The sequence below is a fragment of the Natrialba sp. INN-245 genome, assembly GCF_009807105.1.
GTDB classification, from domain to species: domain Archaea; phylum Halobacteriota; class Halobacteria; order Halobacteriales; family Natrialbaceae; genus Natrarchaeobius; species Natrarchaeobius swarupiae.
The window spans coordinates 1-44570 of sequence record NZ_WUBV01000004.1; the positions used below are offsets into that span (position 1 = coordinate 1).

Sequence of the window (44570 nt, forward strand, 5' to 3'; positions counted from 1 at the left end):
ACGAACGAAGGCGAGAAGTGAAAGCGAAACGAGGATTTGAATCAGGGAGTGGAGCGAAGCGAAACGACCGTGGTTCAAATCCGGCCCTTGGCTTTCACACGTTACCTAAAGCCCAGGACGACTCCGTTTTGGCAACGCCACTCGTTTCGGGACGCTATATCTGATTTTTGAGATGTACCCGTCTACTTCGAATCGGCGTCGGACGTGTCGCTCACTTCGAGGATCTCCGCCGCTACGTCTTTTACGTGCTGCTGGTGGGAAGCCGACGTCTGGATGCCTTGGGCTGCATCGAGCTGGTCGTTGACGACCGCGTTCTGCTGTGGTCCCCACGTCTCGGGGGGTTCGGACTCGATGCATTCGACCCAGCGCTTGATGCCCTCAATGCGCTGCTCGCGGTTGTGTTCGTCTTTCGCGTCGAGGTGTTCACGCTCGTTTGAGTCGCTCATATTCGGTTTCGCCGCCGAGTCGGGCTGTGATAGCGTTTCCGAGGGACGCGCGGTCGAACTCGTCGCGCGTGAACTTGACTTCGAGATGAGGCGTGACCTGGTCCTCCGGCGCGACCCAGATGTTGTCGCCATCGTTTAGCATCTCGTATATCGACGTGAGCGGCATCGTCAGTCTCCAGAACCTCGATTCGTCGAGCGTTGCGGCGAGTTTCTCGCCGATGGGTTCGATGAGGACGTCAACGTCTTCGGTGGAACGCGCCCGACCAGCGAGGATGGAGACGTAGCCTGCGATGTAGACGTGCTCGATGTCGAACCGATCGAGCACGTGGGAGAACTCGATCGCCAGCTCGTCGAGCCGGTTTGGCTCCCGTTCGACGACGAGTGTTCCATTCCGTATTTCGATGCCGCCCATGGACGTTCGTTAGCAGGCGGACGCATAAATCGTCGGGAGGCGCGGTATCCGTTCTTCGGGATGGGACACAGGAAGACGATCGTCACAGCTGAACCGTTTACGGCGACGACATCGCATAGCAGTCGGGAGGGCATCTGTCTTATCCAGTAGCGTCCCGTGGATCTTCTATGCCCGAACGGAAGAACAGGGTCGAGTCGATTCCACTCCAGCGTCGAGGGACCATCGATTACATGCGAGTGGCTGGCGGACGGAGCGTCGTCCACGGACTCGTCGAGTTCGACGTGACCGAACTCAGACGCCGCGTCCGAAACCGAGAGGCGGAGACGGGAGAACGACTATCCCTTACTTCGTTTCTGATCTCCTGTCTGGCCCGGGCCCTCGAGGACCACCCCCGAATCCAGGCGTATCATGATTGGCGAGGTCGGATCGTCCAGTTCGGTACCGTTGACGTGATGACCATCGTCGAAACGCGAGTGGACGGCGACCGTCTCGGCGTTCCACACGTCATCAGGGCGGCAAACCGCCGCTCGCTTCAGTCGATCCACGACGAGATTCGTACCGCCCAGCGAGATCTCGGGGAGGGTCGACAGTCCGGAGTAGCCGCCCTGGGCCTTCGGCTCCCTGCTCCACTCCGACGGCAGTTCTGGCGACTCCCCCAGCTCTTTCCGCGACGCTGGAAACGCATCGCAGGGACCGTTGCCGTGACGTCAGTCGGAATGTTCGGGACCGGTGGCGGATGGGGAATCAGCCCGACGAACTACTCCCTTCAGTTGACGGTCGGTGGGATCGACCGCAAGCCGGGGATCGTCGACGGCGAGATCGTCCCTCGGGAGTATCTCAGCCTCACGGTGACGTTCGACCACGACGTCGTCGACGGTGCGCCGGCCGCGCGGTTCGTCCAGCGGTTGAAAGAACTGATCGAAGCGGCGGATGGAATCGAGACGGAATCGACACCGTCGCGGTGATCCGCTGTCGACTACGCGTCTCGGCCGAGTTCGGCGAGCAGGTGCGAGACGTGAATTCGATCGCTCGTCCCCTGGTGCATTTCGAACTCGATGTCGGCGGCCAGCCGGTGGATGTGGGCGAGTTTCCGGCCCTGATAGCGCTTTCGGGCGACGTCGAGAATCGACTCGACGACCTCCTCGCCGTCGAGTCCTTCGTCGACGAGCAGGTCGTCGAGGGTCTTGCGGGCGTCGGTAAACTCGCCGGCTTCGGCGGCCTCGAGTATCGACTCGATCTCGTCGTCGAGGCCGACCTCGCCGATGGTCTCGTAGGCCGCACTCATGGAGAGTTCACCTTCGGATTCGACCGTCGTCTGGGCCGCGAGGATCGCCTTGCGGAGGTTTCCGCTGGCGTAGCCGGCGACGAACTCGAGGCCGTCCTCGTCGTACTCGACGCCTTCCGCGTCGACGATGCGGGTGAGGACGTCGACGGTTTCTGCAGTCGTGGGCGAGCGAAACGAGACGGGAAAACACCGCGAGCGGATCGGCGGGATCAGTTTGGTCGGCTGGCGTGTCGCGACGATAAACTGGGTGGTCCGGTGGTGTTGTTCCATGATCCGTCGGAGCGCCTGCTGGAAGTCCTCGCGGACGTCTTCTGCGTTATCTAGCAGGATCGTCTTGTACTCGCCGGAGACGGCGGCGTAACTCGCAGACTCTTTCAGGACGCGGTTGATCATGTCCCGCTTCGAGAGGTTCGATCGCCCGACGAGAAACTGGGCGAAGCGGGGGTCGTTCTTGATCTCGGTTTTGGTTCGGCCGAAGAAGTCGGCGACGTTGATCTCGACTAGATCGTTGTCCGGATCGGTGTGGGCTTCTCGAGCGAGTGCGCGTGCTGCGGCCGTCTTTCCGCTCCCGGGGGGACCGTACAGGAGGAGATTGATCGGCTCCTCGACGGCCCGCGTTAGATACTCGCGGGCGTCGTCCTGTGGCAACTCGGCCAGCCTGGGGGCGTGGGTGTCGGTCCACAGCGGCGCGTCCATCGGCATCTCCTAGGAAGACCACGGGTAAGAATCGGTCGGTCCATCTCAACCGTTTCCGTCGCTTTGGTCGTCGGCTTCGGGATCGTCGCTCTCGCCGTTGTTCTCGTCGTCTGCCGTCACGTCCGCGATCGTGAACGCGGTTTCGACGGTCTCGTTGTCGTGTTCGATCGGCTCTGCGCCGTCGGGCTCTTCGGGATCTCCCTCGTAGAGTGTCGCGATCAGTTCCTCGTCCTCGTCGACCGACTCCTCAAGTTCGATCGTCACGTTTTCGTGTTCGCCGGGGCCGAGTTCGTCGCTCGTCCCGAGTACGGACTCGTTGTCCTCGATGGCGACGAAGCCGTCCGTGGGGATGGCGATGCTGACTGTAACGTTTTCGTGGTCCGCGTCCACGATGTCGACTGTGGGCTCGGTGTGGAACTCGAGGATAATCGTTTCGACAGCGCCGTCGCCGTCGGTGTAGACGCCGAAGGTCTGTTCGCCGGGTGACGATCCGGTCGTGTTGATCGCGAACGTTACTTCGCGGGTCTCACCGCCGTCCAGTTCGAGTGCCTGTTGCTCGAGGACCGCGCCGTCGACGCGGAAGTCGACGGATTGCTGGGTATCGAACTCCGTCGGATTGCGGATTTCAGCGACGATATCGATCGTTTCGTTCGTCGTGGCTTCCGTGGGGATGTCGAGGGATTCGACCACGAACGAGTCGGTAAGCGCGTCGTCGTCGGTCGTCGTGACCGTGGCGGTGTCGCTGACCGGGAAGCCGTCCGAGAGATACGGCCGGTCTTCCTCGCCGTCCGTCTCGTCGTAGGCGTAGGTCTCGTCCTCGGTGGTGTCCTGGTGGACTGTCGCGGTCAACTGGCCGAACAGTTCCGGTTCGTCGTCCTCCTCGAGTTCGACGGTGACGTTTTCGTGTGTACCACTCGAGAGGTACTCCGAGACGACGATCGGATCCGTGCTCCCGTCGGTGATCACGACGAAGCCACCATCGGAGAGAGTCAGTTCGTCGATGGTCACGTTCGTCCCGTCGCCTTGCTGATCGTCGAACACGATCGACGCCTCGGGGTCCTGGTCGATGCCGAAGATCGCAGGTGCCTGTCCGACGATGATCCCTGCCGCGAGAACGATCGCGATAGCGATCAGGATCGCACCGATGCGTTTTACCGTTCCGAACGTCGATCTCGTGCTCATCTGGGGGTGTTGTCGCTCGTCTTCTGGTAGGGACTGGAGGGACGTAAAACGCGCCCTCCGTTCGCAGGATTCGGGCCGTTCTCTTCGATCACCCGATACCGGCCTCCGCGACGACTCGTTTTCGCCGCCACTGATCCGTCGAACCGTTCACGTTGATCCGAAGCGGGTTTAGCCCCGGCTCCCGGAGGATCAACACATGTCTCTGCGCGTGACGTTTCTGGGTACGGCCGGGGCGATTCCGACGACCGAACGGAATCCGAGCGCGGTGTTCGTCGCCCGCGAAGGCGACCAGTTGCTGTTCGACGCCGGTGAGGGGACCCAGCGCCAGATGATGCGGTTCGGGACGGGGTTTTCGATCTCTCATCTGTTCGTGACACACCTCCACGGCGACCACGTCCTCGGGATCCCCGGGTTGTTACAGACGATGGACTTCAACGATCGGGAGGATCAACTCGTAATTCACACCCCGCGGGGCACGCATCGCAAACTCGAGTCTCTCGTTTACGCCTTGGACAACCGCCCGTCGTTTCCGGTTCGAATCGATGAGGTCGGCGACGGTGACGTCGCCTATCGCGCCGACGAGTACGAAGTTCGGACGTTCGGGACCGATCACGACGCGCGGTCGGTCGGCTACGCGCTCGTCGAAGACGAACGAAAGGGGCGGTTCGACCGCGAGCGTGCGGAGGAACTCGGCGTTCCAGTCGGACCGAAGTTCTCACAACTCCACGAGGGACGATCGGTCGAACTCGAGGACGGAACGATCGTCGAACCCGAGCAGGTTGTCGGCGAACCTCGGCCTGGGCGGTCGATCGTCTACACCGGGGATACGCGCCCGACGGCGGCAACGATCGAGGTCGCAGCGGAGCCGGAGTTGCTCGTTCACGACGCGACGTTCGCGGAGAATCGTGCCGACCGCGCTGCGAAGACGGCACACTCGACGGCGCGTCAAGCCGCCGAAATCGCCAATCGGGCGAACGCAAAGCGGTTAGCGCTTATCCACCTCTCCTCGCGGTATGCCGGAGACGTCGGTGACCACGTTACACAGGCCCGTGCGGTTTTCGAGAACGCGTTCGTTCCCGACGACGGGGAGACACTCGAGATCGATTACCCCGACAGCCGATAGCGTACGACCGGCTCCGACGGACCGACTTTCTCTCGGTGCGAGTGCTCTTCAATTGTTCCATACGTGTTTATCATTATAGATTGTGTATTTCGGATGTGACGAACCGCGTTCCCCGATTGTCATCCGATCTGTGGTCGATCCCGGCCGTTTCGTGGACACCGATTGCTCCTCCCAGACGGAAATGGTAGGTCTTTTACCCTCATCGGGGCACCGTACACACGAGATGAGTTACGAGAATATCGAGGTCCCTGAAGGGGGAGAGAAGATCACGCTGAAAGAGGGTACCGAGGACGAACTCGAGGTTCCTGACAATCCGATTATCCCGATTATCCACGGTGACGGCGTCGGGAGCGATGTCGGTCCTGCGGCGCAAAAAGTACTCGATGCCGCCGCGGAAGCGACCGGCCACGAGATCAACTGGATGCGCGTCTACGCCGGCGAAGCCGCCCGCGAGCGCTACGACGAGAACCTCCCCGACGAGACCGTCGAGGCGATCAAGGACCACCGCGTCGCGATCAAGGGTCCGCTCACGACGCCCGTCGGCGCTGGCTTCCGTTCGCTGAACGTTGGCCTGCGCAAACTGCTCGACCTCTACGCGAACGTTCGACCGACCTACCACTTAGAGGGCGTTCCCTCGCCCGTCTCCGAGCCCGAACAGATGGACATGGTCACCTTCCGTGAGAACACGGAAGACGTCTACGCCGGCATCGAGTGGGAAGCCGGTACCGACGAAGTCGAGCAGGTCAAGGAGTTCGTCGAGGAGGAGATGGGCGAAGACGACGTCATCCACGACGGCCCCGTCGGCATCGGCATCAAGCCGATCACGGAGTTCGGAACCAAGCGCCTCGTCCGCCGTGCCATCGACTACGCCTTAGAGCACGGCCGTGACTCCGTTACCCTCGTCCACAAGGGCAACATCATGAAGTTCACCGAGGGCCAGTTCCGCGACTGGGGCTACGAGGTCGCCAACGAGGAGTACGGTGACGAGGTCATCACCGAGGACACCCTCTGGGAGGAACGCGACGGCGAAGCGCCAGACGATGCCGTCGTCGTCAACGACCGCATCGCGGACAACATGCTCCAGCAGCTTCTTACGCGAACGGACAACTACGACGTCATCGCGACGATGAACTTAAACGGTGACTACATGTCCGACGCCGCCGGCGCCCAGATCGGCGGCCTCGGCATCGCACCCGGCGCCAACTTCGGCGACGGCCGCCTGCTCGCCGAACCCGTCCACGGCTCCGCACCCAAATACGAGGGCCAGGACAAGGTCAACCCGACCGCGATGATCCTCTCGGGTCGCATGATGCTCGAGTACCTCGGCTGGTCCGACGCAGCCGACCTCGTCCGCGACGCCGTCGAAGAGACGATTTCCTCCGGAAAAGTGACCTACGACCTGGAGCGCCAGCTCGAGGACGCCGAGAAGCTCGCGACCAGCGAGTACGCGGAAGCGGTCGTCGAGAACATCGAGAAACTGTCGTAACTCGCGTCCGCCCGCTTGCGTGGCAGACCACGCAAACGCTGAGATTTCCTGTTCTTTCGCCGTCTCGTTGTGCACCCCTCCACCCAGAACCTGCCATCTCGAGTGTCAATTCCGCCGTTGTACCGGTGTCTATAGGATAACGGAGTCGGTCGTGACACTGATACTAGTCAGCGACAGCCCGTATCGATGGTCGAACGTCAACAGAGGTGGTGTCGAACTCGATCGTTCTTGTCGATCGTCTCGGATCAGCCCCAATTATTCGGCAGGCGGATCGTAATCCTCGCAGTCAGTCCCGTTGATTTCGGAGTCGCCGTTGCAGCGGATGTTGTCCGGTTCGACGTACGCATCGCCGTCGACGGTCCCATCGTCAAGGTCGAGTTCCCCGTAACCTTCGGCGATCTCGACGTCTTCTTTGACGACCGTCCCGTCGTGAATGTCGACGTCCTGATTCACCGAGACTGTTCCGTAGACGGTCGTCCCCTCGATCCTCGTATCGAGGTTTTGTATTGCGTGTACGTCTCCGACCTGGCTGTCCCTGATCGTAATCTCCTCTGCCTCGACGTAGCCGTCGACGACGACGTCCTCGAGGGTCGCTGGTCCAGCACTCCTGCCGTCCAGCGTGCTGACGTCACCACTAATCTGACTCTCGGTGGCTTCGACTCCGTTTTCGGCATCGAGACTGCCGCCGACAGTCGCATTGTGAAGCGTCGCATCGCCAGTGTCCGGATTGACGTCTCCGCCGACCTCACTGTCGGCTATGTCGACACCGGATTGGGCGTCGAGATCCCCGGTGACGTTTGCGTTGCGAAGCGTCGCATCACCGCCGGAGGCGTTGACACTCCCAACCACATCACTATCGATAATTTCGACCCAGTCGTTCGTGGTGATGTCGTCTTCGACGGTCGCATCGGTGAGGACGACGACGTCGTACTCCGAACTAATGCCGCCCTCGACGTCTCCGCTTTCGATTGCGACTCGATACCCAGCAGTGATTTCTCCCTCGACGTCACTGTTGATCGATTCGACCTCGTTATCGACGTCGAGATCGTCGTACAGGTCTGCGTCCTCGAGGTGGGCTTCGCGTTGACCAGTCGCCGCCTCGGTAATGTATCCGTCCGTGACGTTAATGTCTCCGTAGGTGTTGACGGTTCCATCGACGAACCCGTCGTCTATCATCAACCCATTTACCGTGTCGTTATTTCCGATGTTGCCGATAACGCCGCCATCGTCGATGATGTGGACGTAATGGTTCTCATTGATGTCGCACTCGATAACCTCGTCGACGACGATCACTTCCTTGCCGTCGATCATCTCGGTATCGTTGAGGAACGTCGAACAGTTACCGGTGACCGGTGGATTCTCCGGTGGTCCACTGGGTGGTGGACTCCCACCGTTGCCACCACCACCGCCGCTCCCCTCGTCGACGGTCAACGTCGCCAGCAGGTGTTGGGTTTCGCCGTCTTCCGACTCCCAGACGACGCGAATCTCGCCGTCCGGGTTCGTCGGCTCGAGTTCCACGCGTTCGCCCGATCGCAACGCGTCCTCGCTCCAGCCCTCCTCGGTTTCGTTGCCAACCAGTCGGACCTGGTCGGGATCGAGTTCGTCACCCGCGTAGTTGGACAGTTCGTAGCCGTCACCGTCGGCTGACTCTTTGACCTCAAGGCCGGTATCCGGTGCCGGTTCCGGCGTCTCGGTTAGCCCCATCAGGACGGTCGCGGTAACCGTCACGACCGCCACGGTAATGGCGATCATCAACACGACGGCGATGACCGGGGAGACCGCCCGTTCGTCTCCCGTCGCGTGTCTTTTCTTCCCTCCAGAAAACATTTGCTAGAAATACTCTCCTCACTCATATAAAATTGTTCGTTACCGTGTGCCACTCGAGAGCGCGGAATTCACACACGGCCTCCCTTCCACCCTCTCCGGTTCGGTCGTAACGTTCTCGCCGCCGGACTGCTTACGGCCGCTCGATGGTCGAGATACGTCTCGCCGAGAACGATCGCGAACGGGCGGACGCCTTCGCGGTTCGCCACCGCGTGTTCGTCGAGGAACAGGGCGTCGACGAGGACCTCGAGTACGACGAACACGATGCCGAGGCGACTCACTTCGTTGCCTACGACGACGGGGAACCGATCGGGGCGGCCAGACTCCGGACGCTCGCGGGCGACTGTGGCAAAGTCGAACGAGTCGCGGTCGTCCAGTCGCGCCGGGGGGAAGGGATCGGCCGAGCGCTGATGGAGACACTCGAGAACGAGGCCGAGTCGCGCGGCCTGTCATCGTTCATCTTACACTCACAGACGCGGGCAGCCGAGTTCTACCGGCGTCTCGGATACGAACGATGCGGCCCGGAGTTCGAGGAAGCAGGGATCCCGCACGTCGAAATGCAAAAGTAATCGCGAGACTGGATTGCATCTCGGGAGGTCCGCGTTTCGTGAGCTCGGTTGTGAGCGGTCAGCGTTGTCGTGTATGGACCCACCAGTCGCTGTCGGTCTCACAGATACCGCCAAATATTGACGACGATACTAACAACCATGAGTGATCTTTTTCTATGTTGCGTTCGAGCGGACAGCCATGCCTACACCGCCGACTCCCTACGACGACGTTCCAAACTTTATCGTGGATCGATTCGACGATCATTCGAAAGACGAACTCCGAGCGATTGCGACGTACGCGGAAACGCTCGACGGATCGCTCGACGTCCCCGATTACATCGTCCAGGCGTTTGCGATCCAGGACGAGGAAACGCGGACGGTGGTCGCGATCTACGCCAACGAGTTGGCCACCTATCTCGAGGAACTCGAGGATCAAGCGGACGACGACGACGAGGGCGAAGACCTCTCTCCCGGGCGAATGGGCGGCGCATTTTTCGGTTGACGATCTCACGATGACGCTCGTCTCCCACGGCCCCGACAGCGTTGGGACACCCGCTCTCGTTTGCCGAGCATCGACCGCGTCTGATCGTCCTCGGGACGCGTTGCTCGAGTCGAGGTATTACTCCTGCCAGCTCGGGCTCTCCCGGGGCGGGCTGAAGATGTCGACGCCGCGGACGGCTTCGTCGCCGCGGTTCTCGACCGCGTGGGCTTGTCCCCCCGGGATCACGTAGGAGTCCCCCGCCGCACAGACGATCTCGTCGCCGTCGGTGAGAAACACCCGCTCACCCTCGTAGATGAACCCTGTCTGTTCGTGGGGATGGCTGTGCTCGTCGACGACTGCACCGGGTTCGATCTCGAAGTGTTGGACGTTCATCGACTCGCCGCCGGCCATCAACGCCAGGTGGACGCCGTCTGTGGCTTCCGTGCTCTCGAGGTCGGAGAGGGAAACGCGTTCCATAGACGGCGTACGACCACCTTCCTCTAAACCTTTCGCGATACCGCTCCGTCCGAGAGTCGCCGCTTACGGCACCAACCAGACCATCGCGAACAGGCCGACACCGGCCAGGCCGCTGCCGGCAATCGCGTTCCACCGGACGAGCATGTCGACCGACGATCGGACGTCCTCGAGGCTTCCCGTGGCTACTACGAACGTCGGTGACTCGCCCGCATCGGCGACGACGCGGTTCGACGCGTAGCCGTGACCGACCGACTCGCAGTGTCCGACGACGGTGACTTCGTCACCTGGTTGGATGTGGGCTTCGCGGTACGACCGTTCCCGCGAGGTCGGGCCAATCTCGAGGTCGTCGAACCGTTCCACGACGTGGTCGGGCGGGCACTCGTCGTCCTCGACTTCGATCGTCACGTCCCGCGCGAAGACGTCCGCGGGATCCGCTGGGAGAACGTCGGCGGCTTCGGGGTCGACCAGGAGTTCCCCGCTGCCGTCGTCCACGTAGAACTGCGTCGCGTCCGCGTCGACTGCCATGGGAACCATCGTGGTGTTGGAGCCTCGCGAGTTGGGTATCCACCGTCGTTCCTGGACGCTTACTGCGTACGCCAGACAGGGTTCGTCCGAGAACGGCCCGACGAGCGCGTCGTCGACGGGCCGAACGTCTCCCGTGACTCGAACCGGCCCGTCGTGGACGAACCCCGCTCGATCCGACTCGATCCCGAGCGCCCGGTACCAGTCCGCGTTCGACGCGGCGATCGTCAGTAACCCGACGCCGGCGACGAACGACGCGGCTGCGAGCCAAAACCACACCGAGTCGGGAAACGGTCCGAGAACGCGAAGGGGAGCGAAGACGGCCACCACGAGGATGCACGCGGCGAACCCCGCCCCGGGCCCGACTCGAGTCCGTCGGCTGACGATCCGTAACTCGTTCCCGACGCGAACGTAGTATAGACAGACGAGAAGCGGAATACCGACGAACACCAGCAGGAACGCAGTGACGAACGCGTAGATCACTAGCGTTCCCGTCGGTGGAACGACGCCGGACATCTTTGTCCGCAGTTAATACACTCGTTATAAAAACGTTCTTCTTCAACGATTAATCTACCTCGAATCGGTCTGTATTGGACGATACTGGGTGGTAATGGGCGATATCGAGTGGAATCTGTCGGTTCCGATCTGCGTCGACGGCTGTCCAATCCGATCAGTTAGATCTGCTCCTGCGCTCGCAATCCGTGACGTCCAGTCCGGTCGCCGAAGATTGAACTACCGTCACGACCCACTCGGAGACATGTACGCCGTCGTCGGCTGTAGCGAGTGTTCGAATCTCTGGATCATCGAGGGACGGTCGGAGACGACCCAGTGTCCTCGCTGTGGGTCGCGCCGGCCCTACGAGAAACGAAAGAAGTTCGTCGAGACGGACGACGCGAATCACGCTCGAGACGTTCGTGCCTCGATGCTCGCCAACCGCCAGGGCGAGGGCGAGGCGTTCGCGAATCTCGACTCGTTTTCCGACCTCGAGGGAGACGTCGCTGACGGCGTGGTCGACGAGACGGAGTACCTCGAGGCGTCCGGACTCGACGTCGAGGAGGTCGAAGCGGCCGGCGACCGCGACCCGCGAGGCCCGTCACGAACCGGGAGCAAGACGGAAATCGTCGAACGGGCGCTCGAGGATCTCGAGAGACCGACCGAGGACGAGATCGTCGCCTACGCCGACGAACGCGGCGTCTCCGCCTCGTACGTCCGGAACGCCCTCGAGAAACTCCTTCGTCGGGGCGCAGTCAGCGAGAGTGGGGGGCGATACCGGACGCTGTAGGGGCGACGTTTCGCGGGTAACCGCCGGCGTCCGCTCGTCGGTCGGATCTGTCGGCCGTCGAGACGGGAACGGCAGGACTTTGAGCCGAGCGGCCGAATCTCGAGTCGATGACGGAGGAGGTCGACGTTCAGGAGCTCGCGATCGGCGTCGGGACGGTGCTCGCGCTGGTCCTCTACGGCTACGGTACGTTCGTCCGCGAGACGATCCTGGGCGTCGACGCCCGGATGCTTGCGGTGCTCTCGTTTGCGGCGACGTTTCTCGCCGTCGCGATCCTTCACGGCGCCTACGGTCGGCGAGACTTCGCGCTCGCCCACGCCGCCGCCGGCGTCGGCCTCGTGTTCGTCGTGGTCGCCTCGAGCGGTCCACAGGTACTCTTGGGCATCGTCCTGCTCGCAGGCGGCGGTGCGTACGTGGCGATCAAGACGTTGCGGGCCCGCCGAACGGTCGGCGACGCTACTGGGTAGCGCGATCCGTCGGTTCGTCGCGGACGGGACACCCGAGTGCCTCGTTGTCTTTCTTGTCCTGGCATACGGATTCCTGTCAGTTATTTCCGACACAGCCGCGACCCGGACGGCGGGTGTGCCGGGACATCGGGACAGCAATCCGTATCAGTATGTCTCGCTCCCGGCCATCGACCTGAGCGCGGCGATACGCCGTTCGGTCGTCGGATGTGTTCGAAAGAGATCGCTGGCACGCCGTTTCTCGTCGGGTGGGAGGATGTCGAGTGCACCCGCGGATCGCCTGAAATCGCGTAGATCCTCGTCGGGCCGGCCCCTGGCGTCGTGGAGCGTCTCGAGTGCGCTTGCGAGTGCACCGGGCGAGCCGGTCAGTTCAGCCGCGGCCCTGTCCGCCGCGAACTCGCGCCCGCGAGAGAGGAATCCGACGCCGAGTTGGCACAAAAGCAGTTGTGCCGTCGTCACGGCCGTCAGTACGGTCCAGACGACAACGTGGGCGACGTAGGCGAAAACGCCCAGCCCGTGAAAGAACTGAAACGCCGGTCGCTCGCGGGAACCGAGGTGTTCGGCGACGAGCATCGGAACCAGAAGCAGGGTGACGAGCCGACCATCGCCGTTCGCGAGGTGGCTCACCTCGTGGGCCAGGACGGCTTCGATCTCTTCGTCCTCGAGCGCCCGGACGACGCCACGGGTGATGACGATCGTTCCGTTCGACCGGCCGCCGAGTGCGTACGATTCCGGACGGCGGCGGTTGACGATCCGAACCTCCGGCTCGGAGATATCCGCCTGCTGGGACAGGCGTCGCGCCATCGTCGCGATCTCCGGGTGGCGTTCCGTCGCCAGCGTTCCGGTGGTCCCGATCTCCGCGTTGAATCGCCGGATCTCCGCTCTGATGGGGTCGCGGTAGAACAGGGGGAGTGAGACGATGCCGATCACCATCGCGATCGGTCCGGCGTTCGATACCCACAGCCCCCAGAGTTCGCCTCCCGGAACGCCGCCGCCGAACGAGAGCACGTAGCCTCTCACCACCGCGAACGCGACGGTAATCGCGAGGTAGATGGCGGTGCCGATCACGGCCGCCGCGAGCAACCCGATCGTGAGCGCGACGATCGACATAATCGCGAACGAGCCGATCATGCGGGCAAACAGCCACGGTCGCGTACTCGGTTCGAGTCCCATTCTGTTCTCGAGGAGACGTGTGTAACCGACGACCAATAGCGTTACGTGATCGACGTGTTCCTCGCGTTTGGGCCGCGTCTCAACTTCGAAGCCGAACTGTTCCCCGGTTGCAAAGCTGGTCCGTTTCCCAGTTGCAGAGGAGGAGTTTCCGCTGGTTCGAGACCACGAGGTCACGGCGGCGCGTGCAGTCTACCGGCCGAGGTCTTCGTGTGCGCTCGCGAGGTGTCTCGAGGCTAGCGCGGCGAGCAAGGAGAGTTCGCCGGCGAGTGCCCCCACCGCGATGATCTCGGCGAGTGCGTCGGCGTTCGAGCCGGCCGGTTCGCCCCCGCCTCGCACGCCGAGGATCTCGAGCGCTTCGGACTGGGTCGGCAGCTTCGTCCCGCCGCCGACGGTTCCGACCTCGAGGGAGGCCAGCGAGACGCTGGCGTAGAGGTCAGCGGGCGCGTTCTCGTCGCCGTCTGCGGGCGCTCGAGTGTCCATCGTCGTGATCGCGTTCGCGCCCTCGACGACTTGCGCTTCGTCCTGGCCGGTCGCGAGGAAGGCCGCGGCGACGACGTTCGCGGCGTGGGCGTTGAAGCCCAGACTGCCCGCCTTGGCGCTCCCGATCAGATTCTTGCGGGTGTTCGCTTCGGCGATGGCGGCGGCGGTCGTGTGGAGGCGTTCCTCGACGATATCGCCGGGAATGACGACATCGGCGGTCACGGAGCGTCCCCGTCCCTCGACGGCGTTGATCGCGGCGGGTTTCTTGTCCGAACAGAGGTTCCCGGAGAGCGCCACGAGCGACGCCGGGGTTTCGGCTTCGACGACCTCGCAGGCCTCGCCCGTCGCGATGGTGGCCATGTTCATCCCCATCGCGTCTTTCGTGTCGTAGGCGAATCGCAGGTAGACCGAGTCGCCGACGACGTACGGTTCGACGCCCAGCAACTCGCCGTGGCTCGTGGTCGACTCGGCGGCCTCGCGAAGCGCCCCGAGGTTGTCCTCGACCCACTCGACGGTTTCGGCGGCCTCGGCGACGCCGTCGACCCGAAACACGGGGGCGCGGGTCATCCCGTGTTTCGTCACCCGGGCGTCTGCACCGCCCGCCGAGCGGATCACCGAGAGGCCGCGATTGACCGAGGCGAGCAGTGCCCCCTCCGTGGTCGCCAGCGGGAGGTAGTGCTCGCCGTCGGCCGCGCCGCCGTGGACGGGAACCGGGCCGGCAACGCCCATCGGCACCTGGGCCGCCCCGATCATGTTCTCGATGTTCGGCTCGGCTCGCTCTGCGGGGAAGCTGTACTCGCCGACCGTCTCGAGATCGGCACCCGTCTCGCGCTCGACGAGCAGCCGGCGGGCCGCGGCCGCGACGTCGTGGTCGGCGTACTCCTCGAGTTCGTGGATTCGCAACTCGCCGTCGCGTACCCGGTCGGCGAGGGACTCCGGATCGGTCATGGCTCACTCGAGACGGTGGCCCGTCCTAAGCGTTGCTGATTCTCACTGTCGTCCCGCCCGCAAGTTCGTGTATCGGAGCGCTCGACGCTGTCTATAGTGATCGTTGAAAGTCATTGCACTCCCACTCGCGAATCAGCGGCCAGCACGACCGGTGCTGGCCGGTCGAGTGCGAGCGGTGCGTAAATCGTTTCACCGATTACTATCGTCTACTGGTGTCGCGTCTCCAAAACCGTTTTCCGCCTCGCCGTCGCGCGTTCTGTCATGACTGCGGCCGCGGATCTGCTGGTGACGAACGCGGAGATACACTCCCTGGCGAACCCCGACGACGTTTGCGAGGCTATGGCCGTCCGCGACGGCGAGATCGTCCGCCTCGGGCACACCTACGAGATCGAGTTCCTCGAGGGAGTCGAGACCGACGTGATCGACTGCGGTGGTCGGGTCGTCATCCCCAGCTTCGTCGACGCCCACACCCACCTCGAGCAACTCGGCCAGCACCTGGTTCACGCGGATCTCTCGAGTGCCGACAGCGCCGACGACTGTCTCGAGTTGCTCGCCGCGGAGGCCGAGCGAACCGACGGCGGGGACAGCGACGAGGGTGACAGCAACGACGACCGCGAGTGGATCCTCGGCTTCGGCTACGACGAGAGCGAGTGGGACGATCCCGCGGCGGGTCGGCTCACCCGCGAGCAACTCGACGCCGTCAGCGAGGACCGTCCCGTCGCCGCGCTGCGCGTCGACCTCCACACCGCCTCGCTGAACTCGGTCGCCCTCGAGTATCTGGCCGAGGAGATGCCCGACGACGACCTCGAGCGCGAGGCTGGTCAGCCGACGGGGGTCGCCGTCGAGGATGCGGCCGCAGCGGTTCGGCGAGAGATCACTACCGACCGCGCGGCGATGTGTGAGGTGCTCGAGGCGGCGACGGCTCACGCGGTCGAACGCGGCGTCACGTGTGTCCACGACAAGATCCGTGGATCGACGGCGCCGCGGGTCTACCGCGAGATGGCCGCCGACGGGACGCTTCCCCTGCGCGTGCGTATCGACTACTGGAGCGACCACCTCGAGTCGCTCGTCGACGTCGGCCTCGGGACCAACGATGGCGACGCCCTCGTGGAGACCGGCGCGATCAAGAGCTTCTCCGACGGGAGCATCGGGAGTCGGACCGCCAAACTTCGGGTGCCGTATGCGGACCTCGACGCGGAAACGGACGGTGACGGATCCGACGACGGCCGCGATGGTGCCGAGGATAGCGAGGGCGACACCGAACGCGAGCACGCGACCGGCCAGTGGATGGTCGACCCTACCGATCTCGCCGCACTCGTCGAGCACGCCGACGGTGCCGGCTATCAGCTGTCGATCCACGCCATCGGCGACGAAGCCGTCGAGGAGACGCTGTCGGCGCTCGAGCGAACCGACGACCCCGCTGGCGCCCGCCACCGGATCGAACACCTCGAACTCGCGACTGACGACCACCTCGATCGGATGGCCGAGGCGGGAATCGTCGCCTCGATGCAGCCGAACTTTCACCGGTGGGCCGACGACGGCGGCCTCTACGACCGTCGAATCGGGAAGCAACGGCGACGGCGGACGAACCGGCTCCGACGGGTGCTCGAGGCCGGCGTTCCGCTCGCGTTCGGCTCGGATTGTATGCCGCTCGATCCCCTGTTCGGCGTCCACCACGCGGTGAACGCGCCGACCGAAGCCCAGCGTCTCTCCGTGACGGAGGCGTTGCGGGCGTACACCCGCGGGGGAGCGTACGCCGGATTCGACGAGGATCGGCTCGGGACGCTCGCGGTCGGCAACCGGGGGGATTTCGTCGTGCTCGAGGAGTCGCCGTGGGACCGACCGGGTCGGATCGACGAGATCGAGGTGGTGACGACGGCCGTCGACGGTGACGTCGTCTTCGACGAACGTGACGAGTAGCTGTCGTCTCCGTTGATATACACGAGTTTTGTAACCTCTCAAACATTATCTGTGGGTTCGTTGTACCGGGCCCCAGAGATGGGATACGAATCGGATTCGGCCGCGGCGGCGGTCGTCGCCGAGGACGTGCGTCGAACCTACCACCTCGCGGAGCCGGTCCACGCGATCGACGGCGTCTCGTTGTCACTGGCTGAGGGCTCGTTCACTGCGGTCATGGGTCCGAGTGGCTCCGGGAAGTCGACGCTGATGAATCTGGTGGGCTGTCTGGATACGCCGGACGACGGGCGAGTCGCGATCGCCGGCCAGTCGGTGGGGGAGCTGTCGGACGACGACCGGGCCCACCTCCGGGGGACGGAGATCGGCTTCGTCTTCCAGACGTTCGACCTGATGGCTCGGCTGACCGCCGCGGAGAACGTCACGCTGCCGATGGTCTTTCACGATGCGGTCGACGTTGCCCGCCGCGAGCGGGCGCGAGCGCTGCTCGAGCGCGTCGGCCTCGGCGACAGACTCGAGCACAAACCGACCGAACTGTCGGGCGGCCAGCGCCAGCGGGTGGCGATCGCTCGCGCGCTCGCGAACGAGCCGTCGCTCGTGCTGGCCGACGAGCCGACGGGAAACCTCGACTCGGAGACGGAAGCCGAGATCATGGATCTCTTCGCCGAACTGAACGACGAGGGGACGACGATCCTACTCGTCACCCACGAGCGCGAGGTCGCCGAGTACGCCGATCACGTCGTCCACTTACTCGACGGACGAATCGAGGACGTCGAACACCTCGGCGAGCGTCGCGACGTCGCAGTGGGTGATCGGGTGACGGGCGCGCTCGAGGGGGTGACCGGCGACGTATGAACCTTCTCGAGAGCGTTCGGATCAGCTGGCGGTCGATCGGCTCGCACAAGCTCCGGTCGACGCTGACCACGCTCGGCGTGATCATCGGCGTCGCCGCCGTCATCACGTTCATGGTGTTGGGGTCGGGGTTTACCGCGAGCATTATCGGCGACATCGAGGCGGATCAGGAGCCGGTGATGATGATCCAGACCCAGACCGTTCCGGAGGACGGCTTCGGGATCATGACGGTCGATTCGCCGATCTACACCGAAAGCGATATCGCGGAACTCGAGGAGCTCGATGGCGTCGAGTTCGTCGCCCCCGAAGGCGGACTCGACGTCGTCCAGGCCGGAACCGACGACGAACAGGTGACGGGTGTAATCGACGTTCAGGCGACGACGGCGGACGCCTTCGAGTTCTCTACGTTCGTCGACGGCGAGACGTTCGACGGGCCGGACGAAGCGGTCGTCAACGAACAGGCGAGCCAGGCGTTTGAAGGAAATCTCTCGGCGGGCGACGAGCTGACGCTTACGTTCGAGGACGGCGAGACGGAAACGGTCACCGTCGCTGGCGTCGTCGAGTCCGAACTCGGCGACCAGACGCCGCCAACCGTCTACGTGCCCGCGGAGCCGTACTACACGACGACGATCGAGACGCCGGACGGCGACGAAGAGCGGGCGTACCCGTTCCTCCAGGTCGGCGCGGAGGACCTCGATGCGGTCGATCCGGTCCAGGAGGACGTCACCGAGTACGTCGAGGACGAGTCGCACGCTGCCGAACTCAAACAGGACGGCGACGAGATCGAAGTTCAGACCGTCGAGGACGCGATCGAGCAGTTCTCCGACATCGTCGACCAGCTGACGCTGTTTATCGGTGCGGTCGCCGGAATCGCACTCGTCGTCGGCTCAATCGGGATCGCGAACATCATGATCGTGAGCGTCACCGAGCGCACCCGCGAGATCGGTATCATGAAGGCCGTCGGTGCGAGGCGACGCGACGTCATGCAACTGTTTCTCGTCGAGTCGGTTATCCTGGGGGTGATCGGCGCGCTGGTCGGGGTCGCGCTCGGACTCGCTGCCGGGTACGCCGGCGTCACGCTGCTCGAGTGGCCGATGGCGTACCCGCTCGAGTGGATCGCCATCGCGATCGTCGTCGGGGTGAGCGTCGGCGTCGTCTCCGGGCTGTACCCGGCCTGGCGGGCCGCTCGGGTGGATCCGATCGAGGCGCTTCGCCACGAGTGACCGTGGGAGAATCCGGCTCGAGTATCGTCGCCGAACTCACGCTCGTCTCTCCGGATTCGGTCGACGTCCGCCGAGGACTCGTGTTGCCGCGAATCGTGACGTTCGGAACAGCGGCGCGCGGACGCTTCGACGGCACACTCGCCGCTCGAGGCCGACGCTCGTTCACGCCAGGTCGATCTGTCGGCTCGTCCGCGCGGACTCGTAGGTCGCTTCGATCACGCGCAGGTCCGTCAGCCCGTCGATCCCGTCGGGTTCGGGCTCCGTCCCGGTGAGGACGCAGTAGCCGAAGTAGTCGAACTCCTCGCGGACTTCGTCGACCGGCGGTCCCGTGTACTCCATGCGCATATCGCCGCTCTCGACGACCATCTCGTGTGGGACGACACCGCCGAACGGTGAGGCGATCGAAATTCTGCCATCGGTTCCCACGAGTTGGAGCCGACTGGCCGCGTGGGCGTCGAGCGACGCCGTACACGAGGCCGTCGCGCCGGTCGGAAACTCGAGTTGGAACGCGACGTGCTCGTCGACGTCCGCAAACGCGCCGTCACTCGAGTGGGTGGTGGCGTACACTCCTTCCGAACCGCAGCCGAGAATAAAGCGGGTCGTGTTCAGCGGGTAGACGCCGAGGTCGACCATCGCGCCACCGCCTGCGAGATCGGCGTCCAGTCGCCAGGTATCCGCATCCGCGTACTCGAGCAGCGGGTTCGAGAAACTCCCGTGTACCTGTACGACCTCGCCGACGACGCCGCTGTGAACGAGTTCCCGCGTTCGGCGAACCGACGGTTCGGTCTGGAGCCGGTAGGCTGTCATGAGTGTCACGCCGGCGTCTTCGCAGGCGTCTACCACGGCTCTTGCGCGCTCGAGGGTCGTCTCGAGCGGTTTCTCACAGATGACGTGTTTTCCGTGCTCGGCCGCCGCGACGGCGTACTGGCCGTGGAACGCGTTCGGCGTCGCCACGTACACCGCGTCGTAGGCGTCGGCGTGGTCTCCCTCGAGGAAGGCCTCGTAGTCGAGGACGTGTGAAACGTCGAACTCCTCGGCGGCGGTCGTCGTCCGTTCGGGTGAACCGGTGACCAGCACGGTCGTTTCGCAGTACTCTCCGTCGGCGATCCCGGGGAGGGCACGCTGGCGAGCGAAGCCGCCGACGCCGACGATCGCGAGACGAACCGTTCCGTCGACGGACTCGCGTTCCCAGTCCCGGCGCGTGAAATCCGTAAACGCGTTCTCGAGGTTCATACCTCGTCTACGACCCGGACCGAAAAGGAATCAATCCACGACGTGGCGACTATCACTAATAGAAACCACTCTAGGTCGATGACCGACAGGAATATACAATTCATCCCTGGAATAATTCTCTGGAAACCACTCGATGCTGGTATTCGAAGGAAAAAGTTATTCAACACGGCACAATGATCTGTGATCACTCACAGGTGACGTGATATGGCCAAGATGGAAACTGCAGAGCTAGAAACCGACCTCAGCCTGTTCAAATACGACAATCTCGAGCAGTTACCGCCGAGATACCGCGATCTCGAGGAATCCGAGCGAACCGAGCGCATCGAGGCGGCGCTCTCCGAGTTAGGCGACGACGTCGTCATTCTCGGCCACAACTACCAGCGCCGGGAGATCGTCGAGCACGCCGATTTCGTCGGGGATTCCTACCAGCTCTCGAAGGAAGCAGCCGAGGCGGACGCCGAGTACGTGATCTTCGGCGGCGTGACGTTCATGGCCGAGAGCGCGGACATCATCACCGACGACGACCAGACGGTGATCCTCCCCAGCATGGAGGCCTCCTGTCCAATGGCGGGGATGGCTGAAGCGCTGCAGGTCGACGCCGCGTGGGCCGAGATTACCGGGGCCGCGCCCGACGAAGAGATCATCCCGATCACCTACATGAACTCCTACGCCGACCTGAAGGCGTTCTGTGCGAGCCAGGGCGGGCTCGTCTGTACCTCCTCGAACGCCCACAGGGCCTTCGAGTACGCCTTCGAGAAGGGCGACAAAGTCCTCTTCCTCCCCGACAAACACCTCGGAGAGAACACCGCCTATCGACTCGGCATGGAAGACGCCATCGCGAAGTGGGATCCCTGGGACCCCGAGGGCAAGGACGCCGACGAGGTCGCCGAGAGCGACATCATCCTCTGGGACGGCTACTGTCAGGTCCACGAGCGCTTCCGCGTCGAGCACATCGACCAGATTCGGGAGGACCACCCCGGTGCAAAGGTGGTCGTCCACCCCGAATGCCGCCGCGAGGTCGTCGAGGCCGCCGACGTCGTCGGCTCCACCGCGACGATCTGCGAGACCGTCGAAACCGCCGATCCCGGCGAGAAGTGGGCGATCGGTACCGAGATCCATCTCACGAACCACCTCCAGCGCTGGCACCCCGAAGTCGACGTGCTCCCGCTCTGTGGCGACGCCTGCATGGACTGCAACGCTATGCGCCAGATCGACCCAAACTACCTGACATGGGTCTTAGAGGAACTCATGGAGGGCCGCGAACGCAACGTCATCGAGGTCGCCCCCGAAGAGAAGGAGCTCGCCGAAGTCGCCCTCGATCGCATGCTCGAGATCTAATACAATCGAACGATGACTGAAACCACAACCCACGAAACCGCGGACGTCCTCGTCGTCGGCAGCGGCATCGCCGGCTGTGCAGCCGCGCTCGCGGCGGCCCGTGAGGGCGTAGACGTCTTGCTGCTGACGAAAGCGACGAAACCCGACGGCGCAAGCACCGACTGGGCCCAGGGCGGCATCTCGACCACCCGCGGGGACCCCGAGTCGCTCAAAGAGGACATCATCGCAGCCAGCGACGACACTGCCGATCCCGACGCGGTCGACGTACTCGTCGAACACGCCGACGCAGCCGTCGAAGACGTCCTCCTCGAGACGCTCGAGATCGAGTTCGACGAAACTGGGACCGACGAATTCGATTATACGCGAGAAGCCGCCCACTCCGAAGAGCGCATCCTCCACGTCGACGCTTCTACGGGCACCCACATCCTGCGACCGTTCCTGAACCACGTCGACGACCACGAGCACATCGAGGTGCGCCAGGATACGGCCGCCCTCGAGTTGATCACCCACGAAGGTCGTGTCCACGGCGTCGTTAGTGACGAAGAATCGGACGGCCATCCCATCTACGCGGGCACGACGATCCTCGCGACCGGCGGCATCGGCGCACTCTACTCGCGCTCGACCAACCCCGACGACGCCACCGGCGACGGCATCGCCATGGCCGCCCTTGCAGGTGCAGAAACTGAGGACCTCGAGTACGTGCAGTTCCACCCGACCGCATACGCTGGAGACGATCCGTTCCTGCTCTCCGAGGCCCTTCGAGGTGAGGGTGCCGTCCTCCGTAATGCGGAGGGCGAGCGGTTCATGCCCGACTACCACCCCGACGCCGAACTCGCGCCCCGCGACGTCGTCGCCCGCGCCGTCGCGGACGAGCGCGAGGCAACCGGCGAGGTCGTGTTGGACGTCAGCCCCCTTGAGTTCGAGGCCGAGTTCCCCAACCTCGCCGAGAAGTGTCGCGAGCGCGGCGTCGACGGCGACGAGATTCCCGTCGCCCCCTGCGAGCACTTCCTCTGTGGCGGCATCGACGTCGACGACCGCGGGCGGACGACGCTCGACCGACTGTACGCCGTCGGCGAGTGTGCCCGCACCGGCGTCCACGGTGCGAACCGGCTGGCGAGCACCAGCCTGCTCGAGGGACTCGTCTGGGGACTGCGCGCGGGCGAGGACGCTGCGAGCGAGGTGCGACGCACCTCGAAGCGGAGTGGTGAAACCGCGGAGCGGGCCGAACCCGAGGTCGTTGAGGCCCCCGACCTCCTGAACCGCGACCCCGACCTGCCCGAACGCTTCGCCGCGGAGAAGTTCGTCCGACTGCGGCGGACGATGGACGAATACCTGGGTCTTGAGCGCGATCCCGACGAGATCGCCCGTGCGAGTGCCGTCCTCCGGCGTCTCAAGGGCGAAGTCGACGCCTACATCCGTACGCGGACGGCGCGAGACCTCTACGAACTCCGGAACGCCAGCGTCGTCGCGTTGCTGATCGCACGCGCCGCGAGCGAGAACACCGAATCGAAGGGCTGTCACCACCTCGTCGGAGCCGACGGCCGGTCGACCGAACCGCAGGCCGAACCCGAACCGGTGGACGACTGACCATGATCACCGACGCAGACGTCGAACGCTGGCTTCGCGAGGACGTCGGCCACCACGACGTCACCAACCACGTTCCGGGCGAAACACAGGGCCGACTCGTCGCCAAGGAATCGGGCGTCGCCGCCGGTCTCGACGCCGCACAGGCCGTCTTCGACTATCTCGGCGTCTCGGTCGTCGATCGACTCGCAGACGGAACAGCCGTCGACGCCGGCGACGCACTGCTTCGAGTCGACGGACCTGCACGCGAGGTGCTGCGGGGCGAACGCGTCGCCGTCAACCTCGCCGGCCACGCTTCCGGTGTCGCGACGCGAACCCACACGGCCGTCGAGGCCGCCCGAACTGAGTCCGAGGAGGTCCGGATCGCCGCTACCCGAAAGACGACGCCGGGTCTGCGCGGCCTCGAGAAACGCGCCGTCGTCGCCGGCGGCGGCGACACCCATCGTCTCGACCTCTCGCACATGGTGATGGTCAAAGACAACCACGTCGCCGAGATGGGTCTCGAGGACGCGGTTTCGCAGTTCCGCGAGCGCGTCTCGTTCGCGACCAAGATCGAAGTCGAAGTCGAGGCGGTCGACGACGCGCCACTCGCCGCGGCGTCGGGCGCCGACGTCGTCTTACTCGACAACATGACGCCCACGGAGACCGAGGCAGCGGTCGACGCGCTCGCCGACGCCGATGGCGTCCTCACGGAGGCCAGCGGCGGGATCACGGTCGCGGAGGTCCCCGACTACGCCGCGACGGGCGTCGACGTGATCTCGATGGGCTCGCTTACGCACTCGGCGCCGTCGCTGGACCTGTCGTTTCGGACCGGCGAGTAACTCGCCTGCTCGTCCGGGAGTGGACTCCGGTGGATTGACGGAACCGGCCGACGCGCGAGACCGATCGACATTTTCTCCTCGAGCGCGCAATCCCGGCCGTGACGACACCCGTTCGAACCTGTCCGGAACACGGTCCGTTCGAAGCCGAGGGTGACAGCTGTCCGATCTGTGGCGCTTGCGGAACACGACTGCTCTCGAGCGAGCGCCGTCGACGACTCTCGACGTTCACGAGTGGGCTGCTCAGACACTTCCCCGACGACGCCGGGCTCGAACTGGACGAGCGCGGCTGGGTCGACTACGATGATCTCGTCTCAGCGGTCGAACGGCAATACGAGTGGGCACGCGACCGTCACCTCGAGGCCGTCGTCGAAACCGATCCGAAGGGACGATTCGAGCGGACGGGCGACGGTGCCGACGGGGAAACGGAACACAACGACCGCGTTCGCGCGGCCTACGGCCACTCCGTCGACGTCTCCCTTGAGCCGACCGACGCACCGGTTCCCGACGAACTCTACCACGGTACTGCTCCCGGAAATCTCGAGTCGATCCGTGCCGAGGGGTTGGGGCCGATGTCTCGCCAGCACGTCCACCTCTCGGGGAGTCAGGAGGCGGCTCGAACCGTCGGTCAGCGACACGCGTCCGATCCCGTCGTTCTCGTCGTGGACGCGGCAGGGATGCTCGCCGACGGCTACCGGCTCACGAAACGCGGCCGGGAGACGTACACGACCGACGCGGTACCACCGACGTATCTCTCGGTGGCTGGCTCTGCGGACGAGCGAGCGCCGACAGACCCGGCTGGTGACCGGTGAGACGGTGACACGTCCGTCCTGGTCGCTGGAGGAGGGCCTCCGAAGGGTATAAGTATAAAATATCCAATCGTTGTGTATGGACACGTCCCGCGGATCGGACGCGAACCCGTTCGAGGAGACGCCCCTGTCACCGAATCACTTCGGCCTCCTCAGTGCAGCCGTCGGTCTTCTCGGGAACGGGTTCACCGCGTTCTTGTTGTTTCGTGATCCGGTGTGGAGCGTGATCATCGGTCTCGGTACTGCCATCGGACTCTTCCTGTTCGTCCCTGCAGTGATGGTCGGCCTCCTCGAGGAGCGATTCGGGGATCTGTTGTCTCTCGAGGGGTCGCTGTTTAGCGACCCTCACCGACTCGCAGCCGGGATCGCACTCGCGACGGCGAGCGTGGTGACATTCGCCTGGCGGACGACGGGCGACGATCTCGTCGTCGGTCTCTCGACGCTGTTCGTCGCTACCGCGGTCTGCTACGTCGTCGTTGCGTGGCTGTTGCCGGACGTCGACGTGTGATCGTGACAAAAACCGTCCCGACGGTCGTGCTGGTGGAGGGCAGACCGGCGTCTCGTACTGGCCGGGTTATCGGCGATCCGCTCGTTTCGCTTGGGCCTCGAGCGTCGCGGTGACCTGTTCGACGGCTTCGACCGCGGCGCGAGCCCGCTCTTCCTGCGTGATGTGTGTCGTCATGGTTACGTCGTTTTCGCCACTCGCCAGGTCGTCGCGGACGTGTACGACCACTTTTCGATCTCGAGATCGTCGACGGATTCCTGAAGCTGGACCATCAGCGCGCCGATCTCCTTCGGTGAGAGGTCGACGTCGTTGGCGATGAACTTGCCTTTGACGTAGAGGTCGCCGGATCGCTCCTCGAGTTCGTCCCTGAAGTAGGAGACGAGTCGTTGTGCTTTCGGGGAACCGTGCTGTCCGGAGGGTGAAGCTCGTGTACTCATGGATCTAGTTTGGGGTGTGGTTGTGGCCAGCGACCGCGCACGCACCGTAGGCGGTGAGGAAACTGGCAGTGGTCAGTAGCGAAACCGAGACGGCACCTGTTGCGAGCAAGACGAGTGCGACGATCGGCAACGCGATCGTCGCCCAGAAGGCGCTCGCTCGGAGTGGCGAAACGACCGACTCGCTCACGCTAGACGCGTCAGTGGGGCCAGCGTGAACGTGGGGATCAGGGTTCGAAGTCGACGGCATGTGTCTCACCTCGATCATCGCTTGTACCGCCGACCCCATATAAAGGACGTATCATTAGTCGTGATTCACATCTTTTCACGACTTTCAGTGGAGCCTGTTCGTTTCCCGTCGTTTCACGAATATTCGATACGGTCTAAAACACCCTTAGAAATTTTAAAACCGCTCCTAAGGCTGTATTGTTCTGTTAGCACACACACTGATTTGGGGTGTATTTCACTCTCCCGGGCTCGAATAAATCCCGGTTCACGGGGGCCACTCTGGTGTTCGTGAGTGGCCGAGAACGTTTAACCCGCCGACCCGGACGAGTGGTATGGGATTTACAGCCGACCACATTCCGTACCAGGACGGTCGGACCGCCGTCGTAACCGGTGCAAACAGTGGTATCGGCCTTGAGACGACTCGAGAGCTTACTCGCAACGGTGCCACGGTCGTCATGGCGTGTCGTGACGACCGCCGCGGCGTCGCGGCGGCCCGCTCCATCAGGAGTGAGATCCCTGTCGCCGACGTCCGCGTCGAGACGTGTGATCTCGCCAGCCTCGAGTCGATTCGGGCGTTCGCTGATCGGGTCGCGGACGAGCCGGTCGACGTGTTGATCAACAACGCGGGCACGATGGCGATCCCACGCCGGGAGACCGAAGACGGTTTCGAGACCCAGTTCGGCGTCAACCATCTCGGCCACTTCGCGCTCACCGGATCGTTGCTCGAGAACCTTCGCCGTGCTGGCGATACCGGTCGAAAGGCACGGGTAGTCACTGTCTCGAGCGGGCTTCACGCACGCGGCGAGATCGACTTCTCAGACGTTCAGGGGGAACGAGAGTACGATCGGTGGACGGCCTACGCCCAGTCGAAACTCGCCAACGTCCTGTTCGCGTACGAACTCGAGCGCAGGCTCCGAACTGAAGGCGCTGACGTCCTGAGTACGGCTGTCCACCCCGGCTACGCGGATACGAATCTCCAGTTTCGCGGTATCGGGGGTCGCGGGGCGTGGATTCGAACGGCAGTTCGCCGACTTTCGAACGCCGTGTTCGCCCAGTCTGCGTCGAAGGGCGCGTTACCGACGCTGTACGCCGCGACGTCGCCAGACGTCGAGGGTGGCGGATACTACGGACCGGGCGGTCTGCTAAACATGCGCGGCCCTCCACAACGACAGGCGTCTTCGGATCGGTCCTACGACCGCAAGGCTGCAAGGCGGCTGTGGGATCTCTCGCGGGAATGTACCGGTGTCGAGTACGATCTGCCGGAGCCGAAGCAACCGTCGACGTAATTCCCCATCCGTTCGGTCGCGGGGGTTTGATACCCGATTCGCCGACTTTCCCAACCGCAACGCGAAAGGTCCACCGGCCCAACTCTCGCGCATGAGCGACGACGGCATTCAGCGTGCGAGCGACGTTGGTTCCTCCGACGCGCCGCCGGTAGAGGAAAAGCCCTACAAGATAATCTTCGAGGCTAACAAGTGCTTCGGTGCGGGCAAGTGCGCCGAAGTCAGCGACAACTGGGAGATGTCCCTCGCGTCCGGACTCGCCAAACCGACGGCGTACTTCTTCGGCGAGCAGGATCTCGAGCACAACGTCCGCGCGGCAGCGGTCTGCCCGGCCAAAAAAGACGACGGCTGTATCCACGTCGTCGACCGCCGAACGGACGAGGAGATCGCCCCGGACCCCCACGGTGACGGGACGCTGAGCGTCGAGTGGTAAGGGGTCCGTTCGATCCGTTCCCGCGGCGAAATTGCTCGAGCGCACACCGAAACGCACATCCACCCCGACTGCCAACAGACGAACGCCTTCTGTGCGAGGGTAGCCAAGCAGGCCAACGGCGGTGGGCTTAAGACCCGCTCCCGTAGGGGTCCTTGGGTTCAAATCCCAACCCTCGCATATCGCTGCGAACAATACGTGAGCAGCGACTGCGTTCTTGGATTTGAATCAGACCGAGATTCTGCGAGCGACGCGAGCAGGTTCTCGGGCGTGGTTCAAATCCCAACCCTCGCATATCGCTGCGAACAATACGTGAGCAGCGACTGCGTTAACGGCTGGACTACACGTCGATGGTGTCGACCAGCCTGTGTGCACGACGCCGCCCCGAAGAAGTGGGACGTACGACGGTGTCGTGGGTCGATTCCGGGAACGATATTTTCCGTATTCTCATCGTGGCGTCCACGAGGGTCCGTGACGACTGGCCCGTCAGTGTCTCCTTTCAGACAGCGCAAGCCCTCGAGTGATTCGGGCCACAGTGTCGACTGCTGCTACGGATTGGGAGTGATAGGGATTATCGTAGGAGTTCATCGGTTCCCGGTGAAGAACCGAGAGACAGTGCCGAAAGAGAGGATTCGAAACCGGTGGTTGGCTACGATACTCCCTATGAACTCCTGTTTCCCACGTCATCGAACAGGATGTCATAGAAGGTTCTCGCACGTTCTCGTAGCTACCTGATAAACAATCAGTACAGACGAACCTCTTTTCGCCTCGGGTGCGCTTCGCGCACCGCTCGACGAAAACCCGTTCATGCCAAAAAGCCGGTCTCGCTCCGCTCGACCGGTGAATCGCGCTCACTACCGGGTCCTTCGGACCGCTCGTTCGCGCGAACGCTCCTGTTCAATAAGCACGTATAGTGAACGGATAGTCCAGACCGAATGGGACGAAAAGAACACCAGTCGACTCGTTCTATGACACCCCCGACCGCATCTAACCGACCCGGACAGGATGTCGATAGGTTGATGTAACGAGCGAATCGACACGTCGGTATGGTCCCCCTGTTCATCCCCGGTGCCCCCGGTGGTCCAGAACTGCTGCTCATCCTCGTGATGCTCGTCTTCTACGTGGCGATCCCGATCGTCGTCATCGTCGCGATCTTCAACTTCCTCGACGGAAAACGCGGCTACGAGCAGCGAATCGAGCAACTCGAGGCACACGTCGAGCAACTCGAGAACGAGCGACGGTAAGCGCAAGGTCCCGTTACTCGGTACGGACGGTGACCGACTCGAGGAAGCCTCTCACTCGTGGACGGTAACCGACTCGAGTAGGACATCGTCCGCCGGACGATCGTTCCCGTCGGTCTCGACGGAACCGATCTCGCGGACGACATCCATCCCGTCGGTAACTTTCCCGAAGACGGCGTGGCGGTCGTCGAGGTGGGGCGTCGCCTCGAGCGTGATGAAAAACTGCGAGCCGTTCGTATCGGGACCCGAGTTCGCCATGCTGAGGATGCCCGCGTCGTCGTGGCGCAGGTCGTCGTGGAACTCGTCGTCGAACTGGTAGCCCGGGCCGCCGTGGCCGGTTCCCGTCGGGTCGCCGGTCTGGATCATGAAGCCGTCGATCACCCGGTGAAAGAGCACGTCGTCGTACAGCGGTTCGCCCTCGATCACCTCCTCGGACTCCGGATCGACCCAAGCCTGTTCGCCGGTGGCGAGGCCGACGAAGTTGGCGACCGTCCGCGGCGCGCGGCCAGCGTAGAGTTCGACCTCGACGTCGCCTTCGCTCGTCTGCAACGTCGCGTCGATCACGTCGACGTTCGCTTGCGAACTGGCGTCAGCGTCGGTGTCCGACTCCAGTCCCTCGTCGGCGTCGGACTGCGCACGGGAATCGGAACTCGAGTCTGACACACCGGCATCGGTCCCGTCGTCCGTCGTTGCGCCGTTACCGGTCTCGCCGTTACCCGAACTCGAGCAACCGGCGACGATACTGCCAAATCCTGTGGCGGTGACCGCCATGAGGGTACGTCGGTGGATGTCGGTGGTGTGACGGGCGGGAAAATAACGGTGCTGATTCGGCGTCGGTGACCAACAGGTGTCGTCCGCGGCGGAGACCCGTTCGTGATCGTACCGGAAAACTGGGACAGCGACCGGACTCGCTTCCGGAGCGGTCGCGTTACTCGTAGTCGACGGAGACCGACTCGAGCAGGATGTCCTCTTTCGGTCGGTCGTCACGGTCGGTCGGTGCGTTTCCGATCTCGCGAACGACGTCCATCCCGTCGGTGACCTTCCCGAACACCGAGTGGCGGTCGTCGAGGTGGGGCGTCGCCTCGAGCGTGATGAAAAACTGCGAGCCGTTCGTGTCGGGACCCGAGTTCGCCATGCTGAGGATGCCCGCGTCGTCGTGGCGCAGGTCGTCGTGGAACTCGTCGTCGAACTGGTAGCCCGGCCCGCCCCGCCCGGTGCCGGTCGGGTCGCCGCCCTGGATCATGAAGCCGTCGATGATCCGGTGAAAGAGCACGTCGTCGTACAGCGGTTCGCCCTCGACTTCCTCGCCCGTCTCGGGGTCGGTCCAGGTCTTGCCGCCGGTGGCGAGGCCGACGAAGTTGTCGACCGTCCGCGGCGCACGCTCGTCGTAGAGTTCGACCTCGATATCTCCCTCGCTCGTATGCAGGGTCGCAGTAACGTTGCCCATACCTCGGCGACGACGGGACGCCCCAAAACGATGGTGGTCTCGAGTCGACGGCGTCGCCGCCACATCGTTCCGGCCGACAGTATATACCACCGGCTGGCAAACGGACACGTATGAACGCCGGATCGCACTCGGTCGAGTCCGTGACGCTCGCCCGGTTGTCGTCGGGAGTCGAACTCACGACGACGATCCACACCTACCGGGGAGCGACTGACGGTCCGACCGTCTACGTCCAGGCCGCCCAGCACGGCCGGGAGGTCAACGGCACCGAGACGCTCAGACGATTTCACGACCGACTGCCCCTCGAGTCGCTTTCGGGGACTGTCGTCGCGGTCCCGGTGGCGAACCCGTTGACGTTCGACCGCGTCACCTACACGACGCCGGAACCCTTCGACAGCGTCAACCCGAACATGAACCGGGTCTGGCCGGGAGACGACGACGGTACCCTCCACGAGCGAATGGCCGCACGCCTCTGGGAGTTCGCCGTCGATGCAGACGCCATCGTCGACCTCCACACTGGAAGCCCCAATATGTACCCACACGTCGTCTTTCGCCAGGGGGACGAACGCTCGCGTCAGTTGGCGGCAGCGTTCGGCACCGATCTGTTGCTGTCGGAACCGGCCAACGACGACGCGTCCGAGGAGTGGTACAAACGTGGATTCGACGGAAAGCTCAGAGTCGCCGCAGCCGACGAGGGGATTCCGTCGATCACCCCCGAACTCGCGCACAACAAACAGATCGTCGAGGACGCCGTCGAATCGGGCGTCGAGGGCCTGCTAAACGTCCTTCGGTCACTCGAGATGCTCCCCGGAACGGCGACGAAACGAGACCAGACGATCGCGCGGAACCACCTCGGAAAGCTCAGTTCGGACGAATCCGGACTGTTTCGTCCGGAGCCCTCGCTCACGGTCGGAACAGCAGTCGACGAGGGAAACCGAGTCGGAACCGTCTACGATCCGACGACGTACGAACCCCTCCACGATGCAGTCGTCGATCGTAGCGGTATTCTCTACGCACTCACCCAGGAAGCGACCGTGACGGCGGGAGATCAACTCGCGAGCGTCGCAGTTATTCGAGAGGATCCGACGAGTCGCGGGCGTTGATCCCACAGATGTCGTCCCGTACCGCTCGAGGCGGTATCGGTCATCGTCAGTCGATCCGCCTCGGCAACTCGTGGCCGTTGCCGTCCGACTGCCGTGATTTCGTCGATCCAGGTTCGTTCACGTTTTCGCCGACAGCAGAGTACTGATACCCCACTTTTGGGGAAACGGCAACCGAGAAACACGATAGGATGTGAGAGATTGACTATTTTCGCATCCATATAGTAAGTAAAGTGGTGTTTAGAAGTTATACTAAGGTAAATAATATATACAGAGTAGCTATATATGCTATTCAAACTTTGTTTGGACAGATTAGTAGCCCTAAATAACTAAACACAACCAATTACACGATCTTAACCACATAAGATTGAGAAGGAACCAACTACAATCCGTCAGTTGTGCCAACACAACAGATAGACATATAAATAATAAAAATTATATTAAAGAGACAATAGTATCACGTTCCAAATTGCTCGTTATTACTGTCTATCACGGCGTCGACCCAAGCACCAAAGGTTTATCACTCGCGTGGGAAGTTATTTGAACGATGGCTACGCAGCAACCTGTTGCCCGAGAGATACAATTACGGGCCGAGAATATCGGCGGTATCGACGAAACGACAGTCGAACTCGAGTCGGGGGTAACCGTTCTCGCGGGGCGAAACGCGACCAACCGGACGTCGCTTCTGCAGGCATTTATGGCCGCGCTCGGCGGCGAATACGCCTCGTTGAAGGCAGACGCCGACGAGGGGTACGCCGAACTCCAGATCGACGATGACACCTACCGTCGAACGCTAAAGCGAAGCGGCGGAGCGGTCATCATGGGGGGAGAGCCGTATCTCGACGACGCCGAACTCGCCGATCTCTTTGCGTTCCTACTGGAGTCGAACCCGGCCAGACGAGCGGTGACGACGGGAGACGACCTCCGTGAGATCATCCTTCGACCCGTCGACACCGACGAGATCGAATCCGAGATCACGCGTCTCAGTGCCGAAAAAGAACAGATCTCGGACGAACTCGGTCGTCTCGAGGCGCTCAAGAACGAACTTCCCGGGCTCGAACAACAACGAACCGACGTCCAGAGCCAGATTGAGGAGAAAGAATCGGAGCTCGAACGTGTCAAAGAGGCGATTGAAGAGGCCGAGGCGGACGCCGAAACACGTCGCGACGACCAGGACGAACTCGAGGAGAAACTGAACGAACTTCGGGAGCGCCGATCGTCGCTCGAAGACGTCCGATTCGATCTCGATACCGAACGCGAGAGTCTGGCGGCGCTCCGAGAGGAACGCGACGAGTTACAGGAAGAAGCCGAGGACCTCCCGGAGGACGGATCGCTGAATCGAGACGATATCGACGCGGAAATCGACCGACTCCAGCGTCGGTCCCAGTCGATCGACGGCGTCGTCAGCCAACTCCAGAGCATCGTCCAGTTCAACGAGGAGATGCTCGAAGGCTCTCACCCCGAAATTCGAGAACTGCTCGCCGACGGCGACACCGCCGGGGACGGGACGGTCACGGACCAGTTGATCGAAGACGACGAGACGGTCCGCTGTTGGACCTGCGGGAGCGAAGTCCAGCGAAGCGAGATCGAAGGGACGATCGATCGACTCCGGTCGCTCCAGGAGACGAAACTGAGCGAGCGCGACGACCTGGAAGAACAGATCAAATCGCTCCGAACCGAACGACGGGAGATCGATCAGACGCGCAAGCGACGTGAGCGCGTCGAGAACCGACTGACCGACGTCGAAAACGAAATCGAGCGCCGCGAGAACCGCCTCGACGACCTCACCGAACGCCAGGAGGAACTCGAGTCGGAGATCGAAACGCTCGAGGCCGAAGCAGCCGAACTCGAGGCCGAAGCCGACGACGAGACGGAAGACGAAAGCGACGAGGACGGCCTCCTCGACCTCAACCGACGCGCGAACGAACTCGAGTTCTCGCTCGGCCGCCTCGAACGCGAACTCGAGACGACGACCGAAGAGATCGACGAGATCGAGTCCGCACTCGGCGAAGAGAAACGACTCACGAGTCGCCGCGAGGAGATCCGTGACGAACTCGAGGAGCTTCGAACCCGGATCGACCGGATCGAGCGACAGGCCGTCGAATCGTTCAACGAGCACATGGACGCCGTCCTCGAAGTACTCGAGTACGACAATATCGATCGAATCTGGATCGAACGGGTCGCAGAGACGGTCCGACAGGGACGCCAGAAGGCCGAACAGACGAAGTTCGACCTGCACATCGTCCGAAGCACCGACGACGGTCGAACCTACGAGGACACGATCGACCACCTGAGTGAGAGCGAACGTGAGGTGACGGGATTGATCTTCGCACTCGCAGGCTACCTGGTTCACGAGGTGTACGACGTCGTTCCATTCATGCTGTTGGACTCACTCGAGGCGCTCGACTCGAACCGGATCGCGGCCCTCGTCGAGTACTTCGAGGAGTACACGGACTTCCTCGTCGTCGCCCTCCTGCCGGAAGACGCCGAGGCGATCGACGAGAGCCACGAACGTATCACCGAAATATAGTACACCGCCAACCGTCGATCGATGAGCGAAATCGACACCCACCGCGTGATTTCGCCCATCAGATCAGGCTTGGGACGCTACTAACAACCTCCGAATCTGAAACGACGATACTCCTGGTATCCGTTTTCCTCGACCGTTCGTCTCCCGGCGATACCAACTGTTCTCTCGAGTGAGAGACTGTTCAGTATAGTAAAATACCCGTTCACTACACGACGACAGTCCGGTACGACCACCGATCGTGTGGTTCTTCCGTCGATCGCGGGACGTAAACGCTACCGCAGAGTTCGAACACCGGTCCCGATCGGGCGACTCGAGACCGACCCCGAACGGAGTGGGAGCGACGACTCGGCGCAGTCATACGCGCCGGACCGGGAGATATCATTGTCAGTCGATCATCTACCCATCAAAGACGATTAATCGACCGTCTTGACTTTATTCGAGATGGAATCGAACCCCACGGGTACTAATTATTTTTAGGATGATGATTTTTCGCATATGTGTTTTCTGATGCGGATTGCTGTCCCGATCACCCGGCGTACCCGTGACCCCTGGGCAGCTGTGCAACACTGGCTGGCAGTAACCGGTGGAGAAATGACCTGCGACCGCAGAACGTTCGACGAGTCGCGTATCGATCAGACACCAACCCGCATCGTTCAACCACCAAACGAACGCCGAAGCCGCTGACGATACGGAACAACTACAATCAATAATCAGACATATATATAGCCAGAAACGTGTGCGAAATGGCCACTACTGCGGTAACGACTCGAACGAGCATAATCGTTCAATTTAGGGACAAAACTGACGCCGCCGATAGGTAAACTCGCCGACGAACTCGAGCCTGAAAACGACGGTTTCGTCTCACGCAAACTGCCCGCTGCGCCCCGGTCGTCACCGTTTCGGTTTACGAACATACACATGTAATCTAGATCGTCCAACACGGCGAGAAGAGGATCGGTCACGAATGCAACGCTGTCGAGGGTTTCCGGCCCTCGAGCGTCGACCGTATTTCCCGCACCAAACGTATCAGACGGCGTATCATATGCCGATCGAGACGATCAGAGACCGGCGACGGAGAGTGACCAGCGGAACAAGTGGCCCCTCGAAAAGATGGTATTCGGTACTCGAGGGACAGTGGTGTTCTGACACGCCCGGGGCGTGTTCGAAACGTACGCAGACCACTCCGTCGTCGCTGGACAGCCAGAGGGATTGGCGATCGGTGTGGACATCGGTGCAGTCGTTCTATAACAGATCCGATCATGCGGCGGCTCACAGTGAGACGGTTTCTGGCCGTCAGTGTCGGCACAATCGCGATCACTGGGCGGCTGCGCCGGGAGATCGTCGGGATTGTGGTCGCCGACCGGGTGTTTCGTGGTCCTCGACCCAATCACGTCGCTCGGTCCCGTATTTCGAATCGCTGACCTGCGACGATAATCCCTATCAGGACAGCAATCCGTCGGAGGAGTGCAAACAGACGAGGAAGTCTGCTTGCTCTTGATTACCGTCGTCGACCAACGGAGTCTCGAGTGACAGTTTCAAAAAAATTATTATCTTACTATTGTTTCATATATAGGGCCACCATTTTCATTGACTTATTCGACATCGTTTCGATATCGATCGCCACCTACCGTTTCAGTCGGTTTTATGCCCCGTAACCGAGTTGTACAACCACGTAACTCGCAGCTGGCTCATATCCGCGGAGAACTGGTATTTCGACCTTATAACACTCGATATCGTCGTTTTGAGAGTTAGACGAATATGTCGATGAGAGATGTTCTGGCTAACGTATCATAAATTGATGGTTCTGGAATACAGTAGCTAATATTATATATAATTATTTTGATTGTTCATTCTGTAATCACGTGGAGAGCGGGAGCTTCTCGAATCCGCACGCACCAAAGCCCGACGCTTTAAGCCGGCGAACGGCAAGATGTAGGTATGTCCCTCGAGCCGAGTGTCGATCCGGCAGCCGACCGACGGGCGAACTACGATTATCGGAGCGATGATGTCGATCGACCGGCGCTGGTCGACGACTTAGAGCGCGTCGTCGGCTGTACGGTCCGTGCAGATTCGTACTCTCGAGAGCTGTACGCAACGGATGCGAGCCCCTACGAGGTGACGCCGATCGCGGTCGCGTTCCCGGAGTCGACGGCGGACGTCGCCAGCATCCTCGAGTACTGCGCCGAGCGGACGATCCCAGTGCTCCCCCGGGGTGGCGGGACGAGTCTCGCCGGTCAGACGGTCAACCGGGCGGTCGTCCTCGATTTTACCCGACACATGAACGAGATCCGCGAGGTCGACGCCGACGGTCGGCGTGCGACCGTCCAGCCGGGGACGATCCTCGGGACGCTCAACGAGGCACTCGAACCACACGACCTCAAATTCGCGCCCGACCCGGCCTGGGGTGACAAGAGTGCGATCGGCGGTGCGATCGGCAACAACTCGACCGGTGCGCACTCGCTCAAATACGGGAAAACCGACGCGTACATCGAGTCGTGTGAAGTGGTCCTCGCCGACGGCACCGTCGCCGAGTTCGGTGAGGTGAGCCTCGAAGAGATCACGGATCGCGCCGACCCCGACGGCGACCTCGAGGCGCGGATCTACGCCGAAGTCGACCGGATTCTCGAGGAGGACGCCGACCTGATCGAGGATGCGTATCCGGATCTCAAGCGAAACGTCTCGGGATACAACCTGGATCGGCTCGTCGCCGAGTCTCGGGGAGACACGTTGCCGGGCGGCGAAGAGACCGGCGACGCGGGAACGGTCAACCTCGCACGCATGCTCGCGGGCAGCGAGGGAACGCTCGCGATCGTCACCGAGGCGACGGTCTCGCTCGAGCCCGTTCCAGAGACGAAAGCCGTCTCGCTGCTCTGCTATCCCGACCTCCACGACGCCATGCGCGACGTCGCGCCGGTCCTCGAACACGATCCTTCCGCGGTCGAAGTACTCGACGACGTCCTCATCGATCTGGCGCGAGGCACTGCCGAGTTCGGTCCCGTCACGGAGATCCTCCCGGACGGGACGAACGCCGTCTTGCTCGTGGAGTTCTACGCCGACGACGCGGCCCACGGCCGCGAGCAGGTCGCCGGTCTCCTCGCCGATCGCTGTCCCGACGCGGACGCCGAGGGGGAGCCGGCCAACGATGCCCTCGAAACTGACGGCGAAACGCTCGCACTCGCGGCGATCGAGGCCTACGCCGATGCGGAGCGAGCGAAACTCTGGAAGCTTCGCAAATCCGGGCTTCCGATCTTGCTCTCGCGGACGACCGACGAGAAACACATCTCGTTTATCGAGGACACCGGCATCCCGCCCGCGCACCTACCGGAGTTCGTCGAGGGGTTCGAGGCGATCCTCGAGGACCACGACACGTACGCCAGCATCTACGCCCACGCGGGTCCGGGAGTGCTCCACGTTCGCCCGCTGGTCAACACGAAAACGGAGATCGGACTCGAGCAGCTGTACGGCATCGCCGACGACGTGACCGACCTCGTCGTCGAACTCGGCGGCTCGGTCTCGGGTGAACACGGCGACGGCCGCGCACGAACCCAGTGGAACCAGAAGCTCTACGGCGACGACCTCTGGGAGACGTTCCAGGATCTCAAGACCGCGTTCGACCCCGACTGGCTTCTGAATCCAGGACAGGTCGTCTTCCGAGCGGACGATCCGACCGACCTTCGGGACCACCTCCGGTTCGACCCCGATTACGCCTTCGAGGCCGGCTTCGAACCGAGCCTCGAGTGGGACAACGACAACGGCTTCCAGGGGATGGTCGAACTCTGTCACGGCTGTGGAGGCTGTCGCGGCGAACAGTCAACGACCGGCGGCGTGATGTGTCCGACCTACCGCGCGAGCCACGAAGAGATTACGGCGACGCGCGGACGTGCGAACGCGCTCCGTCAGGCCATGAGCGGCGATCTCGAGCCCGGTGAAGCGTTTTCCGACGAGTTCGTCGAGGAGGTGATGGGACTCTGTATCGGCTGTAAGGGCTGTGCGATCGACTGCCCGAGCGAGGTCGACATGGCGAAGCTCAAAGCGGAGGTCACCCACGAGTACCACGAGCGAAACGGCGCGACGCTCCGCGACCGGCTCTTCGCCGAGGTCGCCACGCTTTCGGCCTGGGGCTCTCGGCTCGCACCGCTTTCGAACCTCGCATCGAAACTCCCCGGTTCCCGTCGGCTGCTCGAGGCCACCATCGGGATCGACTCGAGCCGCTCGCTCCCGACCTTTCACGCGACGACATTCCGCGACTGGTTCGACCGACGTGGCGGATGTCGCGTCTCGGAGACCGAGGCGGTGCACAAGGCCGTCCTCTACCCCGACACCTACACCAATCACAACCACCCGGAAGCCGGCAGGGCCGCAGTACGAGTGCTGGAGGCCGCCGGCGTTCACGTACGCGTTCCCGACGGCGTCGGCGACACCGGCCGCCCCGCGTTCTCGAAGGGCTTTCTCGAGAAGGCTCGCAACACAGCGGTCGAAAACGTCGAGGCGCTCGCGCCGCTTGCCGCCGACGGCTGGGACGTCGTCGTCATCGAGCCCTCCGACGCCGTCATGTTTCAGTCGGACTACCTCGATCTGCTCGCGGACGACGCCGCGGAGATGCTCGCGAGCGCCACCTACGGCGTCTGTGAGTACGTCGACAGCCTCGGGCTGGACGAAAACCTCGCGTTCGATTCCGACGTCGCGGGTGAGTCGCTGACCTATCACGGCCACTGCCACCAGAAGGCGACGCGGAAAGACCACCACGCCGTCGGCGTCCTCCGGCGTGCCGGATACGAGGTCGATCCGCTGGATTCGGGCTGTTGTGGAATGGCCGGCAGTTTCGGCTACGAGGCCGAACACGCCTCGATGAGCGACGCGATCGCATCGATCCTCTACGACCAGGTCGCCGACAGCGACGGCGACCGGGTCGTCGCCCCCGGTGCGTCCTGTCGAACCCAACTCGAGAATCGCTCCTCGGTGGCGTCGGAGCCGCCGACGCCGATCGAACTGCTCCAGGCGGCCCTCGAGTAGTCGTCACTCTCAGCGAAACAAGGAGAGAACACGGAGCCAGCCCCAGACCGCGAGCAAGATCGCGGTGACGGCGACCAAAAAGTAAAGCGGAACGGCGTCGGCCGTCGGGCCGTGGTCCGGGACGAGATACTCGAGAACGCCGATCCAGTAGAGCAAGAAGACGAGCGTGAGGATCACCACCGATCCGGCGACGATCGAGACCGCGAGCCTGTTCGCGTCGATCCCGGAGTCGGCGTGGTTCGACCGTGCCATCGTCGACCGGGCTAGTCACGGACGGCGTGAAGCGTTTGTACTTGCAGGCTCCGGCCCAGTTTTGGGCCTCGGTGGAGACGGAACGTTGAATAACTGCGTAGCAAAAGCAGTGGTAATGAACGGTCCTCGCTCCGAACGATCCCCCGACGAGAGCGACGGCACTCGAGGGCGAGGCGGCTCGGAAGGCGATCAGACGGCAGAGAGGAGATCCCGTGACGACCCGACGTCGAGGAGACGCCGGAAGAGCCGAACCGTCCGAGGATCGATCCGGCGGGCACTGAGCGCCGACGGCGGTATCGCTCTGCTGGCTCGCGACGCGGTGACGGTGGTCGTGATCGTCTCGATCCTCGGCGGCCTGTTGTTCGCCGTGAGCGGAATCTGGCCGCCGCTGGTCGCCATCGAGAGTCCGAGCATGGAGCCCAACGCGAACGTCGGGGACATGGTCTTTCTGGTCGACGACGACCGGTTCGTGGGCGATGGTGCGGTCGACGGCACCGGGGTCGTCCCGGCGGACCGTGGCGCGGGAACCGACCACGAGACGTTCGGCGAACCCGGCGACGTGATCGTCTTCGAACCCAACGGCGACGCGAGCCAGACCCCGATCATCCACCGGGCTCACTTCTGGGTCGAGGAAGGCGACGACTGGGTCGCGATGGGCGATCCGGAACACGCGCCATCGTCGGCGACGGACTGTGAGCGGGTGTCGTCCTGTCCGGCCGCCCACGACGGTTTCATCACGAAAGGCGACAATAACAACAACTACGACCAGTTCAGCCCCGACGGCGTCTCCGACGTCGTCAAACCCGAGTGGGTCGTCGGCAAGGGGGCGCTGCGCATTCCGTGGCTCGGCCACGTTCGACTGGCGTTCGAGTCGGCGCTCGCCGTCTCCGGCGCTGCCGTCTCCCTGTCGGCGATCACCGGCGCGGTCGCGTTCGCCAGCACCAGACGTCGAAACGCGTGAGGACGGTTTCTGTAACGAACGCCGTTCCTCAGGGGCCGGAAACCTTTCGCGTCGGGGCGACGACTCGGCCGAGAGAGCACCGCTCCGTCGGGGCGACCACTCGAGTTACCTCGGTGACGACTGCGAGAGGTGATCCACTCGCGAAACTCGACGACGACGGAGTTCATAGGGATTATCGTAGCCAACCACCGGTTTCGAATCCTCTCTTTCGGCACTGTCTCTCGGTTCTTCACCGGGAACCGATGAACTCCTACGATAATCCCTATCAGCAGGCCCACTCCTCACCCCGACGTTCATAATTCTGATGAGAAGCTTCGGAGAGAGACCGGTGGTGGTTCCAGAAACCATATCCGAAACCGTGAGACCGCAGAAGATAACTACCCCTGAAAGTATGATGATCGTATGACTCTGACCCTGGACGAGCTAGACTCTCATCTTTTCGTCTGTGCGGACATAATCCGGGACGCCGTCGATCCCACGGACTACAAAGAGTACATCCTCCCGCTGGTCTACTACAAGGCGATCTCCGACGAGTTCGAGAAGCAGTACGAACAGACCCTCGAGAAGTACGGAGACGAAGAACTCGCTCGGCGGCCGAATCTCTACGACATTCCCGTCGTTCCAGACGGGTACCTGTGGGACGATCTTCGTTCCGTTACCGACAACGTCGATCAGGCGCTCGACGAAGCGTTCGACGCTGTGACGAACGAAAATCCGGAGCTGCAGGGCGTCTTCCGGGCCGACTACATCAGCGCCGACGGGCTCGGTGACGACCGCCTCGGGAAGCTCGTCGAACACCTCTCGAAACACGACCTCGATCGCGACAGCGTCCCCCCGGATATGCTCGGGGAGGCGTACATGGACCTCGTGCGAAACTTCGCGGAAGAGGAGGGGAAATCGGGCGGGCAGTTCTTCACTCCGCCGGAGATCGTCAACCTCTGTGTGAAGCTCGTCGACGAGTTCGAGGACGGCCACAGCTTCCACGATCCCACCGTCGGCTCAGGCGGGATGCTCATCGAGGCGGCCAGATACTACCGCGAGGAGCAGGGTGGCGATCCCTCGAAGCTTACGTTCACCGGACAGGAGATCAATCCCGACGTGGCCGCCATCGCCACGATGAACCTCTCGATTCACGGCCTCAACGGCGAGATCGAGCGCGAGGACTCCCTCTCGAGTCCGGCGTTTACCGACGACGAGGAGAACGAACTCGAGCGGTTCGATCGCGTCCTCGCCAACTTCCCGTTCTCGGCAAACTGGGACAAAGACGGGCTGCAGGACGACCCCTACGAGCGCTTCGACTGGCACGAGAAGCTGCCGCGAGCCGATCGGGGCGATTACGCCTTCATCATGCATATCGCCAAGCAGTTGAAGACACCCGAAAAGGACGGTGTCGGCGGGAAGGCGGCGATCGTCATCCCCCACGGCGTGCTCTTTCGCAAACACGAGGGTCGGTATCGGGAGGCGATGCTCGAGAACGATATGGTCGAAGCGATCGTCGGGCTTCCGGAGAACCTGTTCCAGAACAACTCGATTCCGTCGGCGATCCTCGTGTTGAACACGGACAAGCCAGGGGAGCACACCGGTGAGGTGCAGTTCGTCCACGCCGCCGACGAGGACTTCTACGAGGAACTATCGAACCAGAACGAACTGACCGAGGACGGAATCGACCACGTCCTCGAGAACTTCCGCGAGTGGACCACCGAGGAACGAGTAAGTCGGACGGTGGAACTCGAGGAGATCCGAGAGAACGACTACAACCTGAATATCGCGCTCTACGTCGATACGACCGAACCAGAGGAGGATATTGACGTGGAAGAGGAACTGGCGAAACTACGCGAGTTGCAGGCCGAGCGGGACGAACTCGAGGCGACGATGACCGAGCACATGGAGGCACTGAACTATGAGTGAACAAGTAGACTTGGCCGATTATGCAGATCCCGACTCGGACGAAGATTCAGGATGGGAGGAGAAACGTCTTGGCGAAATATTCGGGTCGGTCTACAGCGGAGGCACACCAAAGAAGGGAGTAGAAGAGTACTATGACGGAAAGCTACCGTTTGTCAAAATTGAGGACTTGAATGAACAGCAGGGCAAGGGAGTTTCAACGGCAGAGGAGTATATTTCTGAGGAAGCAATTGAAGAAACAAGCGCGAGAGCCTTTGATCCGGGAACGCTTCTACTGACCATATACGGGAGTCTTGCTGAAACAGCAATAGCACGCAACAGGTTAGCGACAAATCAGGCGATTCTCGGCTTGTGGGACGCAAAGAAGGATAATGTCCTTTACGTCCGATATGCAATTGACCAGACACAGCCGAAGTTGAAGAGTTTAAGTCGTCAAACGACGCAGGCAAACTTAGGGAAAGGCATAGTCAAGAAACATTGTCTTCCACTCCCACCACTCTCAGAACAGCGAAAAATTGCCACTGTCCTCTACACCGTTGACCAAGCGATTCGGAAGACTGAGGAAATCATTGAGCAATCAGGTCGGGTAAGAGAAGCTACAGAACAGGACTTGTTCCGAGAGGGATACTTCGACTACGACCAGATAGAGGAACAACGACTGGTCGAGTACCCTGCTGATTGGGACTTTGAGCAACTTTCTGACCATACTGTTGAGAGTGCGTTTGGCCCACGATATGATTCAGATAGATACGATGAAACCGGGGGGATAGCAACCCTACGAACTACGGATTTAGACAGACGAGGGAACATCACCCATGAAACAATGCCTCGAGCCGACCTCGATATTGAGGAGTTCGAGAAACATTTGCTCGAAAAAGGTGACTTAATCGTCAGCCGGTCAGGTGCGTACAGCGGGATTACGACAACTTGGGATGGTCACGAGATACCAACAATTCCGGGTGCATACATGATTCGATTCCGGCTTGAAGATACCCTGAATCCCGAGTATCTGCGTTACTATTTCAATAGCAATGTTGGCAGAAGACGGATTAACCGCCGAAAGAAGGGGTCAGGACAACAAAATATATCGGGGTCTGATTTGCTGAATATGCGGATTCCTATTCCGAGCAAAGAAGAGCAGGAAAAGATAGTTGAGGTGATTAATTCTATTGAATCGCAGATTCGATTCAACAAAGAGTACCATGAATATTTGGAACGTCTCAAGCAAGGCCTCATGCAAGACTTGCTTTCGGGAGCAGTCCGAACAACCGACACTAACATAGAGATACCAGACGAAATCGCACAGCATGGTTAGCACCTCCAACGAGGACGGCGTCGAACGCTCGCTCCTCTCGTGGCTCGACGCTGTCGGTTAGGAGACACACGGAACCGATGGCGGTCGGGGGTTCTCAACGAAGCGCACGATCGACGACACAGTGAAGTCGTCTACTGGAACCTGCTGGCCGAGCAGGTAATCGAACGCAACGACGAGATCACCGACGAGAACGTCGAGAAGTTCCTCACCTCGCTGCGCCGCGACCTCGAGCACGACAACCTGCTCGAGGGCAACCGGTACTTTCACGAGTTACTGTCGAAGGGAAGACATTCACACATCAGACGAGGGCGAAAAAGAGACAATTTACTGTAAATCCACGAATTTCCGCGCTATACCGCTGTGAGTGCAACCGAGCGACGAGCCGTTACCGATCCTCGTCGATCACCTCCACCTCGAGCGGGTCGGGTCCGATCACGACCACGTAGCCAGCGTAGGCGAACCGCACGGTGACGGCCGCCGGGGACTCGAGGAGCGCGGTCACCGCTTCGGGGTCGACGGCCTCGTACAGCGGTGGCAAGGCCGTCGGCTCCCGACCCTCACGGGCCGCGATTCGATCGAATGCCGTGGCGAGTGCTGGATGCATCGTGGTGAGGAAGTTCGATGATCGTCGTCTCGAACGCCGTCCCGCAGTCCGGACACGTTGCGAGACCGTCGGTCGACGCGATACGGACGTCGGTACCACAGTCGCAGTGAATAGTGATTCTCGATACCATGTGTCGTTCCGTGTTGAGGCCCCGACACAGCAGGATGCAATCCAGCGAGCGAACCAGTCACTGACGTGACCGGGCCGGCGGACGTCGGCAGGTCTTTATTTCGCCACCGACAATGGTGGATTGCTCCCGCTGCGCGGGGGCGATCGTTGAGCCGGAGTGTTAGGTGGAACTTGGCGCTCCGGCTCAGCGCACTTTCGTGCGCGTCTATACGATACGGAATCATCCGTAAAGAACGTTAGGATGTTGACCTGTTGGGGCGAGTACGCCGGTCGTGTGCCCTGTTGTCTCCCCGACTGTGAGCACCACGAAGTCCCTGGCGGTCCGGATTCCTCTCGAGCGACGCCATCGCGAGCGGAGCCTGTGTAGCGACCGACGACCTGCAAAACGTGAGGGACGTCTGAGTCAGGGGCGTTCGTGGTATTCTCTGTCGGTATCGATAGGTCGCGACCATATCTGACACGGATGAGCGTAGATCCTCATACGTTCCAGTGTAGCAGATGTGGTCAACTGCCCCGCGCACGGTGGCGCGGGGCTTGTCAGTGAACTCGGCCTCTTCCGACGGTTAGTCGGACGGGACGAATCCCCGGTTCGGTGTCAC

Annotated in this window: 41 protein-coding genes and 1 tRNA gene; 26 read left to right on the forward strand and 16 right to left on the reverse strand. The window is 62.3% G+C overall.

Annotated features, from left to right (window positions below):
- Window positions 1–182: 182 nt before the first annotated feature.
- Together GRS80_RS00750 and GRS80_RS00755 are read right to left on the reverse strand one after the other, a co-directional pair.
- On the reverse strand, window positions 183–446 hold the full coding sequence (locus GRS80_RS00750; RefSeq protein ID WP_160045883.1) for a hypothetical protein: 264 nt from the start codon (window positions 444–446) through the stop codon (window positions 183–185).
- Window positions 424–858 (reverse strand): hypothetical protein, encoded by a 435-nt coding sequence (locus GRS80_RS00755; RefSeq protein WP_235019596.1) that lies wholly within the window; start codon window positions 856–858, stop codon window positions 424–426. Before GRS80_RS00755 ends, GRS80_RS00750 begins: the two co-directional genes overlap by 23 nt.
- A gap of 167 nt (window positions 859–1025) precedes the next feature.
- Here GRS80_RS00755 and GRS80_RS00760 point away from each other — a divergent pair, with 167 nt between their 5' ends.
- Window positions 1026–1823 (forward strand): 2-oxo acid dehydrogenase subunit E2, encoded by a 798-nt coding sequence (locus GRS80_RS00760; RefSeq protein ID WP_235019597.1) that lies wholly within the window; start codon window positions 1026–1028, stop codon window positions 1821–1823.
- Between the two features lie 11 nt (window positions 1824–1834).
- On the opposite strand, the gene GRS80_RS00765 is transcribed toward GRS80_RS00760, so the two are convergent.
- Both GRS80_RS00765 and GRS80_RS00770 read right to left on the reverse strand, forming a co-directional pair.
- Window positions 1835–2839, reverse strand: coding sequence for an AAA family ATPase (locus tag GRS80_RS00765; RefSeq protein ID WP_160045920.1), 1005 nt, complete (start codon window positions 2837–2839; stop codon window positions 1835–1837).
- A 45-nt stretch (window positions 2840–2884) separates the two neighbouring features.
- Window positions 2885–4021: a CARDB domain-containing protein gene (locus GRS80_RS00770; RefSeq protein WP_160045884.1), complete on the reverse strand. Its 1137-nt coding sequence runs from the start codon at window positions 4019–4021 to the stop codon at window positions 2885–2887.
- A 196-nt stretch (window positions 4022–4217) separates the two neighbouring features.
- Here GRS80_RS00770 and rnz point away from each other — a divergent pair, with 196 nt between their 5' ends.
- Both rnz and icd read left to right on the forward strand, forming a co-directional pair.
- Window positions 4218–5144, forward strand: a complete 927-nt coding sequence (rnz, locus tag GRS80_RS00775) for a ribonuclease Z (RefSeq protein ID WP_160045885.1) — start codon at window positions 4218–4220, stop codon at window positions 5142–5144.
- Between the two features lie 223 nt (window positions 5145–5367).
- Window positions 5368–6630, forward strand: a complete 1263-nt coding sequence (icd, locus tag GRS80_RS00780) for an isocitrate dehydrogenase (NADP(+)) (protein ID WP_160045886.1) — start codon at window positions 5368–5370, stop codon at window positions 6628–6630.
- Window positions 6631–6885: 255 nt separating this feature from the next.
- Here icd and GRS80_RS00785 read toward each other — a convergent pair whose 3' ends face one another.
- Window positions 6886–8457 (reverse strand): type IV pilin, encoded by a 1572-nt coding sequence (locus GRS80_RS00785; protein ID WP_160045887.1) that lies wholly within the window; start codon window positions 8455–8457, stop codon window positions 6886–6888.
- Between the two features lie 143 nt (window positions 8458–8600).
- Between GRS80_RS00785 and GRS80_RS00790 the strand changes: the two genes are divergently transcribed.
- A complete protein-coding gene (locus GRS80_RS00790) occupies window positions 8601–9023 on the forward strand; it encodes a GNAT family N-acetyltransferase (protein WP_160045888.1) in 423 nt (140 codons plus the stop codon).
- A gap of 178 nt (window positions 9024–9201) precedes the next feature.
- Window positions 9202–9504, forward strand: coding sequence for a hypothetical protein (locus tag GRS80_RS00795; protein WP_160045889.1), 303 nt, complete (start codon window positions 9202–9204; stop codon window positions 9502–9504).
- Window positions 9505–9621: 117 nt separating this feature from the next.
- Here GRS80_RS00795 and GRS80_RS00800 read toward each other — a convergent pair whose 3' ends face one another.
- A complete protein-coding gene (locus GRS80_RS00800; protein WP_160045890.1) occupies window positions 9622–9960 on the reverse strand; it encodes a cupin domain-containing protein in 339 nt (112 codons plus the stop codon).
- Between the two features lie 63 nt (window positions 9961–10023).
- On the reverse strand, window positions 10024–10998 hold the full coding sequence (locus GRS80_RS00805; RefSeq protein ID WP_160045891.1) for a GIDE domain-containing protein: 975 nt from the start codon (window positions 10996–10998) through the stop codon (window positions 10024–10026).
- A gap of 241 nt (window positions 10999–11239) precedes the next feature.
- Here GRS80_RS00805 and GRS80_RS00810 point away from each other — a divergent pair, with 241 nt between their 5' ends.
- Window positions 11240–11764, forward strand: a complete 525-nt coding sequence (locus GRS80_RS00810; protein WP_160045892.1) for a DUF5817 domain-containing protein — start codon at window positions 11240–11242, stop codon at window positions 11762–11764.
- Between the two features lie 107 nt (window positions 11765–11871).
- Window positions 11872–12228, forward strand: coding sequence for a hypothetical protein (locus GRS80_RS00815; RefSeq protein ID WP_160045893.1), 357 nt, complete (start codon window positions 11872–11874; stop codon window positions 12226–12228).
- 144 nt (window positions 12229–12372) lie between these two features.
- Here the strand turns inward: GRS80_RS00815 and GRS80_RS00820 are convergent, their stop codons facing one another.
- Window positions 12373–13398, reverse strand: a complete 1026-nt coding sequence (locus GRS80_RS00820) for a M48 family metalloprotease (RefSeq protein WP_160045894.1) — start codon at window positions 13396–13398, stop codon at window positions 12373–12375.
- Window positions 13399–13587: 189 nt separating this feature from the next.
- Entirely contained in the window at window positions 13588–14826 is a 1239-nt protein-coding gene (hmgA, locus tag GRS80_RS00825; RefSeq protein ID WP_160045895.1) for a hydroxymethylglutaryl-CoA reductase (NADPH), read from the reverse strand.
- A gap of 261 nt (window positions 14827–15087) precedes the next feature.
- Here hmgA and GRS80_RS00830 point away from each other — a divergent pair, with 261 nt between their 5' ends.
- From GRS80_RS00830 to GRS80_RS00840, 3 genes are all read left to right on the forward strand, one after another.
- Window positions 15088–16746: an amidohydrolase gene (locus GRS80_RS00830; protein WP_160045896.1), complete on the forward strand. Its 1659-nt coding sequence runs from the start codon at window positions 15088–15090 to the stop codon at window positions 16744–16746.
- A gap of 78 nt (window positions 16747–16824) precedes the next feature.
- Window positions 16825–17595, forward strand: a complete 771-nt coding sequence (locus GRS80_RS00835) for an ABC transporter ATP-binding protein (protein ID WP_160045897.1) — start codon at window positions 16825–16827, stop codon at window positions 17593–17595.
- Window positions 17592–18815 (forward strand): ABC transporter permease, encoded by a 1224-nt coding sequence (locus tag GRS80_RS00840; protein ID WP_160045898.1) that lies wholly within the window; start codon window positions 17592–17594, stop codon window positions 18813–18815. The genes GRS80_RS00835 and GRS80_RS00840 overlap by 4 nt, the downstream gene beginning before the upstream one ends.
- 162 nt (window positions 18816–18977) lie before the next feature.
- Here GRS80_RS00840 and gfo6 read toward each other — a convergent pair whose 3' ends face one another.
- Complete coding sequence (gene gfo6 / locus GRS80_RS00845) at window positions 18978–20048, reverse strand: D-xylose 1-dehydrogenase Gfo6 (protein WP_160045899.1); 1071 nt, start codon at window positions 20046–20048, stop codon at window positions 18978–18980.
- 204 nt (window positions 20049–20252) lie between these two features.
- Here gfo6 and nadA point away from each other — a divergent pair, with 204 nt between their 5' ends.
- The 5 genes from nadA (at window position 20253) to GRS80_RS00870 (ending at window position 25105) form a co-directional block, all read left to right on the forward strand.
- On the forward strand, window positions 20253–21386 hold the full coding sequence (nadA, locus tag GRS80_RS00850; RefSeq protein ID WP_160045900.1) for a quinolinate synthase NadA: 1134 nt from the start codon (window positions 20253–20255) through the stop codon (window positions 21384–21386).
- A 12-nt stretch (window positions 21387–21398) separates the two neighbouring features.
- Window positions 21399–22973 (forward strand): FAD-dependent oxidoreductase, encoded by a 1575-nt coding sequence (locus tag GRS80_RS00855; RefSeq protein ID WP_160045901.1) that lies wholly within the window; start codon window positions 21399–21401, stop codon window positions 22971–22973.
- A 2-nt stretch (window positions 22974–22975) separates the two neighbouring features.
- On the forward strand, window positions 22976–23791 hold the full coding sequence (gene nadC, locus GRS80_RS00860; protein ID WP_160045902.1) for a carboxylating nicotinate-nucleotide diphosphorylase: 816 nt from the start codon (window positions 22976–22978) through the stop codon (window positions 23789–23791).
- Window positions 23792–23889: 98 nt separating this feature from the next.
- On the forward strand, window positions 23890–24600 hold the full coding sequence (locus GRS80_RS00865; protein ID WP_343161396.1) for an RNA 2'-phosphotransferase: 711 nt from the start codon (window positions 23890–23892) through the stop codon (window positions 24598–24600).
- A gap of 76 nt (window positions 24601–24676) precedes the next feature.
- A complete protein-coding gene (locus tag GRS80_RS00870) occupies window positions 24677–25105 on the forward strand; it encodes a hypothetical protein (RefSeq protein WP_160045903.1) in 429 nt (142 codons plus the stop codon).
- Between the two features lie 176 nt (window positions 25106–25281).
- On the opposite strand, the gene GRS80_RS00875 is transcribed toward GRS80_RS00870, so the two are convergent.
- Together GRS80_RS00875 and GRS80_RS00880 are read right to left on the reverse strand one after the other, a co-directional pair.
- Entirely contained in the window at window positions 25282–25539 is a 258-nt protein-coding gene (locus GRS80_RS00875) for a hypothetical protein (protein ID WP_160045904.1), read from the reverse strand.
- A 4-nt stretch (window positions 25540–25543) separates the two neighbouring features.
- Window positions 25544–25726, reverse strand: a complete 183-nt coding sequence (locus GRS80_RS00880) for a hypothetical protein (protein WP_235019598.1) — start codon at window positions 25724–25726, stop codon at window positions 25544–25546.
- A gap of 370 nt (window positions 25727–26096) precedes the next feature.
- On the opposite strand from GRS80_RS00880, the gene GRS80_RS00885 reads away from it, so the two are divergent.
- The 4 genes from GRS80_RS00885 to GRS80_RS00900 all read left to right on the forward strand — a co-directional run bounded on the left by GRS80_RS00885 (window position 26097) and on the right by GRS80_RS00900 (window position 28721).
- Window positions 26097–27050, forward strand: coding sequence for an oxidoreductase (locus GRS80_RS00885; RefSeq protein WP_160045906.1), 954 nt, complete (start codon window positions 26097–26099; stop codon window positions 27048–27050).
- 91 nt (window positions 27051–27141) lie between these two features.
- The gene (locus GRS80_RS00890; RefSeq protein WP_160045907.1) at window positions 27142–27480 is read left to right on the forward strand and encodes a ferredoxin; all 339 of its coding nucleotides are present in this window, start codon (window positions 27142–27144) and stop codon (window positions 27478–27480) included.
- Between the two features lie 93 nt (window positions 27481–27573).
- Window positions 27574–27657 (forward strand) — tRNA-Leu (locus GRS80_RS00895).
- Window positions 27658–28523: 866 nt separating this feature from the next.
- Window positions 28524–28721, forward strand: coding sequence for a hypothetical protein (locus GRS80_RS00900; RefSeq protein ID WP_160045908.1), 198 nt, complete (start codon window positions 28524–28526; stop codon window positions 28719–28721).
- 51 nt (window positions 28722–28772) lie between these two features.
- Here the strand turns inward: GRS80_RS00900 and GRS80_RS00905 are convergent, their stop codons facing one another.
- A complete protein-coding gene (locus GRS80_RS00905) occupies window positions 28773–29330 on the reverse strand; it encodes a peptidylprolyl isomerase (protein ID WP_160045922.1) in 558 nt (185 codons plus the stop codon).
- Window positions 29331–29646: 316 nt separating this feature from the next.
- Complete coding sequence (locus GRS80_RS00910) at window positions 29647–30165, reverse strand: peptidylprolyl isomerase (protein ID WP_160045909.1); 519 nt, start codon at window positions 30163–30165, stop codon at window positions 29647–29649.
- Window positions 30166–30275: 110 nt separating this feature from the next.
- Between GRS80_RS00910 and GRS80_RS00915 the strand changes: the two genes are divergently transcribed.
- The 3 genes from GRS80_RS00915 to GRS80_RS00925 all read left to right on the forward strand — a co-directional run bounded on the left by GRS80_RS00915 (window position 30276) and on the right by GRS80_RS00925 (window position 38805).
- Window positions 30276–31265 (forward strand): succinylglutamate desuccinylase/aspartoacylase family protein, encoded by a 990-nt coding sequence (locus tag GRS80_RS00915; RefSeq protein WP_160045910.1) that lies wholly within the window; start codon window positions 30276–30278, stop codon window positions 31263–31265.
- A gap of 544 nt (window positions 31266–31809) precedes the next feature.
- On the forward strand, window positions 31810–33792 hold the full coding sequence (locus GRS80_RS00920) for an archaea-specific SMC-related protein (protein ID WP_160045911.1): 1983 nt from the start codon (window positions 31810–31812) through the stop codon (window positions 33790–33792).
- 1938 nt (window positions 33793–35730) lie between these two features.
- Window positions 35731–38805 carry an FAD-binding and (Fe-S)-binding domain-containing protein gene (locus tag GRS80_RS00925; protein ID WP_160045912.1) on the forward strand — a complete coding sequence of 1025 codons (3075 nt, stop codon included), beginning with the start codon at window positions 35731–35733 and terminating at the stop codon, window positions 38803–38805.
- A gap of 9 nt (window positions 38806–38814) precedes the next feature.
- Here GRS80_RS00925 and GRS80_RS00930 read toward each other — a convergent pair whose 3' ends face one another.
- The gene (locus GRS80_RS00930) at window positions 38815–39057 is read right to left on the reverse strand and encodes a hypothetical protein (RefSeq protein WP_160045913.1); all 243 of its coding nucleotides are present in this window, start codon (window positions 39055–39057) and stop codon (window positions 38815–38817) included.
- Window positions 39058–39172: 115 nt separating this feature from the next.
- Between GRS80_RS00930 and GRS80_RS00935 the strand changes: the two genes are divergently transcribed.
- The 4 genes from GRS80_RS00935 (at window position 39173) to GRS80_RS00950 (ending at window position 43571) form a co-directional block, all read left to right on the forward strand.
- Window positions 39173–40018, forward strand: a complete 846-nt coding sequence (locus GRS80_RS00935; protein WP_160045914.1) for a S26 family signal peptidase — start codon at window positions 39173–39175, stop codon at window positions 40016–40018.
- Between the two features lie 402 nt (window positions 40019–40420).
- The gene (locus GRS80_RS00940; RefSeq protein ID WP_160045915.1) at window positions 40421–41926 is read left to right on the forward strand and encodes a class I SAM-dependent DNA methyltransferase; all 1506 of its coding nucleotides are present in this window, start codon (window positions 40421–40423) and stop codon (window positions 41924–41926) included.
- Window positions 41919–43238 (forward strand): restriction endonuclease subunit S, encoded by a 1320-nt coding sequence (locus GRS80_RS00945; RefSeq protein WP_160045916.1) that lies wholly within the window; start codon window positions 41919–41921, stop codon window positions 43236–43238. The genes GRS80_RS00940 and GRS80_RS00945 overlap by 8 nt, the downstream gene beginning before the upstream one ends.
- Before the next feature lie 39 nt (window positions 43239–43277).
- Window positions 43278–43571, forward strand: coding sequence for a hypothetical protein (locus tag GRS80_RS00950; protein ID WP_160045917.1), 294 nt, complete (start codon window positions 43278–43280; stop codon window positions 43569–43571).
- 52 nt (window positions 43572–43623) lie between these two features.
- Here GRS80_RS00950 and GRS80_RS00955 read toward each other — a convergent pair whose 3' ends face one another.
- The gene (locus GRS80_RS00955; protein ID WP_160045918.1) at window positions 43624–43842 is read right to left on the reverse strand and encodes a HalOD1 output domain-containing protein; all 219 of its coding nucleotides are present in this window, start codon (window positions 43840–43842) and stop codon (window positions 43624–43626) included.
- Window positions 43843–44570 lie beyond the last annotated feature (728 nt).

What these genes read in the sequence shown, in the direction of transcription:
- GRS80_RS00835 (WP_160045897.1), top strand. Translation starts at nt 16,825, where the DNA reads ATGGGATACGAATCGGATTCGGCCGCGGCGGCGGTCGTCGCCGAGGAC.
- nadA (WP_160045900.1), top strand. Translation starts at nt 20,253, where the DNA reads ATGGCCAAGATGGAAACTGCAGAGCTAGAAACCGACCTCAGCCTGTTC.
- GRS80_RS00890 (WP_160045907.1), top strand. Translation starts at nt 27,142, where the DNA reads ATGAGCGACGACGGCATTCAGCGTGCGAGCGACGTTGGTTCCTCCGAC.
- GRS80_RS00885 (WP_160045906.1), top strand. Translation starts at nt 26,097, where the DNA reads ATGGGATTTACAGCCGACCACATTCCGTACCAGGACGGTCGGACCGCC.
- GRS80_RS00810 (WP_160045892.1), top strand. Translation starts at nt 11,240, where the DNA reads ATGTACGCCGTCGTCGGCTGTAGCGAGTGTTCGAATCTCTGGATCATC.
- GRS80_RS00790 (WP_160045888.1), top strand. Translation starts at nt 8,601, where the DNA reads ATGGTCGAGATACGTCTCGCCGAGAACGATCGCGAACGGGCGGACGCC.
- rnz (WP_160045885.1), top strand. Translation starts at nt 4,218, where the DNA reads ATGTCTCTGCGCGTGACGTTTCTGGGTACGGCCGGGGCGATTCCGACG.
- GRS80_RS00940 (WP_160045915.1), top strand. Translation starts at nt 40,421, where the DNA reads ATGACTCTGACCCTGGACGAGCTAGACTCTCATCTTTTCGTCTGTGCG.
- GRS80_RS00935 (WP_160045914.1), top strand. Translation starts at nt 39,173, where the DNA reads ATGAACGGTCCTCGCTCCGAACGATCCCCCGACGAGAGCGACGGCACT.
- icd (WP_160045886.1), top strand. Translation starts at nt 5,368, where the DNA reads ATGAGTTACGAGAATATCGAGGTCCCTGAAGGGGGAGAGAAGATCACG.
- GRS80_RS00900 (WP_160045908.1), top strand. Translation starts at nt 28,524, where the DNA reads ATGGTCCCCCTGTTCATCCCCGGTGCCCCCGGTGGTCCAGAACTGCTG.
- GRS80_RS00870 (WP_160045903.1), top strand. Translation starts at nt 24,677, where the DNA reads ATGGACACGTCCCGCGGATCGGACGCGAACCCGTTCGAGGAGACGCCC.
- GRS80_RS00750 (WP_160045883.1), bottom strand. Translation starts at nt 446, where the DNA reads ATGAGCGACTCAAACGAGCGTGAACACCTCGACGCGAAAGACGAACAC.
- GRS80_RS00815 (WP_160045893.1), top strand. Translation starts at nt 11,872, where the DNA reads ATGACGGAGGAGGTCGACGTTCAGGAGCTCGCGATCGGCGTCGGGACG.
- GRS80_RS00800 (WP_160045890.1), bottom strand. Translation starts at nt 9,960, where the DNA reads ATGGAACGCGTTTCCCTCTCCGACCTCGAGAGCACGGAAGCCACAGAC.
- GRS80_RS00795 (WP_160045889.1), top strand. Translation starts at nt 9,202, where the DNA reads ATGCCTACACCGCCGACTCCCTACGACGACGTTCCAAACTTTATCGTG.
- GRS80_RS00830 (WP_160045896.1), top strand. Translation starts at nt 15,088, where the DNA reads ATGACTGCGGCCGCGGATCTGCTGGTGACGAACGCGGAGATACACTCC.
- GRS80_RS00805 (WP_160045891.1), bottom strand. Translation starts at nt 10,998, where the DNA reads ATGTCCGGCGTCGTTCCACCGACGGGAACGCTAGTGATCTACGCGTTC.
- GRS80_RS00910 (WP_160045909.1), bottom strand. Translation starts at nt 30,165, where the DNA reads ATGGGCAACGTTACTGCGACCCTGCATACGAGCGAGGGAGATATCGAG.
- GRS80_RS00855 (WP_160045901.1), top strand. Translation starts at nt 21,399, where the DNA reads ATGACTGAAACCACAACCCACGAAACCGCGGACGTCCTCGTCGTCGGC.
- GRS80_RS00945 (WP_160045916.1), top strand. Translation starts at nt 41,919, where the DNA reads ATGAGTGAACAAGTAGACTTGGCCGATTATGCAGATCCCGACTCGGAC.
- GRS80_RS00875 (WP_160045904.1), bottom strand. Translation starts at nt 25,539, where the DNA reads ATGAGTACACGAGCTTCACCCTCCGGACAGCACGGTTCCCCGAAAGCA.
- nadC (WP_160045902.1), top strand. Translation starts at nt 22,976, where the DNA reads ATGATCACCGACGCAGACGTCGAACGCTGGCTTCGCGAGGACGTCGGC.
- GRS80_RS00820 (WP_160045894.1), bottom strand. Translation starts at nt 13,398, where the DNA reads ATGGGACTCGAACCGAGTACGCGACCGTGGCTGTTTGCCCGCATGATC.
- GRS80_RS00765 (WP_160045920.1), bottom strand. Translation starts at nt 2,839, where the DNA reads ATGGACGCGCCGCTGTGGACCGACACCCACGCCCCCAGGCTGGCCGAG.
- hmgA (WP_160045895.1), bottom strand. Translation starts at nt 14,826, where the DNA reads ATGACCGATCCGGAGTCCCTCGCCGACCGGGTACGCGACGGCGAGTTG.
- gfo6 (WP_160045899.1), bottom strand. Translation starts at nt 20,048, where the DNA reads ATGAACCTCGAGAACGCGTTTACGGATTTCACGCGCCGGGACTGGGAA.
- GRS80_RS00955 (WP_160045918.1), bottom strand. Translation starts at nt 43,842, where the DNA reads ATGCATCCAGCACTCGCCACGGCATTCGATCGAATCGCGGCCCGTGAG.
- GRS80_RS00755 (WP_235019596.1), bottom strand. Translation starts at nt 858, where the DNA reads ATGGGCGGCATCGAAATACGGAATGGAACACTCGTCGTCGAACGGGAG.
- GRS80_RS00785 (WP_160045887.1), bottom strand. Translation starts at nt 8,457, where the DNA reads ATGTTTTCTGGAGGGAAGAAAAGACACGCGACGGGAGACGAACGGGCG.
- GRS80_RS00925 (WP_160045912.1), top strand. Translation starts at nt 35,731, where the DNA reads ATGTCCCTCGAGCCGAGTGTCGATCCGGCAGCCGACCGACGGGCGAAC.
- GRS80_RS00915 (WP_160045910.1), top strand. Translation starts at nt 30,276, where the DNA reads ATGAACGCCGGATCGCACTCGGTCGAGTCCGTGACGCTCGCCCGGTTG.
- GRS80_RS00920 (WP_160045911.1), top strand. Translation starts at nt 31,810, where the DNA reads ATGGCTACGCAGCAACCTGTTGCCCGAGAGATACAATTACGGGCCGAG.
- GRS80_RS00760 (WP_235019597.1), top strand. Translation starts at nt 1,026, where the DNA reads ATGCCCGAACGGAAGAACAGGGTCGAGTCGATTCCACTCCAGCGTCGA.
- GRS80_RS00930 (WP_160045913.1), bottom strand. Translation starts at nt 39,057, where the DNA reads ATGGCACGGTCGAACCACGCCGACTCCGGGATCGACGCGAACAGGCTC.
- GRS80_RS00840 (WP_160045898.1), top strand. Translation starts at nt 17,592, where the DNA reads ATGAACCTTCTCGAGAGCGTTCGGATCAGCTGGCGGTCGATCGGCTCG.
- GRS80_RS00770 (WP_160045884.1), bottom strand. Translation starts at nt 4,021, where the DNA reads ATGAGCACGAGATCGACGTTCGGAACGGTAAAACGCATCGGTGCGATC.